The sequence below is a fragment of the Pseudarthrobacter enclensis genome (assembly GCF_001457025.1).
In the GTDB taxonomy this organism is placed as follows: domain Bacteria; phylum Actinomycetota; class Actinomycetes; order Actinomycetales; family Micrococcaceae; genus Arthrobacter; species Arthrobacter enclensis.
Genome location: NZ_KQ758603.1, coordinates 57,672 through 111,818, shown reverse-complemented (window position 1 = coordinate 111,818; position 54,147 = coordinate 57,672). Strand labels below are relative to the sequence as shown.

The window sequence follows — 54,147 nt, the reverse complement described above, 5'->3', positions numbered from 1 at the left end:
GTGGCAAAGCCGGTGGCCGGGCCAATGGAGCGGGCGGCGTAGATGTGGAACGCCCCGGAGACCGGGTAGGCGATGGCCAGTTCCCCCAGGCAGGCCATCACCAGGTACACCACGAAGGCGCCCACGATGTAGGCGATCACCGCGCCGAGCGGGCCGGCCTGGGAGATGGTGTAGCCGGAGCTGAGGAACAGCCCGGAGCCGATGACGCCGCCCATGGCGATCATCACCAGGTGCCGCGGCCCCATGGACCGGCGCAGCCCGGACTCGCTGGACTCTCCGGACAGCGACGGGTCGGGCCGGGCGGCAAGGGCAGGTGTTGTGGGTTCCACAGGCGTCTCCAGGATGGGGTGTTGGGGGCCGCCGTCCGAATCCGGACCGTCCGCAGGCGGGAGCAGGCCGAAGAATCGCAGGGCGGCACAGCCGAAAGTAGCACGCCCACCGAATTTCAGTGCATTAACGGCATGCATCCATGCTTATGTTGCACGCTGTTACCTTCCGGCCGCCAAAATGCCCCCGACGGGAACGGACAACGCCGGCACTCCCCCGGATGCCGGCGTCGGGCGTGTCCCGGGCAGCAGGTAAAATTGCGGGGTCATGCAGTGTTCCTACTTCGATGCCGGCCGTTGCCGCTCCTGCACCCTGATGGGCAGCCCCTACACGGAGCAGCTGGCCGGAAAGCAGTCGCACTGCCAGGCCCTGCTATCAGACCACGCGGCGCTGGAATGGCTGGAACCCATCGCCAGCCAGGAGTCGGCCTTCCGGAACAAGGCCAAGATGGTGGTCAGCGGCACGGCCAGGAATCCCACCATCGGCATCCTGGACGCGGACGGGCACGGCATCGACCTGCGCAAATGCGGTGTCTGCTCCCCCGGCCTGCGCGCAGTCTTCCCTGTGGTGGCCCACTTCATCCGCCTGCACCGGATCACGCCCTACGACGTCCCCCACCGCAGCGGCGAACTGAAGCACATCATCGTCACCGAGTCCCCCGACGGCGACATCATGCTGCGCCTGGTCCTCCGCACCGACCAACTGGTCCCGCGGATCCGCAAACACCTGCCGGACCTGCTGGCCGAGCTGCCGCAGGTAAAGGTGGTGTCCGTCAACCTGCACCCCGAGCACAAGGCCGTCCTGGAGGGCGACCGGGAAATCCTGCTGACGGAGCAGTCCACCCTGAACATGCGGGTCAACGGCATCAACCTGCACCTCCGCCCGCAAAGCTTCTTCCAGACCAACAGCGGGATGGCGGCCGCACTGTACCGGCAAGGCCGCGACTGGGTCAACGAGCTGGCACCGGCCTCCGTCTGGGACCTGTACTGCGGTGTGGGCGGGTTTGCCCTGCATTCGGCCGCGCCCGGACGCACGGTCACCGGCATCGAGTTCAGCAGCGAGGCCATCGCCTCCGCACGGCTCAGCAGCGACGAAGCCGGGCTGCAGGGCATGCAGTTCGAGGCAGGCGACGCCACCGCCTTCGCGCTGGCCGCGGAACAGTCCCCCGATCTGGTCATCGTGAACCCGCCGCGGCGCGGCATCGGCAAGGAACTGTGCGGCTGGCTGGAAGCCTCCGACGTGCGGCACGTGGTCTACTCCAGCTGCAATGCCCAGTCCCTGGCCCGGGACCTGGCGGCGCTGCCGTCCTTCACGGCCCGGCGGGCGCGGGTCCTGGACATGTTCCCGCAGACCACCCACTACGAGGTGATGGTGCTGCTGGAACGCGCCGGATAGGCGGTTCACCCCCGGCGCACACGCTCGACGGTGGCCGCGGCGGCTTCCTGCCCGCCGGCCCGCAGTCCCGCCGCCACCCCGGCGGCGTCCTCGGCGGACCGGTTCTGGCTCTGCTTCTCCTTGGCCTCGATCCGCGTGATGAGCAGTTCGATGCCCATGATGGCCCGCAGCTGCCCGGAAATGAACTTCTCCGGCGCATCGTCCACGCTCCACGGGTGTTCCCGGGATTCCTCATGCCGGTCGGTGAGGCGCCGGACATGCCGTGCCAGCCAGCCGGCGTCGTCATGGACCACCAGCTGCCCGTACACGTGGGCGGTGCTGTAGTTCCAGGTGGGCACCACCCGCCCGTGCTCGGCCTTCGACGCGTACCAGGAGGGCGAGACGTAGGCGTCGGGGCCCTGAATAATGGCCAGCGCCTCGCCCGTGGCCGGCGTCGCTGCCTGCGGATTGTTCCGGGCCATGTGGGCATGAAGGGCGCCGTGTTCCCCGGCGGAGGGCTCGTAGACGAAGGGCAGCAGGGTGGCGAGCAGGCCGCCGTCGGTCATGGTGATGAGGTTGGCGGCGCCGGGGGCGGCAAAAAGCGCCTCGACGGCGTCGGGCTGGGCGGCGAAGTGCGCGGGGATGTACATCGGGTATCCCTTCAGGATGGTCAGGGGGCGGGTTTGAGCCGGACGCGCACGGCGGCACCGGCGCAGAGGACGACCGCAAGGCCGCCGATGATGGTGGTCCAGGTGACGGCTTCGCCCAGCAGGAGGGCCGCCCAGCAGATGCTCATGACGGGCTGGATGAGCTGGATCTGGCTGACGCGCGCGATGGGGCCGATGCCCAGGCCGCGGTACCAGGCGAAGAAGCCGAGGAACATGCTCACCACGGCCAGGTAAGCGAAGGCGGCCCATTGGACCGGAGTGGCCGACGGCGGCTGGCTGGCCACCGAAATCACGGCCAGGACCAGCATGGGCGGCGCAGCAAGGACCAGGGCCCAGGCGATGGTCTGCCAGGAGCCCACTTCCCGCGCGAGGAGGCCGCCCTCGGCATATCCGACGGCGCAGCACAGCACGGCACCGAGCAGCAGGAGATCGGCCCAATGCAGGTGTCCCATGCCGCCGGACTGCAGGAACGCGAAGGCGATGGCGGCCAGCGATCCGGTGCACATCACGGCCCAGAACGCGGCCGGCGGGCGCTCCCGGGTCCGCAGCACGGCGGCCGTGGCAGTGGCCGCCGGCAGCAGGGCGATGACGACGGCGGCGTGTCCGGCGGGGACTGCGGTCAGCGCGTAGGAAGTGAGGAACGGGAAGCCGACGACGACGCCACCGGCCACGACTGCCAGCCTGGCCCAAGTGCGGAGTTGCGGAAGCCGCTGCCGGGTGAGTGCCAGCACCGCGGCGGCGAGGACTGCGGCCACGACGGCCCGGCCGGATCCGATGAACAGCGGGGACAGCCCGGCCACGGCCACGCGGGTGAAGGGGACGGTGAAGGAGAACGCCGTGACGCCCAGCAGGCCCCACCCGGCGCCGACGTGAGGGCCGGACGGGCTGCTGCGCCGGCCAGGGTCTGGCGGTATCACTGCCGACTGATGAAGGATAGCGCTACTATTGTCTTTCATAAACAACGATAGCAGTTCCCGGATTGCTGCGTCACTGAAGCAGTGGATTTCCGCGGCGTCGCCGGGGGCTAAGTTGCCGTCCACCCGCTCCTTGGTCGCCGAGTACCAGGCCAGCCCGGTTACTGTGCAAAAGGCATTGCAGGCACTGACGGCGCAGGGGCTGATCGACAGCCGCCCCGGGGTCGGAACGTTCGTGCGCGCGGTCCGGACTGCGAGGCCCTCGGACTATGGCTGGCAGACGGCAGCGTTGCGGCCGCCGTCGTCTGCCCTTCCCGGGACCTCCAGCACCATGCGGACGGTGCCCAACGATGCCATCTGGTTCCACTCCGGCTACCCGGACCGCGAACTGCTGCCCGAACGCCTGGTCCGCGCGGCGCTGACCCGGGCCGCGCGCGGGGACGCCGCACTGTCCCGGCCGCCGGCCGCCGGGATGCCGGAGCTGCAGCAGTGGTTCGCGCAGGAGCTGGGGTCTGCCACGCCAGCCGGCGTCACTCCCCCGACGCCCAGCGACGTGATCGTGCTCCCGGGGAGCCAAAGCGGACTGAGCTCGATCTTCCGGGCACTGGTGGGGGCCGGGCAGCCGCTCCTGATGGAATCACCCACCTACTGGGGCGCCATCCTGGCCGCCGCACAGACCGGTGTCCGTGTGGTTCCCGTGCCCAGCGGACCGGACGGGCCGGACCCTGTGGAGCTGGCCCGGGCGTTCCGGGAGACCGGCGCCCGGGCGTTCTATGCCCAACCCAACTACGCAAACCCCAGCGGTGCGCAGTGGGCACCCGGCCGGGGCGGCGAGGTGCTGGAGGCGGCACGCGCCCACGGCGCGTTCGTGATCGAGGACGACTGGGCACACGACTTCGGCATCACCTCGACGCCGGTTCCGCTGGCCACGCAGGACGATTCCGGGCACGTCATCTACATCAGGTCCCTGACCAAGAGCGTTTCTACGGCGGTCCGGATCGCCGCGGTGATTGCCCGCGGGCCTGCCCGAGAACGCATCCAGGCGCACCGGGCCGCCGAGTCGATGTACGTGAGCGGGCTGCTGCAGGCCGCGGCGCTGGACGTGGAGACGCAGCCGGGCTGGCAGACCCACCTGCGGAGCCTGCGCCAGCAGCTCCAGTCGCGCCGGGACCTGCTGGTCACCAGCGTCCGGGAGCATGTTCCGGACGCCCATATCGAGCTGCTGCCCAAAGGCGGGCTGAACCTGTGGCTGCGGATGCCGGACGGAACGGACCTGCCCCGGCTCACCCGGGAGTGCGAGGACAACGGCGTGATCATCGCCGCCGGCACCGAGTGGTTTCCCGCCGAACCCGCGGGCCCCTTTGTCCGCCTCAATTACTCCGGACCGAACCCGGGTGCGTACCCCGAGGGGGCCCGGGTTATCGGCGAGGCGCTGGCGCGGCAGGGTTAATAATCCTCATCAGGGTTTCCCAAGGATTTGCCCAAGGTTGGCTCAGCACCAAAATCACGGCTCTCCCCTCTGGTTAGGCTGACCATGCGTTCCGCGTCCAGCACACAAATTGGGGAAATATCGATGATGATGCGCTCTCTTCGGACAGGCAGTGAAAAGGCCGCCTGCCGCTCATTCTGTTTCTATGCCGATGGGCACACGAGCACAAAGAGGATTGCCGGGGCGGCGGCAGCTGCCGCAGTCCTTCTGCTGACCGGTTGCGGAGGATCATCCGCCTCGCTGAGCGCGGTTGGAACCGCGGAGCCCACCGTCACAGCGTCGGCTACGTCCACGGCAATGCCGACCCCCATCTCCAAAACGCCCTGCAGCAGCGTCGACAGCCAGAAGTTTGCTGGCAGCGCTACCTACAACTGCACACGAGACGAGTCGGGAGCGCTTATCTGGCTTGAGGCGTCGGAAGCCCGCGCCCTCAAAGACAAGCTGTCGGCGGAAGCCGCGGCAAAGGCGGCAGCCGAAAAGGCCGCTGCGGACAAGGCGGCGGCGGACAAAGCGGCCGCTGAGAAGGCCGCAGAAGACAGGGCTGCAGCCGATGCGGCCGCTCAGGAGGCGGCACGACAAGCCGCTGATGCCAAAGCTGCACAGGACGCTGCTGCTGCCCAGGCCGCTGCCGAAGCCGCTGCGAAGGCAGCCCCGCCTCCCCCGAAGGCCGTTCCCGTGGCTCCCGCGGCGGGAGCCGGCTGCGACCCCAACTATTCAGGGTGCGTTCCCATAGCCTCCGATGTGGACTGCGCCGGCGGAAGCGGCAATGGCCCCGCCTATGTCCGCGGACCCGTTCAGGTCATCGGCAACGACATATACGGCCTGGACCGGGATGGCGACGGCCTCGGCTGCGAGTAGTCAGGCCGCCACCAGCTCCTCGCTCTTCTCCCACAGGCCGCGGGCCAGCGCGGCGTCGTAGGCCTGGCGGTTGGCCTTGGCCAGGGCACGCTTGGCGTAATAGGCGCCGGAGATCCAGTCGGTCCCCGCCGTGCCGTTGATGAGCCACAGCATGGTGTCGGCGCCCTGGTCGGGCGTCAGCATGAAGCGGTTGAGGATGCTCTTGTACGCGTGCCGCCACGGACTCGCCGACTCCGCCGCGAAATTGGTGCGGACCACGCCGGGGTGGAAGGCCGCCGTCGTAATTCCGCGCTCGTGGAAGCGGCGGTGCAGCTCGGAGGTGAAGAGGATGTTGGCGAGCTTGCCCGTGCCGTAGGCGCGGTTGGTGCTGTACCCGTGCGAGGCGGTCAGGTCTGACAGGTCCAGCTTGCCGAAGTTGTTGGCGGCGCTGGAGGTGTTGATGATCTTGGCGCCGCTGGCCGTCAGGGTGTCCATCAGCAAAGTGGTGAGCAGGAACGGCGCCAGGTGGTTGACCTGGAAGGTGGACTCGTTGCCGTCAGCGGTGAGCGTGCGCTTGCCCATGATGCCGCCGGCGTTGTTGGCGAGGACGTCGATGCGCGGGTAGTCGGACTTCAACTGCTCGGCGAGGGTGCGCACCTGGGCCAGCTCGGAAAAGTCGGCCAGGAAGTAGTCGGCGTCGATGTCCTTGGCCAGCGCGCGGGTCTTCTCAGCGGAACGTCCGACGACGACCACCTGCTCGCCTGCCTTGGCCAGCGTCCTTGCGGCGGCAGCGCCAATGCCGTCACTGGCGCCGGTGATCACGATGGTGCGGGATGCCACGGGAGGTCCTTTCGTCGGAAGCCGCGCCGCCCGGCAAGCCCGGAGAGCGCACAGCGGGAACAACGACGGCGGGGCGGCAGGTGTTCCCACCCGCCGCCCCGCCGCGAAAGCAAGTAGCGCCAACGGCCGTTCTGGGGCTCCAAAACGGCCGTTGGCGCTACTCAGTTGGGAAGCTGGTTGGGGACGCTAGCCCGCCAGGCCAGCCACCAGGAAGATGACCGCGGCGATGGCGAAGCCCATGACGCCTATGAGGGTTTCCATCACGGTCCAGGTCTTCAGCGTGGTCTTGACGTCCATGCCGAAGAAGCGGCCCACCAGCCAGAAGCCGGAGTCGTTCACGTGTGAAACCACCACGGAACCGGCCGCAACGGCGATGACCATGGCGGCCACCTGCATCCCGTTCAGCCCGCCGGCAGCCACGGCCGGGGCAATCAGGCCCGCGGTGGTGGTGAGTGCCACGGTGGCGGAGCCCTGGGCGATGCGCAGGATGGCGGAAATCAGGAAGCCGGCCAGGATCAGCGGGATGCCCAGGCCGCCCAGGACGTCCGCCAGCGCCTTGCCGATGCCGGAGGTGCGCAGGACGCCGCCGAACATGCCGCCGGCGCCGGTGATCAGGATGACCGAGCACACCGGGCCGAGCGAGGACTCCAACAGCTTCTCCAGGGCGCCGGCGTCCTTGCCGCGGCGGGCACCCAGGACAAACATGGCAACGAGCACGGAGATCAGCAGGGCCACGGGCGTTTCGCCGATGGTGCGGAGGATCTGGAACCACTGCTGGTCCTTGGTGCCCTCTGCCAGGACGCCGGACGATGCCAGTGTGTTCAGGCCGGTGTTCATGAAGATCAGGACCAGCGGCAGGAGCAGCAGGCCGATGATGGTGCGGAAGCGGGGCGGGTTGGACTCGGCCTCGGCGGAGGCGTGGCCCAGCAGTTCCGGCACGGGCAGCACGAGCTTCTTGCCGGTGTAGAGGCCATACAGGTAGGTGGTGACGTACCAGGTGGGGATGGCCACCAGGAGGCCGGCGATGGTCACCAGGCCAACGTTGGCGTCAAAGAACGCGGACGCTGACACCGGGCCCGGGTGCGGGGGCAGGAAGATGTGCATCACGGAGAACGCACCCGCGGCGGGAAGGCCGTAGCGCAGCACTCCCCCGCCCAGGCGGTGGGCGACGGCGAAGACCACCGGCAGCATGACCACCAGGCCGGCGTCGAAGAAGATGGGGAAGCCGAAGATCAGGGAGGCCAGGCCCAGCGCGAAGGGGGCGCGCTTCTCGCCGAAGATCCCGATCAGGTAGTCAGCCAGGACTTTCGCGCCGCCGCTGGTTTCCACAATGCGGCCGAGCATCGCGCCCAGGCCCACCAGCAGCGCCACGGTGCCCAAGGTAGTGCCGAACCCGTTAATCAGGACGGGCACCACCTGATTGGCGGGGATGCCGGTGGCGAAGGCGGTGGCCAGGCTGACGACGATCAGGGCGATCAGGGCGTGCACCCGCAGCTTGATGATGAGGAACAGCAGGACGACGATCGCTGCTGCGGCGATGAGCAGCAGGGGGCCTGCTCCCATCGTTTGGGTCCATCCTTCGATGGTCATGGTTCTCCTTTGAAACGGTACTTCTTGTTGGGGAAAGCGAGGCGGTCAGGACGCCAGCGGCGCCTGACCGGACGGAAGGTCCAGGGCGCGCACGACGGCGGCGACCAGTTCCTCCGGTGAGCGTGAGATGTCCAGCCGGATGCTGCCGGCGTCGAGCTCTTCCTGGCTGAGCGGCTCCAGGGTGGCCAGCTGGCTGGGCAGCAGGGTGGGCGGCATGAAGTGGCCTTCGCGGCCCTGCATGCGCTGGCCGATCAGGTCCGCGCCGCCGTCGAGGTGAAGGAACAGCACGCGGCCCTCGGCCTCGGACAGGAGCTGCCGGTAGGTTTTCTTGAGCGCGGAGCAGGTGAGGACGGTGCTCTGGCCTTCGCGGGATTTGCCGGTCATCCAGTCCCGGATCTCGCGCAGCCAGGGCCAGCGGTCCTCATCCTGCAGGGGTATGCCCTGGCTCATTTTGGCGATGTTGGCGGCCGGGTGGAATTCGTCGGCCTCGGCGCAGGACCAGCCAAGCTGTTTGGACAGGGCTGCCGCAAGGGTTGATTTGCCGGACCCGGCAACGCCCATCACCACCAGATGCGTGGGTGGATACTGCATGTCTGTACCTCCGGAGAAGACGTCTTTGGCTTTCGAAGAAGCTCACTGCCAGCCCGACTCAACGTGGGCTGTGTCATAAGGTATCACCTTTTGCTGCGATAAATACTATCTTTTCGTGTCACAAGTCATACCTTTGACCTCTGCGGCGGTATTCTGGGGGTGCGCTCCGGCGCGGAGAGAGGCGGACATAATGTCGACGGCGACAGGTGAAGTAACGGATGACGGGCACGACGGCGGCACGCCCGGTGCGATGCATGAGCGGGTCCTGGAGTCGGTCGGCATAGCCATCGCCTCAGGCCGCCTGGCCCCCGGCAACCGGCTGACCCTTGAGGGGCTGCAGCAGGAACACGGGATTTCGCGGACCGTCGCCAGGGACACCATGAAGGTGCTCGAATCCATGAACCTGGTCTATTCGCGCCGCCGGGTGGGCATCGTGGTGCAGGAGCGCGAGCACTGGAACGTCTTCGACCCCAAGCTGGTGCGGTGGCGCCTGGCCTCTGACCGCCGCGAGATCCAGTACGCCAGCCTGACCGAGCTGCGCATCGCGGTCGAACCCATTGCCGCGGCGGGGGCCGCACGGCGGGCAAGCGCAGCCGAACGCTCCCAGCTGGTGACGCTGGGCGCCGAATTGCGCCGGTTGGGCGAAGCCGGCGACCTGCAGAACTTCCTGGCGGCGGACATCGAGTTCCACCAGCTGCTCCTGCGCAGTTGCGGCAACGAAATGTTCCGCGCGCTTGAGGGCATGGTGGCCGAGGTCCTGACCAGCCGTACCCAGCAGGGGCTCATGCCGTTCAAGCCCCGCAACGAGGCACTGCAGGCGCATGAGGACGTCGCCGCGGCGGTGGCCGGCGGGGACTGCGCCGTCGCCGAACGGGCCATGCACCACATCCTCGACGAAGTCCGCGAGGCCATGGGGCTGGGCGTCTAAAGCCCTGGCTGCCGGGGCCTGAAACGTCCCCGTAGACTGGCGCCATGAAAACGGGTTGGGGGATCCTGGGGACACTCGCTGCGGCCATGGCGGGGCTGCTCTCGCTGACCGGATGCACAACGTACGCGTGCCCGGCCATCGGCTGGACCAATTCGTTGACCGTGACTGTCGAAGGGAACCCGTCCGCGGTCAGCGAGGTGCGGCTGTGCGACGCAAAGGCCCGGTGTTCCCGGCCTGCCCCCACCCCGGCCGATCCCCTCCCCCTGCGGAGCGTGGCGCCCACCTTCGATCCGTCCACTGCAGCACCGCCGCCCGCGCCGGAGTCTGAGCCCTATCCCCTTTTCACGGTCACCAGGGAGGGTGACACCTGGAATTTCATGATGGGGATGAATGCTCCGCCGAGTGCCACCATCAGCGCCCTCGCGGCGGACGGAACTGTTCTGGCAGAGCAGGGGTTCGATCTGGCGTGGACCCGGGTCGGCGGTTCCGAACAGTGCGGCGGGCCCATGAGCACGCCGCCGCTCACACTGCGGGTCCCCTGACCGTTCCCCGTCCGATGCCCCGGCTTCCCGTTCGGTATGGGCGGCCCTGAGGCGCATGACCGTTGCCGGCCGGCAACGGTCATGCGGTCGAGGGCCGGTCATGCGGTCGGGGGCCGGTCATGCAGGGCAGGGCCGGTGATGCGGGCGGCGGGCTGCCCGGCCGGGCGGGCGACCTCAACGGCAGGCGGGGCCCGGCAACCATGCCGGGCCCCGCCGTCGTTCATTCCGGTCAGGTGCTACATGCGCAGGGATGCGTAGGGCTCGCTGGGGAGGTTCCCCGCAGACCACGGTGCGCCCGAGCGGATCTCCGGAGTCCGGCCGCGGCCGTCAGCCAGGATGCTGCAGACGGTTGCGATGAGGACCCAGAGTACGAAGAGAAGGAGGCCGAGCAGTTCCATTTTTGCCTTCTTGTGAGGTGTGCGGTTGGGGCGATTTCAGTGTGTTCCGCGGGCGTGTGAGCAACCGTGTGAAGGCCGCAGACGCCGGCACACCCGCGGCGTACCATGAGGCCTATGGCCGAAAAGTGGATTCGGCTCCTCGGTCCGCCCGCGATCGAGTCCCCCGGCACACCCCTCCCGCAGCCCCGGGGCCGCAAGGCCTGGGCGCTGCTGGCCTACCTCGCGCTGCAGCCGGACGGCACCGGCCGGTCCCGCACCGCCTCCCTGCTGTTTCCGGACGCCGCAGACCCGCTGGGTGCCCTGCGCTGGAACCTGTCCGAACTGCGCCGGGCACTGGACGGCGCGTCGGTGACCGGCGACCCGCTGCGGCTGGACCTGCTTCCACCCTGGCGCTGCGACGTCCTGGAGGCCATGGACCCGGGAGCGAAGGCGGGGAATCCGCGCCGCTTCACCGGACAGCTGCTGGAAGGGCTTTCCTTCGCCGACTCCCCCGTCTTCGACGAGTGGGTGGCGGAGCAGCGCTACCGGCTGGACAACGTGGTCCAGCAGCTGCTGTATGAAGCAGCGCTGGCCGCGCTGGCCTCCGATGCTCCCCGGGAGGCGGCGGAACTCGCGTCGCTGGCCCTGGAGCGTGACCCTTTCCATGCAGACTGCAATGCCGTCCTGGTGAAGGCGCTGGTGGCGGCCGGTGACTACCGCAAGGCCCGGGAGCACGCGGTCCGCTGCGGCAACCTGTACCGGCAGGAACTGGGGCTGCCGCTGCCCCCGGAGGTCCGCCGGGCCCTGTTCGACGCCGCCCCGGAGCCGGACCCCGGCACGCCGGCAACAGCCGCGACGGTCCGCTCCTACCTCGACGCCGGCGGCGCGTCGCTCTGGGCCGGCGCCGTGGACCGGGGGCTGGAACAGCTGCGGCTCGCCGCCGCCCTGGCACAACGCACCGGCAACAGCCACCTGGTGGCTGAGTCGCTGGTGACGCTCTCCGGGGCGCTCATCCACCAGGCGGGCGGCCGCGGCGCCGAGGTGGCGGACCTGCTGCACCGGGCGCTGCAGGCGGAAGGGCACGACGGCGCCTCCCGGACCGCCGCCGCCGCGTACCGGGAACTGGGCTACTTGTCCGTGCAAAGGGGCGTGCCGGACCGTGCCGCCGGGTGGCTGGAGAAAGCGATGGAGGCCGCCGTCGGGTTCCCAGACGAACAGGCGCGCATCCTGGCCATCCAGGGGATGCTGGCCTCGGACACCGCACGGTATGGGGAAGCCGTGGCGGCCCTGACCGAATCCGGGGAGCTGGCCAAGGAACTCGGCAACCGCCGGCAGCAGGCGTTCAGTGCCTCGCTGCTGGGACGCGTCCACCTTCTCCGCGGCGAGCTTGGCCTCGCGGCAATCTGGCTGGACCGGGCCCTGGCGTGGATCGCGGAGGAACACTGGACGGCGTTCGAACCGTTCACGGCGGGGGTCCGGGGCGAGACGTACTTGGCGGCAGGGCAGCTGGAGGAGGCGGCAGCGTTCATCGACCGGTCCTGGGTGATGGCGGAACTGGCCGGGGACCACTGCTACATGGCGCTGGCGGCCGGCGCGGAAGCACGGCTCTTCGCCCGGCACGGCGACCTGGCAGCAGCCGAACACTGGATTGACCGCGGCCTGGAACCCAAGCCCTGGTATCTCTGGTACTCGGCGCGGCTGCTCGATACCGCCGCGGAAGTCACCATCGCCACCCGGTCGCCGCGGGCGGCTGGGTTCGTGGAACGCCTGTCCGAGCTGGCCAGCCGCAGCGGCATGCGCGAGTTCGTGGTGCGCGGCCAGTCCCACCGCGCCCTGCTCGGCGACCGGTCAGCGGCGGAAGCGGTTCCCTGGCTGGCGAAGGACATCGACAACCCGGCGCTGGCGGCCTACCTGGAGCAAAGACACCCGGCATGACCCGTGCCCCACGCTGGGTTCCGGCGCCGGATAACCATTGCCGCACAATCTTCCAGGGGTCTCTTTGCTGCCGGGAACTTTCCGCCCGGCTGCGGACACTAAGAGATATGGAAAAGCTGGGGGAATCAGATGCGGTGCTGTGGAGCAGGTGTGTGGGCGACGATCCTGAAGCACTGGGGCAATTGTTCGACCGATACGCCGACGCCGTCTTTCGCTACTGCCTGAGCCGGACAGCGTCCTGGCAGGACGCGGAGGACCTTGTGTCGGTGACGTTCCTCGAGGCCTGGCGAAAACGCCGGAACCTCGCTTTGGAGCGGGAGTCCCTGTTGCCGTGGCTGCTGGGCGTGGCGACCAACGCGATGCGGAACCGCTCCCGTTCCCGCCGGCGGCACGATCAGTTCCTGGCACGATTGCCGCACTCCCCCGTGGAACCGGACCATGCCACGGCCACGGCAGAACGGATGGACGCCGAACAGCAGGTGCGGGACCTGCTGGCAGCTGCCACCAGCCTGACCGACGGCGAGCGTGACGCCCTGATGCTGTGCGCCGTTCACGGCTACTCGTACCAGGACGCGGCCGAAGCCCTCCAGGTGCGTCTTGGCACCATCCGGTCCCGGGTCAACCGAGCGAAGAAGAAACTTCAGGCCGCCGCTCCCACAGGGCTGGGGCAGGCAGCATTGGAAACCTTTGAAGAGTCGAGGCAGTCATGAATCTTTCCGACATCGAGTACCCCTCGGACACCCGGCACGCCGTCCGCGCTGCGCTGGTCCGAGAAGCCGGAGCCAGCCGCCGTCGCGCGCCCTGGTGGCGCCGCCCCGCCGCCCTGACCTTCGCCGGCATTGCCTTGGCGGGCTCGACGGCGGCCATGGCCTACGTTGCCTTCGCACCGGTGGAGGACAAACGGGACATCCGCTGCTACTACCGGGCGGACCTCACCAGCACCTATCCGGCGGGAAACGGCTTCGGCGGAACCGTGGGACCGTACCTGTCGTCCAGCGTCGCAAAGGACGGGTTCGACATGAGTGACGACAACGGCACAGACCCCTTGGCCGGCAATCAGCAGATCGAGGATCCGGTGGCCCTGTGCGCGTTCAACTGGGACCAGGGACTGATGAACCCCGGCGGCGCCACTGATGACCTGATTCCCCCCGGCTTCCAGGGCCCGGCGCCCCGTCCCTCCCAGGACTACACAGGCAAGGCGACCGATGCCCAGGGCAACCCCGCGCCCGCCATGCCCAACAACTTCGGTCCCGGGCACTACGTGCCGGAACTGACCGCGTGCGTGGTGGATGACGCCGTGGCCGTGATACCCGGGCCACACAGCGTCTGCGCCCAATTGGGCATCCCCACGCTGGATTCGGGCGCCTGAGATGGCACACCCGGGTTAAACGCAAGCAGGGCCTGCCCGGAGGCAAGCCCTGCTTGTCAGAAACCTAACGGTCCCGGAACCCTAAAGGAATTAGAGAGCCGTGATGTTGGTGGCCTGGGGACCCTTGGGGCCCTGCTCGGTGTCGAAGGAAACCTTCTGGTTCTCTTCGAGGGAGCGGAAGCCGTTGGAGTTGATCGCGGAGTAGTGCGCGAAAACGTCCTGCGAGGAGTCGTCCGGGGAGATGAAGCCGAAGCCCTTTTCAGCGTTAAACCATTTGACGGTGCCAGTAGCCATTATTTTTGTCCTTCGTGAAGGTGGAGGAAGTGTCCCGACTTTCGGGCCCTCCGGCGTGGGGTGTTCAAAGAACCGCTACTTCAGAAGAACGCGGACTTTCGACCGCGCGTACTGCCTGAACTACCAACTGCATAAACACAACAACACGCACCACACTACAGGAGATTGCGGCGCCGGCGAGCCAAACGGGTCATTTCCCGTCACCGGCCCGCTGCCGGCCGCCGTCTTCCAGGGAAGCGCTGTACCGGGTGAATCCGGGCCGCAGCCGGACCGCGTCCTTGCCCACCATGGCGATGTCTTCCCAGAGCACCAGGTACGAGCCACGGTGCCGCCACCGCAGCAGGTTCGCCAACGGCCACGGCTGGGCCAGGTTGATCCGCTCGTAGCCCAGGAACGAGGCCGCGCTGTGCGGGCTGACCACCAGCCCCAGCACCCGGGCCTCGGACATGAGCTGCCGCGGGGTCCCGTCCAGCACGAACCGGACGTCCGCCACCCTTCCCAGCCGGCCGCCGTCGGCGTCCCGGACCGGGGTGCCCAGCAGGTCACCGAGGATCATGGCGGCCTCCCGGGATGCGGGCGATGATCTTATCCCGCACCCAGCGCTCCACCCAGCCCGCATCCAACGGCCCACCCCTAACGCCCAGCCGGACCACCACCCCCACGTCCGCCACGTCCTTCCAGGGGATGCGGATCAGCCGGGACGACGGCGGCCTGCCGCCAAAGATGCGCGTCCCCAGCACGGGACCGGTCAGCAGGGCGTCGAGCACCGGCGCCGGTGTCCCCACCGGAATCTCCTCGCCCAGGGCAGGTCCGCTCAGCTCGAGGTCGTCCACCGTGGTGACCGGGACGCCGTCGGTGTCCAGCACCTGCCGGTCCAGCAGGTGCAGCTGCGCGTCCAGGATCCGCCCGGCAACAGGCGGAAGCGGAACCAGGTCCGGGGAGGTCATGAGCCGGCTCCCGTCACGATCATCAGGGGGATGGCCGCCAGGGACGCCACCAGGATAATCACCAGGTAGGCCATGCCCAGCACGTTCACCGCCCGCCCGTTGACGTGCTGTCCCATGTACTGCGGATCGTTGGAAACGATCAGGATGGGCAGGTAGGTCAAGGGCAGGGCAATGGCGGAGAACACCACCGAATACTCCGTCACCAGGACCGGGTCCACGCCGGTGGCCAGCACCGCCAGTCCCACCAGCAGGCAGATGATCATGGCCAGGTGGAACCGGGCAGCCTGGACGGGGCGCCGGAACTTGCCCCAGGACCAGCCAAAGAACTGGGCCAGGGTGTAGCCGCTGGACAGGGTGGTTTCCAGGGCCGCGCCGAACGTTGCCGCCACCACGCCCACCAGCACGAACGCCAGGCCCAGCTTCCCGGCGCCCTCGGCCACCGGCAGGATGACCTGGGACAGCGAGGTCACCGCGATCCCTGCGGGAAGCAGCACCACCGCGGCGCAACCGGCAATGGCCACGGACAGCAGTCCGCCGAGCGGGAATCCCACCAGGACGTTGAGGCGGGACTGGACCAGGTCCTTGACCGTCCAGCCCTCCTCCACGGCGCCGGAGGAAAAGAAGAACACCTCGTACGGGGTCATCGCCGCGCCGAACAGGGCGATGGCGTAGTACCAATAGGTCGGGACCGTCTCCCCGTCCGGCACGGCGGGCGCCAGGGCCTGCCCGGCCAGGACGCCCCAGTCCGGTTTGAGCAGGAACAGCGCCACGGCGAACACAATCAGCGTGAGCCCCAGCAGGCCCGTGACGTTTTCCATGATGGAGAACTTCACCCGCCAGATCACCAGCCACACCGCCACCGCGGCCACCGGGATCCACAGCAGGTAGTGCACGCTGCTGGCCAGCTGCAGGGCCAGGGCCACGCCGCCTATCTCGGCAGTGACGGTCATGAGGTTGATGAGGAAGGACGCCGAGAGGTTGGCCAGCCCGGCCCGCGGGCCCAGGCGTTCACGGATCACCTCGAACGTGGCACGGCCGGACGCTGCCGCCACCCGCCCGGACATGTTGGCGAACAGGCAGATCCCCACCACACCCACCGCCACCACCCACACCAGGGACAGGCCAAAGCGGGACCCGACGACGGCGTTGGTCACCAGGTCCCCGATGTCCACGAAGCCGCCGATGGCGGTCAGTATGCCGAGCGCGACGCCGAGGAGCCGCTTCACGTCCCGCCTGCCTTGTCCCCGAGCTGGTTCAGGGCGTCCTGCGCGGCGGCCAGCGCCCGGTCGCCGTCGGCCGTGGTCGGTGCGCTGCCGACGTCGTCCGCGGAAACGGCGGCGCGGGCCGTGGCGAAGGCGGCGGCGCACGCGTCCAACGCCTCGAGTGCCTGGCGCTGGGTGTCGCGGTCCTCACGGGTGGCGGGCGAGAGTTTCTGTACGGTGCTGCGGCCAGTGTCCACTTCCCGCAGGGCGTCGTCCAGCGTGGTGGCGGTGGCGGCGCGGGTCAGCTTTCCCTCCATGTCCTGGCGGAGCGCCAGCCGGGCGGTGGCAACGGCGGAGGAGCTGTCCTTCACGGCGCTGGCCACGGACCCGCTGACGCCTGAGCACCCGACCACGAGGACCGCAAGGCCGGCGCACAGCACCGTAACGGATAGCCGACGGCGCGGGCGGCTGCCGCGGAGCGGAGGGGAAGCCGGCGTGTTCAGCACCATCGCCTCCAGCCTCCGGAAACTTCCCGGATCCGTCCCCGCGTGCAGGCCACCAAGAATTAGTTGCCTTGAGCTATGTATAGCACTCCGGCGCGGAGTTTCACCTGCTCAGCGGCGGAATATTGTGGGGACCCACCGCACCCTCGACCCCGCCGGAGATTTAGGCATATCCTGCATCCAGATCCTGTCCGCCCACTTCCCGGGAGATGAGACCCATGGAGATGCCCAAAGCCTCGGAGCAGGACAAGGAGCGGTTCCGCCGGGTGGTGCCGGACCATCCGGACGTGGTGGTCAAGCCGATGTTCGGCAACCTGGGCGCGTTCATCAACGGCAACATGTTCGCCGGGCTGTTTGGCTCCACCATCGGCGTGAAGCTGTCCGCCGAGGACAAGGAACTGCTGGAATCCTCCGAGCGGACAGTGCCGTTCGGCCCGGCGGAGCGGCCCATGGGCGGCTACACCGGGCTGCCGGAGGTCTGGAACGAAGAGGGCGACGGCGACGACACCCGCGCCCGCGCCTGGGCGGAGAAGGCGTTGGCGTACATCGCCACCCTGCCGCCGAAGCCTGCCAAGACCTCCAAGTAGCCGCGCCCGTGGCGGCGCCGGCCGCCGCTCAGCCGGGGCCGTGGACCTTGCGGTGCCTGCCGGCCCGGGCCAGGAAGGCGTAGACCACCAGCGCCACCCCGGCCAGGATCATGACGGCCGGGACGGCGAAGTCCATGGAGATCAGCACGGCCGTGGCCTGCAACGCCATGATCACGCCCAGCACCGCCAGCACGGCGGCCGGAATCGGCGGCCACCTGAGGCGCGCTTTGCTTCCGGATACTTCCCCGGTGCGGACCGGCACCACCGACAGCACCCCGAACGTTGCCGCCAGGCCCAGGAACAGGACGGCGGCCGTGGGCGTGCCCTGGAACGACGGCGGCAGGGACACGATGACCGCCAGCGTGGCCATGACCCCGGCCGGGATCAGCGCCCACCAGTTGTCCGGGACGCGCAAATAGACAGCCGCGAAACCGGCCGCCATGAAAAGGAACAGGAACGCGGCCGCGGCGCCGCTGCCCGTCAGCTGGCTCACCGTGACCACCGCGGCCAGGCCCAGGAAGACGGACCCGGGGATTGCCGCCCACCAGTGCTCGCGGCGCCGGACGAACACGGACAGGAACAGGACCCCGGCGGCGGCGAACACCAGCGGCGCAACGATGGCCCCGCTCTCCAGGACGCCCGCCCGGTCAAGCAGCAGCAGCACACCGAGCATCATGAGCACGATGCCCGCGATGATGCTTGCGTTGGCGGATTTCACCGTTTCCCTCCTATCGAAACCGGGACGTCCTACTTCAGGCTGAGGACCTCGTCGATGGGGCGTCCGTTGACGTACACCTGTGCGCTGGTGGCTCCGGACGCGGCCATGGCGGTGTATTCGAGCTGTGCTTTGGCGCGGGGGATGTCGCACACGCCGCCGAGCATGAACTGCCCGGTCAGCCAGATGGTGATGGTGCTTCCCGTCAGTTCACCGGCCACATAGGTCAGGTTCGACTGGTACAGCGCGTTGATGAGGCCGGACAGGCCCACGTCGCGGTTCCTGTTGGCCAGCAGTGCGCCCACGCTGGGCCCCACCTGGTCCCGGTACGTGACGGGGCCAGTGGTGGTGGCCACCAGGCTGTCGCCGCACCCGATCGCGGGCCCGGAGACGCCGTTGTCACCCACCGCCACGTAGTAGACAGTCAGCGGTCCGGTCTGCTCCGGCAGCCCCGTGGGTTGCGGTTCCCCGGTCGCGGGCTGGCCTGCGGGAGCGGACGACGGCGGCACGGCAGCGCTGGTGGTGGGTGCGGCTGAGGTGCCGGCCGGCGCGGTGGGCGTCGGCGCAGTGGTGGGGGTCGCCGTCGTGCCTGGACCCGCGGTGCCGGACGCGCTCGAGGTGGGGGCGGGCGCGGCGGAACTGGTGGTGGGCGTGGGGGCGGGCGGTCCGGAGCAGCCCGTGAGGACCATCAGGCCGCTGAGCCCGAGGACGCCGAGTGCCGTGAGCGCGGGCCTGGCCATGGTTGCCCCCTTGGATGCGGGCCCGCGGTTGCGGGACCCACATCCACGCTACGCCGGAGGTTTGGCGCCGGAACAGGGACCAAGGTCTCGGGTCTACGGATGCACCAGCACCTTCACCGCGGTGTCCTTGTGGTTGATCAGGGTGTCGAAGCCCTGTTCCACCAGGTCCTCCAAGGCGATCCGGCCGGTGATGAAGGGCTTGAGGTCCACCTTGCCCTCCTGCACCATCCTGATGACGGCCGGGTGGTCGCGGACGTAGGCGATGGTGCCGCGCAGGTCGATTTCCTTGAGCACGATCTTCTGCATGTCGATGGTGGCGGGTGCACCCCAGATGGACACGTTGACCACCACGGCGCCGGGCCGGACGGCGTCGAGCATGGTGTCCAGCACGGCATTCACGCCGGCGCATTCGAACGCGACGTCGGCCCCCGCTCCCCCGGTGAGTTCGCGCACCCGTGCGGGGACGTCCTCCTTGCTGGGGTCCAGGACGTGGTCCGCCACGCCGCTGGAGGTGGCTTTCTCCTTGCGGGCCTGGGTGAGCTCACTGATGATCGTGGTCACGCCCATGCCTTTGAGGACGGCCGCGGTGAGCAGGCCGATGGGACCGGACCCGCCCACCAGGGCCACGTCGCCTGCCTTGACGCCGCTGCGTTCCACCGCGTGGTGGGCCACCGAGAGCGGTTCGATCAACGCGGCCTCGTCCAGCGGGATGTTGCCGATGGGGTGCACCCACCGCTGGTCCACCACGATCTTCTCGCTCAGCCCTCCCCCGCCGCCGGACAACCCAATGAACCCCATCTGCCGGCACAGGTGGTAGCTGCCCGCCTGGCACATATCGCAGGTACCGTCCACGAAGTAGGGTTCGACGACGACGTTGTCACCCACTTCCAGCCCCTCCACGCCTTCGCCGACGTCGGACACAGTCCCGGAGAATTCGTGCCCCAGGGTCACCGGCGACTCCTCATGGGAGAGCGGGTGCGGATGCCCCGGCGCGGGGCAAAAGATGGGCCCCTCCAGGTACTCGTGCAGGTCGGTGCCGCAGATGCCGCACCACGCGACGTCAATCTTCACCGCACCGGCCCGCAGTTCCGGCTCGGGGATGTCCTCGATCCGGATGTCCTTGCGGGCGTGGAAACGTGCTGCCTTCATGATGGGTTCTCCTTAGCGGGTGTGGTGGCTGGGCTGCAGTTCGTAGACCGGGGTTTCGAGTCCTTCCATCCTGGCCTTGAGCTGCAGCGCCAGGTAGGCCGAGTAGTGCCGGCTCTGGTGCAGGTTGCCGCCATGGATCCAGAGCTGTGGCACGTTGGTGGGCTTCCACATATTGCGCAGCTCCCCCTCCCAGGGACCAGGGTCTTTTGGCGTGTCAGAGCCGTATCCCCAGCATTTGCCCACGCGGTCGGCGATCTCGGGCGAGACCAGGTCCGCCAGCCACCCGTTCATGGACCCGTAGCCGGTGGCGTAGACAATCAGGTCCGCCTCCAGTTCGGTGCCGTCGTCCATCACCACGGCGTTGCCGGTGATCTTGGTAACCTGCCCGTTTTTCAGCTTCACCCGGCCATCGATGATCAGCTGGGAGGCGCCGACGTCGATGTAGTAGCCGGAACCGCGCCGCAGGTACTTCACGAACAGTCCGGAGCCGTCCACGCCGAAGTCCAGGTCGAACCCGGCGGCCTCCAGCTGGGAGTAGAACTCCGCATCCCGCTTAGCCATCTCCTGGTACACCGGCACCTGGGCCTCCGGCAGTACGCGCATGGGGAGCGAGGCGAACAGCAGGTCCGCCTTTTCCGTAGTCACGCCGGCGGCGAGCGCGCGCTCCGAGTACAGGTCGCCCAGCGCAAGGTCCATCAGGGACTCGCTGCGGGCGATGTGGGTGGAGGACCGCTGGACCATGGTGACGTCGGCGCCGTGCTCCCAGAGGTCGGCGCAGATGTCGTGCGCGGAGTTGTTGGAGCCGATCACCACGGCCTTCTTGCCCGTCCAGTCCCCGCCGCCGGGGTGCTGGGAGGAGTGGCGCTGTTCCCCGAGGAAGGACTCGGCGCCATCAAAGGTGGGGATGTTCGGGTAGCCGGAGACGCCCAGGGCGAAGATGAGCTGCCGGGGCCGGAGCGTCACGGGTTCGCCGTTGCGGAGGACGCTGACCTCCCATTCCTGCGTGCCGTCGTCGTACGCTGCCTTCACGCACTCGGTGCCGGACCAGTAGTTCAGCTCCATGATGCGGGTGTAGTGCTCCAGCCAGTCGCCGATCTTGTCCTTGGCGGCGAAGACCGGCCAGTCGTCCGGGAACTTCAGGTAGGGCAGGTGGTCGTACCAGACGGGGTCGTGCAGGTGCAGGGACTTGTACCGGTTCCGCCAGGAGTCCCCGGGGTTCTGGTTCTTTTCGACGATGATGGTGGGCACGCCTAGCCGCTTCAGCCGGGCAGCCAGGCCAATACCGCCCTGCCCGCCGCCGATGATCACGCAGTACGGCTGTTCCTCATAGCCAAGCCGGGCTTCCTGCTCTTCCTTGAGTTCCTTCCAGGACCGGCGGCCGCGGACAATCTCGTGGGCCACGCCCTGCTCGCGCCGCGGGCCCTTCTTCTCCTCGAAACCCTTGAGTTCCTGCATGGTGGTCAAGAGCGTCCAGCATTTTCCGTTGCGGAGCCGGAGGTGCCCGTACCCGCGGGCCGCTCCAGTCTCGAAGGTGATCCAGGCTTCGGTGTTCTCTGCGTCCCCGGTGGCGTCCTCGGCCAGCGCCCAGTTGGAGGGCTGCACGCGGTCAAGGGTGGCCTCCAGCATGCGGCGGATCTCCGCCTTGCCTTCCAGGGTTTTCAGGTTCCAGGTGAAAGCCACGAAGTCCCGCCAGTAGGCGCCGTCCTCGAAGAGTTCCAGCGCGGCATCCACGTCGCGCCGCTGCAGCGCATCGTCCAGGCCGGAAAGCCACGCTTGGGCGGCAGCGGTGGGTGTTTGGGTCATCTCCACTCCTTTGTGCTGTTCCTTGGGCTCCGCCTGCCCGATATGCTGGGGCGGGCGTGAGCTGCATCACTAGTGGAACCCGGCAGGGGTAACAGCGGCGTTACACGGATCCGGCAAGGGTGCCGGCTGTGAGGAGGAAACGTGGACCACGGCCTGAAATTTTCGGACCCGGCGACGTATGCGCGGACGCTCCGGCGTGCGCATGAGCTGGTGATTGCCGGAGTCCAGCGGCCTGAAATTCCCACACGGCTGGTGGACTCCTGGCACCGGTCCATGGCCTTGGGCATCAGCCCGGACCAGCACAGCCCGCGGCACCTGCACGAGGTCTCCGAGGTACTGAAAATCCGCCGGGAACATCGCCTGCAGCAGGTGATGCCAGCCCTCCAAGACCTCCTGGCCGACGATTCCCGCTCCGGGCGGCACCTGCTGGTACTGACCGACGCCGGCGGCGAGGTCCTGTGGCGGGTAGGCAGCCCCGAGGTCCTCCGCCGGGCAGACCAGCTGGAGTTCCTGGAAGGTGCCGACTGGTCCGAGGCCGGTATCGGGACCAACGCCATCAGCGAGGCCCTGGTCACCGGCGGCCCTGTCCAGCTGTTTTCCGCGGAACACTTGGTGCGCACGCACCACGAGTGGGCCTGCACGGCGGCGCCCATCACGGACCCGGCCACGGGACGGGTGCTGGGCGTGCTGGATGTTTCGGGACCGCTGGATACCATCAGCGCGGACACGCTGCGGATGGTGCGGTGTGCCGTGCGCGTGGCGGAGGCCTTGCTGGGAACGTCCGACGGCGGCACTCACCCGGGTGCCTTCTCTTCGGTGGCTGCCACGTCCGTGGGCGCGCCGCTGCGGCCCACGCCCGCTTCGGCACGATCCGTGGCGGTAAAGTCCCTGGAACTGCTCGGCGACAAGCCCGCGGCGGTGTTCGCTGACGGGAGCCGCGCACCGCTGACCCTGCGGCGGGCGGAAATCCTGGCGCTGCTGGATTCCCGGTCGCAGGGCTGGTCCGCGGAGGAACTGGCCTGCGAGCTCCATGGAGATGCCGGAACCCCGCAGGCCATCCGGACCGAGATGTTCCGCGTGCGGTCCATGCTGGGCGGCGCCGTGGAGTCCACCCCGTACCGGCTGGCCCCGGGATTGGCCGGGCATACCGACTCAGGGCGGGTATTAAGGCTGCTGCGGGCCGGCATGGTTGGCGAGGCGGTGGAGGCCTACCGCGCTCCCCTGCTCAGCCGGTCCGGCACGCTGGCCGTCCAACTGCTGCGTGACCAGCTGGACCTCGCCGTGGCATCCGCCGTGCGGGCCAGCGGGGATGCCGACCTGCTGGTGCGTTGGCTTTCAACGGATATGGGGGCTGCTGATTCCCTTGCCGTGGATGCCCTGGGCGGGCTGGTGGGGCTCAACGATGCCCGGTACCTGGCTTTCCGGGCGAGCGCCGGCGTGTGAACCCCGCCCTCACCACACTGAATCGCCGCGCAGGACCACGTCGCTGCCGCCGTCCACGTAGATGACCTGCCCGCACAAGTGCGTGTTGTCGGGGCTGTTCAGCCACGCCAGCAAGCGGGCCACCACGATGGGCTCGGCGATGCCGTTCAGCGGCATCGGCACGATCCCCAGCAGTGCTTCGCGGCCCTCGGGGGTGGCGATCAGGTCAGCGGTCATGGGCGTGGCGATGATGCCGGGCGAGACGGCGTTCAGCGGGATGCCGGCGCCGGCCCACTCCCCGGCGGCTGCCCGGCGGCGGACCCAACGGGAAAGCCCCAGCTTGGTGGACGAGTAGATCAGCTGGCCGGTGGCGGCGGGTTCCTTGGCCAGGACCTCCGCACGGGCCAAGGCTGCCGGTTCGTCCCCGGCGGCCAGCAGGGCCACGAGCTCATCGTCGGTGGCCATGAGGGCCGCCATGGAGGAGACCAGCAGGGCGCGCGGCGCGTCCGAGCCGGCCAGCAGCGGCCGCAGGCCTTCCAGCGTGGCCACGGTGCCGAAGTAGTTCACGGCCACGGTGGCAGGGGCGGGCAGGGCGAGTCCGGCCACGGCGTACACGGCGTCGATGCTGCCGCCGGCAGCGGTCCGCACCGCGTCCACCATCGCGGTCCGGCCGTCTGTGGTGGCGAGGTCCGCCACCACGTCGGCGTCATGGATGTCCACCCCAATGACGCGTTCACCGCGGCCCTCCAGCAGTTCCCTGGTGGCCTTGCCGATTCCGGAGGCGGAGCCGGTGATGACGGAGGTGCGGGGCATGGTGGTTCCTTCGTTTGGCAGTGCAGGGTCCGGCTACCACTGTCCCGTCAGTCCTCACCCGGGGCCAGAGTCCAACGGCCCACGGGGGTTACGCTTGGGATCGACTGTTCTTGTCACGCAGTTAACCGTCCATTCATATCCCCCTCAGAGATTGTCCAGCTGGCCTTCCTAGGTTCGGAGCATGGACAACATTTCCCGCAGAACCCTCATCTCCGCCGGCCTGGGCGCAGGCATCGTCGCCGCCCTGCCAAGTGCCGCCGTCGCGGTTTCCACCGCAGACGACGCCGGCCTCCGCACCGACCCCTTCCTGCTCGGCATCGCGTCCGGCGAGCCGTGGCCGGACGGCTTCGTGCTGTGGACGCGCCTGGCGCTGAACCCGGTGGCGGAGGACGGCCTGGGCGGCATGCCCTCCCGCCCCGTGGCCGTGCAGTGGGAAGTGGCCGAAGACCAGGGCATGCGCAAGGTGGTGGCCAGCGGCGTGGAGCAGGCCCGTCCCGAGTCCGCGCACTCGGTGCACGTTGAGCTGCGGGGATTGAAGGCGGGACGCGAGTACTTCTACCGGTTCCGCGCCGGCCGCCATGTCAGCCCTGTGGGCCGCACCCTCACCACCCCTGCCCTGCACGAGACGCCCGCCGCGCTGGCCATGGCGTTCGCCAGCTGCGCCCAGTACGAGCACGGCTACTTCACCGCCTACAAGCGCCTGGCCGAGGATCACCCGGACCTGGTGCTGCACCTGGGCGACTACCTCTACGAGTACAAGAAGGGCAGCTACGTGCTCGGCGGCGGCAACCCGCGCGACCATGAGGGCCCGGAGACCGTCACACTGGAGACCTACCGGCAGCGCCACGCACAGTACAAGGCCGACGCCGACCTGCAGGCCTCGCACGCCATCGCGCCCTGGGCGGTGGTCTGGGATGACCACGAGGTGGACAACAACTGGGCGGACGACGTCCCGGAGAACAGCGACGCCGGCCAGCTCAATGACACCACCGCGAACTTCCGCCGACGCCGGGCGGCAGCGTTCCAGGCGTACTACGAGAACATGCCGCTGCGCCCGTCGTCCCTGCCGGCCGGGCCGGACATGAAGATCTACCGCAGGATCCAGTGGGGCCAGCTGGCCAACTTCCACATGATGGACACCCGGCAGTACCGCGACGACCAGCTCGCCGGCGACGGCTGGAAGAAGAACGTGGCGGAGCGCCTGGCCGAGGACCGGACCATCACCGGCGCCGAGCAGGAAAAGTGGCTGCTGGAGGGTTTCAAAAACTCCACCCAGCGGTGGGACATCCTGGGCCAGCAGGTCTTCTTCGCCGAACGGGACCGCGCCCAGGCCCTGGACGTGGACGACGTGTCGATGGACGGCTGGGACGGGTACGTATCCTCCCGCCGGCGCATCACCCGGGGCTGGGTGGACGCCAACGTCCGCAACGCCGTCGTCCTCACCGGCGACGTGCACCGCAACTGGGCCAACGACGTCAAGGTGGACTACAAGGACCCGGCCTCCCCCGTGGTGGGCTCGGAGCTGGTGTGCACGTCCATCACTTCCACAGGCAACGGCACCGGCTCCACCACGGACCCGGTCATGGCGTGGAATCCGCACCTGAAGTTCTACAACGACAACCGCGGCTACGTGAACACCCGCATCACCAGGGACGCCATGACCGCCGATTTCCGGGTCCTGGACCATGTCACGACGCCGGGCGCACCGGTGTCCACGAAGGCCTCCTTCGAGATCCGTGACGGAGTCCCGGGCCTCCAGGCGCGCGCCTGACCCTTCGCGTGATCCGGTTCCAGCCATAAGTGACGCAAACGCGCTGGCGGGGCTCCCGGAGGCTAGGTGGCTGCCTATTTAGCTGCCGGCTTACAGGCGTTGTCGTAGTCCAGTCCGGCCGAGACGTACTGGGTCACCGTGACCGGGCTGCCGGGGGTCAGGCCAGGCAGGGAGCAGTTCGATTGCGCTCCCCGCAGGGTTTTGGCCCCCGCCAGCCAGCTGGGCAGGCCGGCCAGGGGGCTGCCCGCCGGCACCGTCCCCGCGATGGTTCCCCACTGGCTGCCGGTGGAGTAGATGCCCACCCCGGCCGGCTTCCCGTTCGGGTCCGTCCGGCCAGCGGTGATGCCCTTGAAGTAGCCGGCCATCCCTTCGAGCGTGGCGCGGTTCAGGGCCGTGGCGTTCGAGGTGCCTGTCTGCCAGCTGTTGCCGGTCTCCACATCCAGCCACCAGACGTAGTTGCCGGGGTTCGTGATGCCCCGGATGGTGGCGTCGTCGTAGGCCTTGGCGTAGCCGTACATGTAGGAGCACGGCAGGTCTACTGGCCCCTCAGCTGCACCCTTGGCGTCACATGTCCCGTAGGGATTGGGAACGCTGGCGTTCCCGTAGGTGTTGGATGATGGCCACCAGGAGCCCTCGTGCCCCGGGTTGGCGGTGTTCACGTACAAGGCGACCTTCGGTTGGGTGGTTCCGCCGGTTGCCTTGCCCGCCGCCCAGTCGAGCTGGTCACGGAGGCAGGGATTCGTGTTGTTAGCCAGCCCTCCGGTCACGCCCACGATCGCGAAAGCCGGGGATGCGGGCAGCGTCTTGCCGCACTGGGGCCAGGACACATCGTTGCCCACCGGGTCCGTGCCGCCGGCGGGCGGTGCTGCCGCAGCCGGAGCCATTCCTGCGGCCAGCAGACCCAGGAGGGCCAGGAACACACCTGTCAGCTTCTTCGTCATAGGGGCTATCTTGCGCCCGCGCCGGCGGGCTGGGTAGGGGAAGCAGCCCCTCACTTTGGCGAGGGGACGACGGCGGTGCGTCCCGCCGTCGTCCATCACACCGCGGGCCCGCGGCCGACGGTCCCGCCTCCGGGTGCCGCCCTGCCCGGCCTGACGCCTTGAGCTTTTCCGGCATTGTTTGCCGTGGGGCCCGGGGTTACGATGCTCGCGGGGAGAGGGCCTGGTCTCGCACGACGAACAGGGGCCCTCCCATGACCGACTTCTTCACCATGCAGCCCGGCGAAACCGCCGCTCCCCTCCCGCCGGGGCCCGTCCTGTGCACCGGGACCGCCGCCATGCGCAGGATCCACCGCTTCTTCCTTTGGGCCTACGGCGAGGCGCCCGGGCTGGTGCGGTCGGTGGCCGGCGACACGTCGCGCGCGGCCTACGTCGGGGAGGTGCTGGGCAACTTCGACATGGTGCTGCACGTCCACCACGAGGGCGAGGACCTGCTGATGTACCCGCCCCTGGAACAGCGCGCCCCCGGCTGCGTCCTGCACATCGCCCAGATGCTGGAGCACCACCGCCAGGTCACGCAGCGGCTGGAGCGGATCGAACCGGTGCGGCTGCGGTGGATGCGGACAGCGGACCCCTCCGACGCGTCCGAACTCGCTGCGCTGTACGAGGACCTGAAGGCCGTCCTGGACGTGCACCTGCGCCGCGAGGTCACGGAGGTCATGCCGGTGGTGGACCGGGTGATGACCGAGAAGGAGGCCGCGGCGGTGGGCCAGCACGGCATCGACAAGTTCGACAAGAAATTCATGGTGGCCTACCTCGGCATGGTGCTGGCCACCAACCCGCCCGCGGACCGCGCCGAGCTGTTCAAGGAGATCCCGGCGCCGGTCCGGTTGGCCTACAAGCTGGTGGGCCGCCGGATGTACCGGAAGCAGTACGCTACGCTCTTCCCGGGCCGGCCCATCCCCGAGACCCTGTAGCCGATGGTCCAGCGACCGGCCGCGGTGGTGGCGGTCAAAGCGGTGCACACGCTGGCGTGGTTCTCCATTGAGGCGTGCGTGGTCTACGTGCTGGCGGCGGGGCTGGCCGGGCGCACTGACAAGCGCGTGGGGGTTGCGGCCGCCGTAGTGGCCGGCGAATCCCTGGTGTTCGCCGGCAACGGCTTCCGGTGCCCGCTCACCGGCCTGGCCGAACGCTACGGCGCTGAGAGCGGGTCCGTCACGGACATCTACCTGCCCCGGTGGTTCGCGCAGAACCTCCCCGCCATCCACGTCCCGCTCCTGGTCCTGATGGCCTACCTCCACGCCCGGAACCTCCGCCGCCGGCGTCCCATTGCGCTGGCCGGGCGCGGGCGTATGGTTCTTCCATGGAACCGATTCCGGTCATTTTGCTTCCCGGCGCAGTCCTTCCTGCGGAGCTGGCCTACGGCGCTCTGATCAACGCTTTGGGGCCGGGCGTGCAGGCGGTTGCGAAGGAACTGGAGCTCTACCGGGGCAGTGCGCCGCCGCCCGGCTGGAGCCTGGACACCGAGGTTGACGGTGTCCTCCGGGAAGCCGACTCGCGGGGCTGGCAGACGTTCCACCTGCTGGGCTATTCGGGCGGCGGTTCGGTGGCGCTGGCGTTCGCCGCGAAGCATCCGGAGCGGCTGCAGAGCCTTGCCGTGCTGGAACCGGCGTGGGCGGGGAACTGGGACTGGAGCCGCTCCTACGCCGAACACCGCCGGTTATTCGACGAATTGGAGGGCCTGCCGCCGGAGGAGTTCATGGCCGGCTTCATGCGGCTGCAGGTAAGGCCCGACGTCGTCCTGCCGCCTGCAGAGCCTGGTCCCCCGCCGCCGTGGATGGCCAAGCGGCCCGCCGGGATCCTGGCTTTCCTGCGCACGTTCAAGGAATACGACCTTGACCGGTCACGGCTCGCCGCGTTCAGCCGGCCCGTGTACTACGCCGTGGGCGGGCTGAGCCATCCGGACGACCAGGGCGACGTCGCCGCCCGGCTGGCCCGGGTGTTCTTCCCCGACTTCCACCTCGAGGTGTTTCCGCGGCGCCACCACTTCGATCCGCCGCACCGGGTTGAGCCCGAACGGCTGGCGGAGTCGCTGCACCGGCACTGAGACCTTGCCGAGGGGCGTCCCGCTGGGCATCCCGAGGTGCTTCCTTCGGCGGCTTGTTGACCGGGGCGCGCCCAGCCCGGATTGGCGGGGCATGGACGCCGTGGACGCTGGAACGGGGCGGGGACGCTGAACCGGTCCAGCGTCCCCGCACCGTTCCAGCGATTTGGGCGGGTGGCGGGCACAAAGCCAGCCACCCGCCGTCGTACGTTCTCATTGGCTGAGGCGTCCGCGCTAGAGGCAGACCGGCTGGAACGCGGGGTCTGCCGGCCCGGACGCGCGGCCCAGGGCGTTGCCCACCCTCTGGTGCACCACGGGGGGCGTTGGGAGTCTGATCGTGCTCGAAGACGTCGGCCGGGCACTTGTCCTGGAGGGTGAGGTTGGAACCTGACGCGCCCAGCCCGGGTTGCGTGCGCCTCTCGAGCGCCGAGGACGCTGGAACGGTGCGGGGACGCTGAACCGGTCCAGCGTCCCCGCACCGTTCCAGCGATTTGGGCGGAGCAGCCGGGAGAACCCGGGGCTGGCCACCACCAGGGAGCGGGGTCAGAGGGAGGCGCCGCCGCAGATCACGTAGTTCTGGCCTGTGATCGACTTGCCGTGCGGGCCCAGCAGGAAGGCGGCCAGGGCGGCCACGTCTTCCGGGTCCACCAGCGCGCCGAGGGCCGGCAGCTTCACCGGGGTGGCGGCGCGGCCGGGGTCGTTCAGCATCGGAGTGTCGGTCGGGCCCGGGGACAGCACGTTGACCGTGATCCCGCGCGGCGCCAGCTCCTGGGCCCATGTCCGGCCCAGCCCCATCAGCGCAGCCTTCGTTGCTGCATAGTGGCTCTTGCCCGGCATCCCCGTGGAGGTGCGGCTGCCGAGCAGGACGATCCGGCCGCCGTCGGGCATAGTGGGCACCAGCGCGTTGGCCAGCACCGACGCGGCCGCCACGTGGACGGTGAACATGCCCGCGAGCGCGGACGGATCAAGGGAACCCATATGCGCGGTCCGCTGGAACCCGGCGGCATGCACCAGGGCATCCGCCGGCTCGAGCGAAGAGACCACAGAAGCCAGCGAATCAGGCTCGGAAAGATCTGCCTGCAGCCACTCGAACTTCCCGTCCAGGGCGGACTCGGTACGGCTCAGCCCCGTGACCTTCCAGCCGTCGGCCAGCAGCCGCTCAGCGATCGCCTTGCCGATGCCCGAGCTGGTGCCAGTGACCACCGCGTGCTTGGTCATGCGTCCCCGCCCGGAGTGGTGCTGCCCTCGTACGCCCACTGCGGATCAACCCGGACGAACTTGATGGCCTGCCGGAAATACGTGTACGCAATGTTCAGCGCACCGTCCGGGCCCTGGTGGATGGACGGGTAGGAGTATTCGCGGTTGAGCCCGTCGCGGGAGTTGTTGGACAGGCAGTACCCGTCCCCCACGTCCAGGTTCCGGCGGATCGGCCAGGTCCGGCCGGAGTCCTCGGAGATGGCCAGGGTCATCGGCGAGCGCGGCGTGCCCCAGAAGGCGCGCTTCACGCCGTCGTCCTCGGAGAAAGCCGAGGCATCCGGCTCGGCAACGCCCTGCTCGTCAGCCAGGCCGTCGTCGTCGATCTCGTCATAGAGCGAGAGGCGCCGCTCGGTGCCCTCCCCCGCCCGGCTGTGGTTGTACACCAGGGCCAGGCGGCCGTCGGCCAAGGCCACAAACTGGATGGACGAGTTGTTGTTGGGCAGCTCGGTGGGGACCGGCTCGCTCCAGGTGGAGCCGTCGTCCGTGGAGCGGGATTCGTAGATGGAGTCGGCCCAGCGGCTGCGGAACAGGGCCAGCAGCGAGCCGTCGGCCACGGGCTGGATGTTCATGTGGACGCAGCCCAGGCTGCCGGGCAGAACGGTTTCGGTCCAGGTGGCGCCGGCGTCGTCGGAGATCATCACGGCGCTGTCGTCGCTGTTGCCCACCCACTTCTCCCCCGGCGTGGTGATGCAGCGGAAGATCGGGATGATCATCCGGCCGGACGGGAGCACCACTGGCAACTGGCGGACGAACACGCCGCCGGTCTCGTTGGCCGGGAAGAGGATTTCCACGTCGCCCCAGGTGCGGCCGCTGTCCAGGGAAATACGACGGCGGACCTCGGCCGTGTCCTGGTTGCCCGCCTTCTGCGCGGTGTACAGCAGCCAGAGGGCGCCGTCAGTGTTGGTGAACAGGATGGGGTTCTGCTCCGAGCGGGTGGAGTCGTCCGAGAGCTGCTCGGGTGCGGACCACTGCTTGCTGCCCGGTTCCAGGGTAGAGAACCAGATGGAGATGTCCGGGACGCCTTCCTGGGTGCCGCCGAACCAGACGCAGCCCAGCCGGCCGTCCGGGAGGGTGAGCAGGTTGGCCGCGTGGCTCTGCACGGTGGGCGCGGGCAGGTAGGCGAAGTCGGCGCCATCGGCCGTCTTGACCGTCCCGTCCGGGGTGATGGTGCTGTAGCTGTCCGTGGTGGTGGTCATGATGATTAGTCCTTGGAAGTAGCGGCGTCGAGGTGGGACTTGGCGATCTGTTCCAGGTGCGTCAGGTCCGAGGCGATGGTGGTGAAGGTGTAGCCCTGCTTCAGGCGCTGGTTGGCCACCGTCCCGGCAGGCGTGTGGATGCCGGCGGCGATCCCCGCAGACGCGGCGGCCTCGGCGATGGTCTCCAGGGCGGCATTGAATTCGGTCTCGACGGCGGGATCCCCGGGGAACGCCCCGCCCACCGCGATGGCGAGGTCGGACGGGCCTACGTAGATGCCGTCCAGGCCGGGGGTGGCGCAGATTTCCTTGACGTTGGCCAGGCCCTCGGGGGTCTCGATCATGGCGAACACCATGGTGGTGGCGTTGGCCTCGGCAGGCACGGGGCCCACGCGCAGCGCCGAGCGCATGGGGCCGTAGGAGCGGCCACCCAGCGGCGGGTACTTCGCTGCCGCCACGGCTGCGGCGGCGTCCCCGGCGTTGTTGATGAGCGGAACGATGACGCCCACGGCCCCGGCGTCCAATGCCTTGCCGATCGCGGTGAAGTCGTTGGCCTCCACCCGGACCATGCCGACGGCGGTGTGCCCGGCGTCGACGGCCATCAGCCCGTTGAGCACGCCCGAGTAGCCGAGCAGTCCGTGCTGCGCGTCCAGGGCCACGTAATCGTAGCCGAGCCGGCCGATGCGTTCGGTGGCCACGGGCGCGTCCAGCACCGCCCAATAGCCCACCGCCTGCTCACGGGCGCGGATCTTGCGGGCGAATTCGAGGGCCAGTTGGGAGGTCATCAGAGTCCTTCAGTCAGTTCGGTTCAGGTTCAGGCGGCGGGCAAGTAGAGAAGATCAGCGGTTGTAGGCGGGCATCGGGCCGCGGAGCGAGGTGCCCACGGCATCGCAGGCTTCCACGACGTCGGCCGGCAGCGGTCCGTTGGCCACGGCGGCGATGTTGGCGCGCAGCTGCTCCACCTTGGACCCGCCGAGCAGCATGGACCCAACCCCGTCCCGGTAGGCGAGCCAGCGCAGCGACAGCTCGGCCAGCGGGATGCCGGCGTCGGAGGCGATCCGGGACAGTTCACCGATCGCATCGAACAGCTGCTTGTCCCAGTACCGCTGCGTGTACATGGCGGCGAGCTTGGAGTCGCCGTAGCGGCCCTCGGTGGGCTTGGCGTCAAAGCTGTGCTTGCCGGTGAGCAGGCCGCCGCCCAGCGGGTTGTAGACCATGGTGTACACGTCATGGGTGGCGGCGAACTCGAGGTATTCCTCCTCCAGCCGGCGGGCCACCAGGTTGTAGAGCTGCTGCGCGACGACGGGACGCGGCGCCCCGACTTCACGCGCCGTATGCACCACGTCGGCGATCTGCCAGGCGGCGAAGTTGGAGACGCCCAGCGCACCGATCTTCCCCTCGGCAACCAGCTCGGCCACAGTGGACAGGGTCGAGGCCAGCGGCGTGGCCCGGTCCGGCTGGTGCAGGTAGAACAGGTCGATGCTGTCCACGTTCAGGCGGCGGAGGCTGCCCTCGACGCTGGCGCGCAGCCCGGCAGGAGACAAAGGCGAATTGGAGCCGTGGTCCGCATGAGGCATGCCTGCCTTGGAAGCCAGGATGACGCCGTCGCGCTTTCCCTTCAGGAGCCGGGCCAGCATCTCCTCGGTGATCCCGCCCACGTAGGCGTTGGCGGTGTCGATGGTGGTGATGCCGGCGGCGAGCGCCTCCTCCACCATCCGGCCGGCGGTGGCTTCATCGGCGGTGTCACCGAAGGTCATGGTTCCAAGGACCAGCCGGGAGATGGGGAGTTTCAGGCCGTCCACCGGGGTGCCGTCGGGCTGCGTGCTCATGCGTTAATTCCTCGTGGTTGCGTTCGTCAGTGGGTTGCGTTCAGTTACTGGTTGGCCAGGGCCAGGGAGCGGACCACGTGCCGGGGCTTGAGCCCGGTCATGGTGGAGGGGTCCAGGGCCGCGCGGCGGAGCTTGCGGGTGTAGTCCTCCTTGGGCGTGGTCAGGACGGATTCCGTGGTGCCAAGTTCCACCAGCTTGCCCTTCTGCATCACCATGACGGTATCGCTGATCTCCTGCACCACGCCCAGGTTGTGCGAGATGAACACGTAGGTGATGCCGGTTTCGTCCTGGATGGACTTCAGCAGCCGCAGCACCTGGGCCTGCACGGAGACGTCCAGCGCGCTGGTGGCCTCGTCGCAGACCAGCAGCTCGGGCTTGGAGGCGAGCGCCCGGGCGATGCCGATGCGCTGGCGCTGTCCGCCGGAGAACTCGGAGGGCCGTTTCTCCAGGGACCGGACGGGCAGGCCCACCTGGTCGATCAGCTTGGCCGCCGCCGCGTGCCGCTCAGCCTTGGAGCGGATGCCCTGCAGCTTCAGCGGCTCGGCCACGATTTCCTGCGCGGTCATGTGCGGGTCCAGCGAGCCGTACGGGTCTTGGAACACCATCTGGAACTTGGAGCGCAGCGGCCGGAGCTTGGCCTCGCTCATGGACGCGATGTCGGTGCCGTCCAGGGTGATGCTCCCGCTGGTGGGGGTGACAAGGCGCATGAGGGCCTTGGCTACGGTGGACTTGCCGCAGCCGGATTCGCCCACCACGGCGATGGTCTTGCCTTTGTCCACGGAGAAGGAGACGTCGTCCACGGCCCGGAAGGTGCCGCCGGGGACGTGGTAGTCCACCACCAGGTTGTCGACGGCGAGGAACGGCTTGGTCATGGCTTGGCTCCGGTCTGGGTGAGGGCGGGGTCGGTGGTGGCGGCGCGGCGGCCGGTGGCGGCGGGGGTTTCGTCCCACTCCCCCAGGACGGGCACGGCGGCCAGCAGGGACTGCGTGTATTCGGTGGCGGGGTGGTCCACGATCTGCTGGACCTCGCCGGACTCCACGAACGCGCCGTCCTTCATCACGTGGATGCGGTCCGAGATGAGCCGGGCGACGCCGAGGTCGTGCGTGATCATCAGGATGCCGATGCCGCGCTGTTCCTGCAGTTCCAGCAGCAGGTCCAGGATGCCGGCCTGCACGGTGACGTCCAGGGCGGAGGTGGGCTCGTCCGCCACCAGCAGCTGTGGCTCTGAGGCCAGCGCGATGGCGATCAGCACGCGCTGCAGCATGCCGCCGGAGAGCTGGTGCGGGTACTTCTTCAGCTGCTTCTCCGGCGTGGGGATGTGCACCTGCTCCAGCAGCCGCACGGCCCGGGCCTGCAGGGCGGCCTTGTCCTTGGCGGACGCGGCGCCGGCGATGCTGATGGCTTCGAACAGCTGGCTGCCGATCGAGTGGACCGGGCTGAGCGCCGTCATGGGGTCCTGCGGGATGAGCGCCAGGGTCCTGCCGCGCACCTTGTCGATGGCCTTGGGGTCAGCGGAGATGTCGACGCCGTCAATCACCACGGTGCCGGACAGTACCGCGAGGTCTTCGGGCAGCAGGCGGAGGATGCCCATCGCCGTCGTCGACTTTCCGGAACCGGACTCGCCGATGATGGTGACCGTCTCGCCGCGGTGGATGCTGAAGCTGACGGCGTCCACGGCGCGGATGATGGCGGTGTCCGTGATGAGCTCCACCTGGAAGTCGCGGACCTCCAGCAGCGGCTGCTCGGTGAACTTCTGGGTTTCAGATGCGGAGGTCATGTCAGGCACCCTTCTTCTTGCGGCGGGGACGGTCGCGGAGGCCGTCGCCCAGCAGGTTGACGCCCACCACCATGAGCACGATCACCAGGCCGGGCAGGGTGACCATCCACCAGGAGGTGGTGATGTAGTCCTGGCCGTCGGAGATGATGCGGCCCCAGGTGGCGAAGGGCCGCTGCGGGCCGGCGCCCAGGAAGGACAGCGCGGATTCGAGCAGCACGGCCTGGGCCAGCAGGAGGAGCACCACCAGGGTTGCCTGCTTGATGACGTTGGGGATGATGTGCTGGATCAGGATCTGGATGCGGTGCAGGCCCAGGATCCGGGCAGCGGAGACGTAGGGCTTTTCGCGTTCCACCAGCACCATGGAGCGGGTGAGGCGGGCAACCTCGGGCCATTGGGCGATGGCGATCACGAACGTGATGACGGGGATGGACGGGCCGAACAGGGCCACCACCAGCAGCAGCATCATCAGCAGCGGCAGGGACATCTGGGCTTCGAGGAGGCGGGAGACGATGGTGTCCACCCAGCCGCCGAAGTAGCCGGCGGCCGCGCCGAGGATCACGCCGATGGCGCCGGAGACCAGGACGGCCAGCAGGCCGATGGTCAGCGACACCTGGCCGCCGTGCAGGACGCGGGAGAGCAGGTCGCGGCCCAGCTGGTCGGTGCCGAACAGGTGCCCGTCGGTCAGCGGGGGCAGCCGGCGGGCGGCGAGGTCCTGGAAGTTGGCGTCCGGCAGCGGGAGCACGTTGGCCAGGATGATCGGGATGATCACCAGCAGGGTGCAGATGGTGCCGACAATCAGCTTCCACTGCGCGGAGCGGCGGCGGCGGGTGGCGCCGGCCTTGGCGATGTCCGCCTTGGTGACGGCGGAGGGGCTGGGCTGCTTCGCCGGTGCGCCGGGCGTACCCGGGGCGGGGGTTGCGGTGTCGAGGCTCATGCTGTGGCCGCCTTTCCAAGACGAACGCGGGGATCAAGGAGCGGGTAGGCGAGGTCGATGAGCAGCTGGACGCCCACCGCCAGGAGCGCGGTAATGAGGACCGTGGCCTGGATGAGGGGGTAGTCGCGGGTTTCGAGGGCCCGGACAATCAGGGAGCCGACGCCGGGCCAGGCGAACACCACTTCGACGACCACCACGCCGTTGAGCATCGCGGCGAACCGGGTGCCCAGGGCGGTGAAGACGGGGATGGCGGAGTTGCCCATGGCGTAGCGCCAAGTGAGGACGGAGTTCTTCACGCCGCGGGAACGGGCCACCGTGAGGTACGGGGCGGCCAGGTTGTTGGTCATTTCGCGGCGGACCATGCGGGAGATCAGGGCGATCTGCAGGATGGCGATGGTGACCGTGGGGAGCACCAGCCCGCCCCAGGTGGCGAAGCCGGAGGCTGGGAACAGCGGGATCAGCACGGCGAAGCCGGTGAGCAGCATGATGCCGGTCCAGAAGTCGGGCATGGACTGCCCGGCGATGGTGAGCACGTTGACGCCAAATTCGCGGCCGGTGTCCGGGCGGCGGGACATCCATACGCCCAGGGGGATGGCGACGGCGGCGGTCAGCAGGATTGCCGACGTCGCCAGGGTCAGGGTGTAGGGCATCCGTTCGAAGACCACCTGCATGGCGGGGGCCTGGAAGGAGTAGGACTGGCCCAGGTTGCCGGTGAACAGCTGCTGGATGAAGATCCAGTACTGCTCCAGGACGGGCTTGTCCAGGCCGAACTGCTGGCGGACGGCTTCGAGCTGTTCGTTGGTGGCCAGCGGGCCGGCGTAGGACACGGCGGGATCGCCGGGGGCCATGCGGATCAGGATGAACACGGTGGACACCGTGAGGAACACGGTGAGCAGGCCCTGTCCCAGGCGCTTGAGGATGTAGTTGGTCATGGCTCAGGCCTCCAGCCGGACGTCAACCAGCGGGTAGGAGTTGGTGGGTGCCAGGTTGATGTTGGACACCCGCTCCCGGTGGGCGAGGACGGACTTGGGCACGAACGCCCAGGCGCAGGGCCAGGTGTCCCAGACTGCCTGCTGTGCTTCGTTGAGCAGTTCCGTCCTGCGGGCCGGGTCCGCCTCGGAGGAGGCGGCCTGGATCTTGGCGGTGACCTCGGGGATCACGTAGCCCTGGTAGGTATCGCGGGTGGCTTCCTTCTCCGGGGTGCCGGAGTACATGCCCTGCAGCATGGTGATGGCCAGGCCGGTGGGGCTGGGGTAGCCGTTGCCCAGGAGGTCCCAGTCGCCCTGCTTGCCCTGGCGCCACGCCAGGATGTTGCCGCCGGGTTCGAACTGCTGCAGCTCGGCCTTGACGCCGATCTTGCCGAACATTTCCACCAGGGCTTCCATCACGGAGGTGTCGGAGGCGAATTCGCCGGTTTCCCAGATGATCTTCAGGGTGAGGTCCTTGACGCCGAGCTCGGCCAGGGTGGCCTTGGCCTTCTCGGGGTCGTAGACGTATTCGCCGGTCTTGTAGTAGCCGGTGAGGCTGGACGGGGTGACGCCCTCGGCCTGGGTGACGGAGTCCACCAGCACGTCCTTGACCAGGGACTGGCCGTCGATGGCCATGCTGAGGGCCTGCCGGACACGCGGATCGGCCAACGGGTGGCCGGCGGGCTTGCGGAAGTTGAAGAAGATCTGGTTCAGGCGCAGGCTGGACGCTTCCTGAAGCTCGACGCCGGGCAGGCCGGCGAGCTGTTCGCGGGAGTCCGGGGTGATGGAGTCGATGACGTCCACCTCGCCGCTGCGCAGCGCGATGACGCGGCTGGATTCCTCGGGCAGGAACCGGACTTCCACGTTTTCGATGGCGGGGGCCGGTCCCCAATAGTTCTTGTTGCGTTCCAGGCTGTAGGTGCCGGCGCCGCGGTTGAACTTGGTGACCACGTAGGGGCCGGTGCCCAGGCCTTCCTGCAGTTCCTCCGGCTTGTTCTGCGCGGCCGGGGTAATCAGGATCATGCTCATGAGGCTGTCCAGGATGGGGATGGACTTCTTGGACACCATCTTGAACGTGCGGTCGTCCACCGGGACCACCTGGGGGAATTCGGGGAAGAAGCCGGCCACGAAGGAGCCCTGGACCTGCTGGTACATCTTCAGGGCGGTGGAGACGTCCTCCACGGTGACGGGGCTGTTGTCCGAGTAGCGGATGTCGTCGCGGAGCTTGACGGTCCATTCGGTGGGGCCGGTCATCTCGAAGCGTTCGGCCAGGACCAGGACGGGCTTGGTTTCGGGACCGATGGCGGTGAGGCCCTGGCGGACGGAGCGCTGCACGGTGACGGCGGCGTCGAACTGGTTGAGCTTGTTGTCCAGGCTGACCAGGGAACGGTTGAGGGCCAGGGTCAGGGTGCTGGGGCCCGGGAGGCCGGTGGGGCCTGCGCAGCCGGCCAGGCTGCCGGTGCCCAGCAAGAACCCGGCGGCCGCGCCGAACTGCAGCAGGCGGCGGCGGGAAATCTCACTTCCTTGAGGAAGAACGGTCATCGTTGACCTCTCGGTAGGTTGGGGACGGCGGGCGGAGTGGCGGCGCCGGATGTTGTGTCCATCACTTTGCCACCTTTGCGCAAAGTGCGCAACCCCTCTAGCGTGATTCGCGCAACCGTGTCATGATGATGAAAGCTTCCCGCTCCATATGGGCCGGGATGACCCGTATGGCACACCAGCCGACTATCGAACCGAGAGGAGCAACGTGGCTTCCGTATTTGTGCAGGCCGACGATTTCTCCGGGGCCGCCGAGGTCGGCTACTGCTTTGTAGGGCACGGCCTCACCGCGCAGGTCCTGCTCACCCCGGGTCCTGCACACACCGGGCAAACGCACGACGGCGGCACCTCCTTTGCGGGGACCGTCGCCGGCACCACCGCCGCCGATGCGGTGGTGGCTGACACCCACTCCCGCGGGCTGTCACCTGCGGATGCCGAGGCACGGGTCAAGGACGCCTTCTCCGGCCCCGAAGCCTCTGCCGCGCAGGTGCTGTTCAAGAAGATGGACTCCCTGTGGCGCGGCAACATCAGCGCCGAGACCGCCGCGCTGGCGGCCCTCGGCTACCACGTTGTGGTTGCGGGGGCACTCCCCCAGCTGCAGCGCACAGTGCGCGCCGGCCGTCCCTTTGTTGCCGGCTCTCCCCTGGCGGAGGCGGATTTGTGGCAGGCGGAGGCTTCGGCCCCGCCGGCCGATATTCCGTCGCTGCTCCGCCCGGAAGAACCGGAGTCGGTGCACTCCCTGGGCCTGGACGCGGTGCGGTCAAGCAGAGTGCCGTCCCTCCTGGACCAGATGCTGGACGGCCGGCCCGCGCTGGTGGTGGCTGATGGTGAAACCACGGCGGACCTGGAGCAGGTGGTGGATGCCCTGCTGGAGCTCGGCTTCACCGCTGGCGGCCGCCGCATCGTGCTGGTGGGAACCGGCGGAGCGGCTGATGTGCTGGCGGAACGGCTGGGTGCGCATTCTGCGCGGAATGCGCAGAGTGTGGCAGCGGCGGACGCAACCACCGCCGAACCGCAGGAAGCCGAACGGCCGGTGCTCGCCGTCGTCGGCTCCGCATCCGGAACGGCGCAAAAGCAGCTGGCCCGCCTCGAAGCCGAAGGCTTCCGGGTGGTCCGGCTGCACCCGCTGTATGCCGGCGCCAAGGACGCCTACGCTCCCCAACTGGCCCAGGTTTCAGCAGATTTGAGGGCAGGGCACCGCGTAGCCATCACACTGGCCGCCGCAAAAGTGGACCCGTCTGGCTCTGCACGCATCGTGCAGGCCCTGTCCGCGTTCGCGGCCCAGGCTGCAAAGGTGACCCCCACTGACCTGATCCTTACCGGCGGTGAGACGGCCCGGGAAGTCCTGGACGCCGTCGGCCGCTCCAGCCTGGTGCCGCTCGCGGCGGTGCAGCACGGGGCCGTGCTGAGCCGCGCCGACGACGGGACGCTGGTGGGCACCAAGCCCGGCAGCTTCGGCGACGACCTGGCCCTCCTGCAGCTGTATGACGAAATCCGGGAGCGCCGGTCCGCGCCGGCTCCCGCCAACACCCTTCCCCGCAAGACTTCCGAAGAATTTGGAGCAACAATGACTGACTCAGCAACCAAGAACCAGCCACTCCCCTACGTGGCCGTGACCATGGGCGACGGCGCCGGCATCGGCCCGGAGGTGATCGTCCCGGCGGTGCTGGATGCGGGCATCCTGGCCGAGTGCCGTCCCGTGGTGGTGGGCGATGCGCTGCGCCTGCGGCAGGCGGCGGAGACCCTGGGCGTCGAGGTGGACATCCAGGCCGTCCAGGACGTGGAGGACGCCGTGTTCACGCCGGGCCGGGTGAACGTGATTGACCTGGCGCTGCTGCCGGAGGACTTGGCCTGGGGCCAGCTCTCCCCTGTGGCCGGGCACGCCGCGTACGAGTACATCCGGGTGGCCAGCGAGCTGGCGATGGCCGGGAAGGTGCAGGCCATCTGCACCGCGCCGCTGAACAAGGAGGCGCTGCACGCCGCCGGGCACATCTACCCCGGGCACACCGAGCTGCTGGCGCACCTGACGGGCACGGAGGAGGTGTCCATGATGCTGTCCACGCCGAAGATCCGGGTGATCCACGTGACCACGCACATCGGGCTGATGGACGCGATCCGGAAGATCAACCCGGACCTGGTGGAGCGCACCATCCGCCGCGGCCATGAGGCGCTGGTCCGGGCGGGCATCCCCAACCCGAAGATCGGCGTGTGCGCCATCAACCCGCACGCGGGCGAGAACGGCCTGTTCGGCCAGGGTGAGGAAGCGGAGAAGATCGAGCCCGGCGTGAAGGCTGCGCAGGCGGACGGGATCAACGCGGTGGGGCCGCTGCCGGCGGACACGCTGTTCTTCCTGGCCGGCCGCGGCGATTACGACCTGGTGGTGGCCATGTACCACGACCAGGGGCACGGGCCGGTGAAGGTGCTGGGCATCGAGGCCGGCGTGAACATCACCGTGGGCCTGCCGGTCATCCGCACGTCCGTGGACCACGGCACCGCGTTCGACATCGCCGGCAAGAACATCGCCGATTCCCGGTCCATGGTGGAGGCACTGCACCAGGCTGCGGAGATGGCCACCCGTCCGGCCGTGGCCGTGTAGGTCACCGGTTTGCTTGGGGGCCGGAACTAGCATGGGTAGCACTGCCACCGCCATGCCCACGGGAAGGAGACCGGGAATGCTCAGCGCAAACGCGCGGCGCGAGGAGATCTACCACCTTGCCGTGACCACCGGCCTGGCCTCCGTGGAGGAGCTCTCCGCCAAGTTCGAGGTGACGGCGTCCACCATCCGCCGTGACCTTGCGTTGCTGAATTCGCAGGGCCGGCTGGCCCGGACGTATGGCGGGGCGATGGCCATGGGCGCGCACCCGGAGGCGTCGCTGCGGCAGCGCACGGGCGAGGCGTTCGAGCAAAAGCATGCGATCGCCCGGTGGGCGGCGTCCGTGATCCAGCCCGGGGAGAACATCCTGCTCGACGCCGGCTCCACAGCGGGTGCACTGGCGCACGAGCTGCGCGGGTTCGGCCCGTTGTCCGTGACCACGCCCGGCATCAACACGCTGCAGGAGCTGGCCGACTCCGAGGGTATCGAGGTGGACTGCCTGGGCGGCCGGCTCCGGGGTGTTTCGCAGAGTTTCGTGGGGCCGCTGGCCGAGGCGGCGCTGGAGCGGATGAGCTTCGACCGGGTGTTCCTGGGCGCCGACGCCGTCACCGCCGAGGACGGCATCTGCGAGGCCGACCACGCCCAGACCCGGCTCAAGGAACTCATGGCCCGGCGGGGCCGGTCAGTTTACGTGTTGGCGGATTCCTCCAAGTTGGGGCTGCGGCCTTTCCACGCGTGGGCGCGGCTGGCGTTGCCGTGGACCCTAGTGACGGACGACGGCGCCGACCCGGCCCAGGTGCAGAAGTTCCGGGACGCGGGGGTTGCCGTTGAGGTGGCGGCGGTAACTCCGTAGCTTTTGGGAGTGCGGGCTACCACTTTAGGATTGCTACGCGCGTAACCCCCAATTCCTCAATGTGAGTAACGATTACTCGTGATAGCGGGTAGAAGCCGTACATAAACTCCAAGTCCTTGCAGTCAGGGACTTGTCCCGTTTTCCTGGGGGAATTTACACCGAAGCTACGACGGAGTACTTCAATGAAAAGCTGGCTCACTCGCATCGTCATGCCCATTTCCCTCGCGGCATCCGCCGCGCTCACCGCAACAGCAGTTCCGGCTGTCGCCGCACCGCCCGTTCCCAATCCAACGCAATCCTTCGTCCTTGAGGACATATTTGGAAACGACTGCCCGGGCTTTAATGTCACGGCCTCGCTGACCGGCAAATTCAAAGAGATCGTTCTTAAGGACGGCCGGAAAATCCAGATAGCTCCCGCAACTACCATCACTCTGTCAGCCAATGGCAAGACTCTAAGCTATGTGATTACCGGGGCTACCCACATACAGGCCCCGCAAAACGGGGTTGAAGAAGTCGTGTCCAGGGGACGGAACTTGCTGATTGTTCCGAATGTTCCAGGCCTGCATGCTGAGGGTCTTTACCTCACTATCGGCAACGTCAATTACGCCCGGACCGTTAGCGGAGGGGAAGTCAGATTCTTCTCCGGACCGGGCAAAGCCACCAACGTCTGCGACCTGCTCAAATAGGTTTCCAGCAAAGAACCGCGGGGCCGCTTTCGGGTATCCGTATGCGGCCCCGCGGTTCTTTGCTGCGGTTCGGGACGGGTGCCCCGTTGCCAGTGTTTGGGGCGGTGACTGAAAAGTACATATCAGTGGGTACCCTGCTTCTATCGACCGAAACGAATGCCCTGAACGATTTGGAGACGCCCATGCACGCCGTACTCGAATACACCTATGCGGATGACTACCTGGAGAGCCGTGAAAAGTATCGGGCTATCCATCTCAAGGCTGCGTGGGAGGCAGTCGAGCGCGGTGAGCTTCTACTGGGTGGGGCCGTTGGTGAAGGCCCCTTTAGCGGACTGCTGGTTTTCACAGGAGAGAACCCGGTGGAGGCGGCAAAAGCCTTTGCAGCCGCAGACCCTTATGTCAACGGCGGCGTCGTGACGTCGTGGACAGTCCGCCCGTGGACGACAGTGGTGGGAAACGAGGCCGCTACGCCTGTCCGGCCGTAGGGCGAGTCTCCTCATGCTGACAGGCCTATGCCGAGAATGATGATGGAGCCTACGTGAAGCCGCACCTCCGACGATGACGGCCTCACCGGAGTCACGGACGCCTACTGAAGACGTTCTTGCCAGGGCGGTTGAAGACTGGGTCTCACCGTCCGACGTAGTCAACGTCTGTCTTTTGCGCTCGCACTGCAGAAGTCCCGAAGACGCTCGGGACTTGGCCCTTGGGCTGCTGACGCGCATGATCGCAACAGGCCTCCTGGTGCCAGGAGACATCGACGGTACGGTTCACCGGCCATGGGATCTTCCACCCGGGAGCGCAATCGTGCGCATCGCCATGGAATGGAGCTCGATGAAAGACCCCATCATGGTCTTGCCTGGTGACATCGTTTGGCTGGACGCATCGCGAGAAGGACAACTCATAGGGGAAGCGGTGCTGCGCCGGGAATCCGGGTAGGCCAGCAGGACCTGACTGCCGCCCAGCACAAAGTGAGCAGCTACTCGGCGATGTCCTCCGCCCACAGCTCCGGGTGCTTGTCCTGGAACGCGGCCATCATGTCCACGCAGCGCTGGTCATCCACGACCACCACCTCAACGCCGCGTGACCGGAGAAGGTCCAGCTCGCCGTCGAACGTGCGGGCCTCCCCCACCACCACGCGGGGGATCTTGAACTGGATGATGGTCCCCGTGCACATCGCACACGGGGCGAGGGTGGTGTAGAGCGTGGTGTCCCGGTAGGTCTTCTGCCGGCCCGCGGCACGGAGCGCGGACATTTCCCCGTGCGCGATCGGGTCGGCGTTCTGGACCCGTTCGTTATGGCCGCTGGCAAACACCTCGCCGCCCCTGGCAATGGCAGCGCCGATCGGGATGCCACCTTCGGCCAGGCTCTTCTGCGCGGCCTGGTAGGCGGCCTCGAACGCGGCGACGTCTGCGCCGTCCAGTCCCGACACGGCGGAGTCAATCTGCTCGTGGGTCATGGCGCCATTGTTGCACGCCGCCGCGCCAGGCTTCGGCATCACGGGCGCACTGCCTGGCAATACATTCACACGCGGATACTCGGTAAAAACTGAGCTAAACCTGGGACAGTTGCCACCCGAGGCCCCCTACGATTCCCTGGACACCACAAGGGCGCAGATCCTTGGATCAACTGAAAATTGGGGGGATCGATGCCGGAACTCGGCCGTATCTACTGGACCCGGCAAGGCCTTCGCGTGGCCTACGTGGCGGTGCTGCTGTGGCTCGCCTTTTCCGTGTTGGCGGCGTTGATGGCAAAAGGCGCGCCGGTTGGCGGGGCGGGGATAGCCGTCGTCGCTGACGTGTTTCAGGGCATTCTCGGCAGGGTCGGCCCCGCAGCAGCACTTCCGGGCGCAGCTGCAGTGGTCCTGGCAGTCACCGCAGCGATCGTCACCGCCCGGGATGTCCGCCGCCGCGACCCGGTCCGCCGCTTCACCCGCCAGCAGCGCCGCGACGGGATGGCCCGCGCCGGCGGCCGCTGCGAACTGGAAGCCGGTTTCGGGCGCCGCTGCGGCCGCCCCGCCGAGCATGGCGACCACTTCTACCCGTGGTCCAAGGGCGGTTCCACCAGTCTGCAGAACTTTGTCGCCGCCTGCGCCAGGTGCAACCGCGCCAAGCGTGCCCGGGTCCCGTCCCCTGGCCAGCAGCGCCGGATGGAACGACGACGGCGGGAGTACCTGCCGCCGTCGTCCTCCGTCCGCGTGGGCGAACGGCAGCCGCTGCCCTAAGCGGGGCGTCCGGCGCCTTGGCCGTTCAGCAGAGCCTGGTCAACCCGGCGATTGCAGCTTGTCCAACAAACACATCAGACGCTGAAGTAGGCTGGAATCCCCGGACCAACCACAAAAGCGAGGCATAACGTGCACCAGGACGCCGCCCGGTTCCTGTCCCAGCCGGTGGCCGCCCAGCCGGGCTCGCCGCTGCGCGTGGCGGTGTACTCGCGCATCGCCGAGGCCATCCGCAACGGCCTGCTCACCCCCGGCTCCATGATCCCCACCGAAACCGAGCTGGGCGCGGACATGAAGGTCAGCCGCACCGTGGTCCGCGAAGCGCTGATGCTCCTCGAGGAGGACGGCCTGATCCGGGCCCGCCGCGGCGTGGGCCGGTTCGTCTCTGACACCCTCCCCCGCATCGGCATCGAGCGCATCCGGCCCTTCGAGGAAGTCCTCGCCGGGCCCAGGCAGACCCTCGAGGTCAAACGCACCCAGGCCATCCGCCAGGCCGCGTCCGAATTCGTCGCCCCGGGTATCGGCGTCGAGCCCGGTGCCGAATGCTGGCTGTGGGAGTCCGTCCTCATCCGCGACGGCGAGGCCATCGCCCACCTGCAGGAAAACGTGACCGCCGGGCCGGTCAGCTTCGGCAAGGGCCCGGCGTCGGACGTTGAAGTCAAGGACGACGGCGGCGCCACCCTGCTTGCCGCGCTCAACACCCAGCTGGGCCGGCTGGCGGGACCGGGCGAATGCCAGATCAGCCTCAGCCAGGTGGGACCCAGCCGCGCCAAGGTGCTGGACCTCCGGCCATCGGACCCGGTCCTGGTGCTGACGCAGTATGTCCGGCACGGCAACCGGCCCTTCTACCTGGCCAAATGCCTGGTGTCCGCCCGTGCCGGGCACCTCTCGGTGATGCAGCAGTTCCAGTCCTGATCGGGCCCCAACCCCATTAGTGCCCGCCCCCTGAATCCTGGGCGTGAGCGGCCACCCCGGTACCCGCCAACCGCGCTCGTTCGTATAGCGAACCGAAGTGCGTTAAGTGAACTATCGGAGTATCCTCTTCACCGGAACAAATGTCGTGCATCACTTCCCCACGTGATGCAGCTCTCGGTCGGCAGCGTTCCCGGTTCTTTTCTGATCAATGAGGATTACATGACAACTTCCCCCTCCTCCCGCGTATCGCGTTGGCCCGTCTGGCTCTGCTGGCTGGCCATGGTCCTGGACGGCTTCGACCTGGTGGTGCTCGGCACCGTCATCCCCACACTCATCAAAACCGGCGAGCTCGGCTTCGACGCCGTCGGCGCCACCCTGGTGGCCACCATCTCCCTCGTCGGCGTCGGCGCGGGGGCGCTGTTCATCGCCCCGCTCTCGGACCGCTTTGGGCGCCGCAAACTGATGGTTGCCTGCGTGCTCTGGTTCTCCGTCTTCACCCTCGCGGTGGCGTGGGCACCCAACGTGGCCGTGTTCGGCGTCTTCCGCTTCCTGGCCGGAGTCGGCTTGGGCGCCTGCCTTCCGGTGGCCCTGGCCTACATGAACGACTACGCCAAGGCAGGATCCGCCGGCAAGTCCACCACACGCACCATGACCGGCTACCACGTCGGCGCGGTGGCAACAGCCTTCCTGGCCCTGCTGGTTATCCCGGACTGGCGCATCATGTTCGTGGTCGGCGGCATCGCGGGCCTCGTCCTGGCGCCGTTCCTGTGGTTCAAGCTGCCGGAAACCCTGCCGGCTGCGGAGACTGCCCGGACGCAGGAGCAGACCGGATTCCGGGACCTGGCCAGGAAGCCGTACCCGCTGGTGGCCGTGGCGATCGCCGCCGCGTCCTTCATGGGGCTGCTGCTGGTCTACGGCCTGAACACCTGGCTCCCCCAGCTCATGGCCTCCGCCGGCTACCCCGTCAGCGCGGGCCTCTCGCTGCTTTTGGTGCTGAACCTCGGCGCCGTCGCCGGCCTCATCATCGCCGGAATCCTGGCCGACAAGCACGGCACCAAACCCATCGTGCTGCTCTGGTTCGGCCTTTCCGCGGCGTGCCTTGCCCTGCTGAGCATCAAGGTTGACAACGCGTTCCTGCTCAACGCCCTGGTCTTCGTCACCGGCGTCTTCGTGTTCAGCGCCCAGGTGCTGGTCTACGCCTGGGTCAGCCAGCTCTTCCCGGCCCGGCTGCGCGCAACCGCCCTCGGCTTCGCCGCCGGCGTGGGCCGCGTCGGTGCCATCGCCGGACCCGCGGTGACCGGCGGTCTCGTGGCGGCCGGCATCGCCTACCCGTGGGGCTTCTACGCCTTCGCGGCAGCAGGCGCCCTCGCGGTGCTCGCCCTCGTGGCGGTCCCGCATGCCATTGCCGCCGCGCGGACGGCCGAGGAACAGGTCAGCTGAACCTGCGCTGCTAAAGCGAGTGCCGGCGTCGTGCTTTGAAAGAAAAGCACGACGCCGGCACTCGGCTTTTTAAGCCTCGGCGGACATTCGTCCCGCAGCCCCGGGAGGCCTTCCGCAGACCACTCCGCCCGCGGCCACTCCTACCCTGCCGCGTCCACTCCGGCGGCCTGGCTGCTGTCATATCCCAAGGCACGGCTGGCTTCCAGCCCCGCACGGGCAACCACCGGCCCCAGCCGTCTAACGTCGGCGGGCCCGATCCGCTGGGTGGGGAAACCGAGCCCCACGGCGCAGGCAAGCCGCCCCGCGTGGTCGAACACCGGCGCGCTGATGGAACCCACATCCTGGTTGCGTTCCCCGAAAGCTGCGAAATACCCCTGCTCGCGGGCAACAGCCGCCTGCTCCCGGAGGGTCTCAACGGATACCGGTGTATCCGGCGTAAAACCTACAAGCCCATGCTCGTCCAAGGCATCCCAGGCGCCGGGGTCAAAGGCCAGGAAGATCTTGCCGGGAGCGCCTGCGTGGAGCGGCATGACCATGCCCACCATAAACGGCCGCATCACCACATGCCGCGTCTCGGCCACCGCAACGATCGTGCGGAAGGCCCCGTCCCGGACGTACAGGCAGGCTGTTTCGCCGGTCTCGTCCCGCAGCTGCTGCAGGACCGGCTTGACCAGCCGCACCACGTCCAGTCCGAACGTTCCCGGGGTAGCCCAGCGGACCAGCCCGATGCCGATCCGGTACCGGTCGCCGTCGCGGTCAAGGAACCCCTCACGGAGCATGTTCTGGACCAGGCGCTGGCACGTGCTGGACGGCAGGCCGGTCTTGCGGATGATCTGCTGCAGCGTCGGCTCGGGCTCCGCCACCGAGAAACAGTCCAGGATCTCCGCCACCTTGTGCAGGACCAACAGGGGCGAAGCCCCGGCCCCGGCTTCCTTAACCACCGCTCAAAACCTTTCCATCATTTCCGCAAGCAGCCTCCAGCATAATGAGCCGGACACCGGGTCAGCGTGTGATCCATTTGACATCCCGCAGCAGTGACCCACATCATGGGATCAGAACCCACTCTACGGGTTTACCCCCAATGTATCCCCATCACAACGACGTGGAGAATCCATGAGCACCCCCGCCATCACCTGTGAAACCACCCCCGAACCCAAGCGCCCCGGGGCGAGCCGCGTGGGACTGATCGTCCCCAGCTCCAACACCACCATGGAGACCGAACTGCCGGAGCTCTTCCGGCGCCAGGCCGAGGCAACCGGCCACAAGTACACCTTCCACTCCGCCCGCGCCGGCATGAAGAAGGTCACCAAGGAAGAACTCCTGGCCATGGTGGGCAAGGCAGCCCAGTGCGCCGAAGCAGTCTCCGACGCCGACGTGGACGTCATCGCCTACGCCTGCCTGGTGGCCGTCATGGCCCAGGGCCCCGAAGCCCACGAAGGCTCCGAGCAGGTCATCGCGGACGCCGCCGCCGGCAACGGGCACCCCGCCCCGGTCACCAGCAGCGCCGGAGCCCTGGTCCGCACCCTGCAGGAGATCGGCGCCCAGAAGGTCGCCATGATCACCCCCTACATGAAGCCGCTGACCCAGATGGTGGTGGACTACATCGAGGGTTCGGGCATCACGGTGCTGGACGCCATCAGCCTCGAAGTTGCGGACAACCTCGAGGTCGGCTGCCTTGACCCGCAGAACCTGCCCGCACTGGCCCGCAGCCTCAAGCGCGAAGGCGCAGACGCCGTCGTCCTGTCCGCCTGCGTCCAGATGCCGTCACTCGCCGCCGTCCAGGCCGTGGAAGACGAGCTCGGACTCCCGGTCATCACGGCGGCGACGGCCACCACCTACGAGATCCTCAAAGCCCTCGGCCACACCCCCGCCATCACCGGCGCGGGCAGCCTGCTGTCCGGCGCCGGTATCCTCACCCCGGCGAACGCGTAGGCGGTTGGCACCATGTCGCTCTCACTCATCGCGTTCCTGGTGCTGGTGGCCGCCTTCGCGGTCGGTTCCTTCACCAAGATCAACGCCGGACTGCTGGCCACCGTCGCCGCGTTCGGCGTGGGCACCCTCCTGGCCGGCATGTCCGTCAAGGACGTCATCGGACAGTTCCCCGCCGGGCTTTTCTTCATCCTGGTGGGCGCTACCCTGCTGTTCGCGATCGTCCGGATCAACGGCACCATAGACCTGCTGGCCTATTGGGCTGAACGGCTTGCCGGCGACCGGAAGATCCTGGTCCCCATCCTGATGTTCCTGCTGACCGCGGCCCTGGCTTCCGCCGGCGCGTTCACGCCCGCCGCCATCGCCATCGTCGCCCCGGTGGGCCTGGCGCTGGGCATGCGGTTCGGCATCAGCACCCTGGCCATGGGCCTGGTCATCGTCCAGGGCGCCAACGCCGGCGCCTTCTCCCCCGTCAACCCCTTCGGCGTCCTGGGCAACAAGATGCTGGACGGCGCGGGTGCCTCGGACGGCTCCTTCAGGCTCTATGCGTACTGCTTTATCTTCAACGCCATCCTGGCCGTGATCGCCTACGTCCTGGTGCAGGCCATCATGAAGCGCCGCGCAGCCAAGGCAGGCGTGGACACCGACATTAAGAACGACGGCGGCGCTGACGCTCCCGAAGCGGGCGGCGTTTCAGGTTCCGGCGGCGCCGGCACGGCCGTACTCACCGCACCGGCCTCGGTGGCTACCGGAACCCGGACGCGTCCGGAGAAGGTGGCCGCCACCCCGATGCGGATTCTTACTCTGGTGGGCATCGCCTCGCTGCTGGTGCTCACCACCGTCCTGGGACTGGACGTGGGGGTTGCCTCGCTGGTCATCGCCGCGGTGCTGATCGTACTGGACTCCAGCGTGCAGAAGCCGGCGGTGGAAAGCATGCCGTGGTCGGCCATCATCCTGGTCACCGGCATCGTCACCTACGTGGGGATGCTGGAGAAGATGGGTGCCCTGAAGGAGCTCCAGGAAGGCATCGCGGGCCTGGGCAACAGTTCCCTCGCGGCGCTGATTGCCAGCTACGTGGTGGCCATCGTTTCGGCGTTCGCCTCCACCACCGGAACCCTGGGCGTGATCAGCCCGGTGATTGAGCCCATCGCCATGGACCCGCTGCTCACCCCCGTTGGTGTGGTGACGGCCATCGCCATCAGCTCCTCCGTGGTGGACGTCAGCCCCATGTCCACCAGCGGGGCCCTGCTGATGGCGAGCGCCCAACCCAAGGACGAGCGGATGTTCTTCCGCGCCCTGCTGCTGTGGGCCATCGCGATGATCGGTGTGGTGCCGCTCCTGGTCTGGTTCCTGTTCGTCCAGCTGGGGATCGGCTAAGAGTTTTGGCCTGAAAGGGAAAGGGACGTCCTCGCCGGACGTCCCTTTTCCCTTTCCCCGGCAGCGTGGGCAACCGGCAACGCTGGCCGGCTGGCCCTAGGCCTTGGGACGGAAGTGCCCCGGCCAGTCCTTCAGCCGGATCCGCGTCAGGTCCTGGACGTCGCCGAGCGTGCCCCACTCGTCGAGCCCCAGCCGGGCGAGCGGTTCCAGCAGGTCGATCCGGGGATGACTGCCGTCAAGCACGGCATCGCTCACGGCGGCGTGGGTCACTTCGCCGAAGACCAGGGTGGAGTCCCCTATCGGCAGCACTGAATGGAGGCGGCATTCCAGCGCCACCGGTGATTCCTTGACGCGCGGCACGGCCACGGTGAGGCTCGGCTCCCGGGTGAGGCCGGCGGCGTCGAACTCGCTGGTGTCCGGCGGGAAGTTGGTGCCGGTGGCGTTGACCTCTTCCAAAAGTGCGGCCGGGGCCAGGTTGACCACGAACTCCCCGGACGCGGTGATGTTGCGGAGCGAATCCTTCTCGCCCACCGACGTGAACTGCACAATGGGCGGGTTGGTGGAGGCTACCGTGAAGAAGGAGTGCGGGGCCACGTTGTCAACACCGTCCGGAGACACGCTTGAAACCCACGCGATGGGCCGGGGGACCACCACTGCGGTGAGCAGCCGGTAGAAATCGCGGGCGGACGTCGCCGTGGGACTGAAATCAGTTCGCATGCTGCCAGACTAACCGTCGCGGCAGCCAGGAAAGGACACAGCATGAGTTTCCAGCCGTACCGTTCACCCTCCACCGGGCGCCCGGTGCGCGCCGTCCTCTTCGACACCTTCGGCACCGTGGTGGACTGGCGCACCGGCGTCGCCCAGGAGGTGGCAGCCTTTGCCGCGGCGCACGGGCACACGCTCGACGCCGGGGCCTTCGCCGACCGCTGGCGGGCCCTCTACCAGCCGGCCATGGAAGCCATCCGCACCGGAGAGCGCGGCTTCACGAAGCTAGACACGCTCCACCGCGAAAACCTGGACGAAGCGCTGCGCCATTTCGGTATCGACCCGGACCAGGTGTCCAGCGGGATCCTGGCGGAACTCAACAAGTCCTGGCACCGGCTGCCGGCCTGGCCGGACAGCGTGGAGGGCCTGGCGAGCATCCGCCGCCACTACATCGTGGGGCCGCTCTCCAACGGCAACACCTCACTGCTGCTGGACATGGCCAGGAACGCCGGCCTGCCGTGGGATGTGATCATCGGGTCGGACATGACGCGCACCTACAAGCCGTTGCCCGAGGCCTACCTCCGGACAGCGGAGTTCCTGGACCTGGAGCCCGGTGAGGTGATGCTCGCGGCTGCCCACAACAGCGACCTGCACGCTGCCCGGGAAACCGGGCTTGCCACGGCGTTCATCGCACGCCCCACCGAGCACGGCCCCGGCCAGACGGCGGACCTTGCTCCGGAAGGCGACTGGGACCTGGCGGCGTCAAGCATCACGGAGCTGGCGCGAGGGCTCGTGCAGCAGCTCCAGTCCTAGGACCGGACTTGCTGATGTGAGGCGATGGACTCGGCGATCTGCTTGATCGCCGCGAGCGTCACCGGGATTCCGTCCAGCGCCTGCTGGGTGCGATCGGTGATCTGCTCGGGGGCCTTGTCACCAAACTTCTCCTGGAACATGGCTATGCCTCCCGGAAGGAATTCCCACGACTCGGTCAGCGTGGTCCCGGCATCAGCCGGAGCCATGGTGAAGCCCCAGCGGACGAACTTGCCGCCCACCACCCAGGCGAACTCGCGGCCGCGCTCGGCGGCCACCACCTGCGACCGCGTCTCCCAGGTCCGGTGCGGGAGCTCATTACGCCCGGTAAACCAGGCGCCGACTTGGCCGGCGGTGTCCTCGTCGTCCCACCAGCATGCTTTACAGATGGGGCTCCACTCGCCGGTCCGGGTGATGTCGGAGACCAGGCCGTAGACCGTCTCGGCCGATGCCTGGACCGTCACGGACTCCTGGTACTGGCGGGGGCTGCTCTGGTTCATGGGTCCATCCTTGGTGGGGTTCACTTCTTGCTGGGGGGTCACTTCTTCTGCCGCCGACTGCCGCCGTGCCAGTCCTCCTGCCGGCCGGCCGTACCGGCGGCGACTCCAAAGGCGGGCAGCTGCGGCTGCTCTCGCAGGCTCCGCTTCAGCTCGGCGAAACCAGGGAAGCGGGACAGGCCCACCACGTGGTCCCACAGCTCGGCGGCCGACTCTTCGTCCGGCAGTCGGCTGATCACGGGCCCGAAGAAGGCCACGCCGGCGGGCGGCTCGAAGTGGATGATCGGCGTGCCCACGTCCTTGCCCGTCAGGCCCAGCGCTTCGTCAGTCTCCTGCCGGATTTCCCGGTCCCATGACTCGTCGTCGAGGGCTTCCGCCAATGACCGTGGCAGGCCAGCCTCGGCGAGGATCGGCTCCACGAACCCGCGCGTCCCCCGCTGCTCACGCACCTCGTGTTCCGGGCGCAGGTTGGCTGAGTCCGGGGCGGCTTCGAAGATGTGGGTCCCGAATGCCTCATACAGCTCCGCAATCGACTCGCGGCCATGCTCTGCTCGTGCCTTGGCCGCCACGCGCAGAAGACGGAGCCCTGCCGTGTGTCCGGCCTCGTACTCAGGCGGAAAGTGGGCGTCATAGTCAACATTGGCATTGATCTGCCGCAGCGAGATGAACCGCCAGTCCACGCTGTATCCGCTCTGCGCCTGCACCATGCGCACCCATTTGCTGGTCATCCAGGCGAAAGGGCAGACCGGGTCGAAATAGAAGTTGATGTCGGCATCCACCCGCCCAGCCTTGCACCGGTTACGGATGCACGCCCAATCCATTCCGACCCGCGGCCTAAATGGCAGCTGCCCCGGCGAGCTCCGCCGTCGTGCCTTCAAAGTGGCTTAGCAGCGCCTCCACCAGGTGCGGGGCGAATTCCTCCTCCAGCGAGAGCACCACGCGGCACCGCGCGCCGGACACCGGAGGGTACCCCGCGTACAGCCCGCGCATGTCGCATACGGTCTGCCCGCGGCCGGGTCCCTCAGAGGTGTCGACGGCGGCACGCACCACGGGTGCCAGCGCCGGCTTCACGGCACCAACGGCGAGCGCGGCGGCCAGGGGATCGTGCATCGCGGAGCAGGGCCGGCCGTAAATGCCCTCGTAGAACCGGAAGTAGTAGCCCAGCATCTCCCCCAGCGCCCGCGGCACCGGCGCGGACGAGGCCAGCAGCACCTGCCGGTGCGCTTCCTCCAGCACCGACGCCATGGTCACGTCCAGCGGCACCAGGGTCACGTCCCAGTCCGCTGCCAGCACCAGGGCAGCTGCCTCGGGATCGTGCCAGATGTTCGCCTCGGCCACGGGCGTGATGTTCCCGGGCGCCAGCGCGGCCCCGCCCATCACGGTCACCGACTCCACCAATGACGGCAGCGCAGGCTCCAGCCGCAACGCCTCGGCAATGTTGGTCAGCGGCCCGATCGCCACCGCCCGCAACGTACCGGGATACGTACGGGCGAGCCGCACCAGCATCTCCGCCGCGGACTCGGCAGCAACAGAAGCAGCAGAGGGGGCCAGCATAACCTCCCCCACACCGTTCTCCCCGTGCACCCACGGCGACCCGCCGCCAAACGAACCAACCAAAGGATCGTGTGCGCCAACAGCCACCGGCACAGAAGCTGCCCCGGCCAATGAAAGCAGGTCAAGGGTATTCCGGGCGCCAACCGCGGCACTCACGTTCCCGCTGACCGTCCCGATGCCCACCACGGAAGCAAGTGGAGAGGCGAGCAGGTAGGCCAGGGCGAGGGCGTCGTCGATGCCGGTGTCGCAGTCCAGGTAAACGGGGGCAGTCACAATAGGTTCCTTCGCAACAGATAGAGGGGTT

General features: G+C 68.3%; 58 protein-coding genes (2 of these 58 running past the window's edge). 24 read left to right on the top strand and 34 right to left on the bottom strand.

All coding sequences use genetic code 11. From position 1 onward, the window contains the following. On the bottom strand, positions 1-329 hold the 5' end (the start) of the coding sequence (locus AS031_RS12975) for an amino acid permease (RefSeq protein ID WP_058268583.1). 1,111 nt of this gene lie to the left of the window's left edge; the window shows 329 of its 1,440 coding nt (coding positions 1-329); the start codon lies at positions 327-329; its stop codon lies off the left edge, out of view. 265 nt (positions 330-594) lie between these two features. Here AS031_RS12975 and rlmC point away from each other — a divergent pair, with 265 nt between their 5' ends. Further along, positions 595-1,722, top strand: coding sequence for a 23S rRNA (uracil(747)-C(5))-methyltransferase RlmC (rlmC, locus tag AS031_RS12970; RefSeq protein WP_058268582.1), 1,128 nt, complete (start codon positions 595-597; stop codon positions 1,720-1,722). 5 nt (positions 1,723-1,727) lie between these two features. On the opposite strand, the gene AS031_RS12965 is transcribed toward rlmC, so the two are convergent. Continuing rightward, positions 1,728-2,351, bottom strand: coding sequence for an FMN-binding negative transcriptional regulator (locus AS031_RS12965; RefSeq protein WP_058268581.1), 624 nt, complete (start codon positions 2,349-2,351; stop codon positions 1,728-1,730). Positions 2,352-2,371: 20 nt separating this feature from the next. Further along, a complete protein-coding gene (locus AS031_RS12960) occupies positions 2,372-3,286 on the bottom strand; it encodes a DMT family transporter (RefSeq protein ID WP_371325989.1) in 915 nt (304 codons plus the stop codon). Positions 3,287-3,323: 37 nt separating this feature from the next. Here AS031_RS12960 and AS031_RS12955 point away from each other — a divergent pair, with 37 nt between their 5' ends. Further along, positions 3,324-4,733, top strand: coding sequence for an aminotransferase-like domain-containing protein (locus AS031_RS12955; RefSeq protein ID WP_058268756.1), 1,410 nt, complete (start codon positions 3,324-3,326; stop codon positions 4,731-4,733). A gap of 336 nt (positions 4,734-5,069) precedes the next feature. Continuing rightward, positions 5,070-5,630, top strand: coding sequence for a hypothetical protein (locus tag AS031_RS20045; RefSeq protein WP_306589887.1), 561 nt, complete (start codon positions 5,070-5,072; stop codon positions 5,628-5,630). Here the strand turns inward: AS031_RS20045 and AS031_RS12945 are convergent, their stop codons facing one another. The 3 genes from AS031_RS12945 to AS031_RS12935 all read right to left on the bottom strand — a co-directional run bounded on the left by AS031_RS12945 (position 5,631) and on the right by AS031_RS12935 (position 8,630). Then, complete coding sequence (locus AS031_RS12945) at positions 5,631-6,449, bottom strand: SDR family NAD(P)-dependent oxidoreductase (RefSeq protein WP_058268579.1); 819 nt, start codon at positions 6,447-6,449, stop codon at positions 5,631-5,633. A gap of 186 nt (positions 6,450-6,635) precedes the next feature. Further along, positions 6,636-8,039, bottom strand: coding sequence for a GntP family permease (locus AS031_RS12940; RefSeq protein ID WP_058268578.1), 1,404 nt, complete (start codon positions 8,037-8,039; stop codon positions 6,636-6,638). 45 nt (positions 8,040-8,084) lie between these two features. Further along, complete coding sequence (locus AS031_RS12935) at positions 8,085-8,630, bottom strand: gluconokinase (RefSeq protein ID WP_058268577.1); 546 nt, start codon at positions 8,628-8,630, stop codon at positions 8,085-8,087. A 190-nt stretch (positions 8,631-8,820) separates the two neighbouring features. On the opposite strand from AS031_RS12935, the gene AS031_RS12930 reads away from it, so the two are divergent. Continuing rightward, positions 8,821-9,558 carry a FadR/GntR family transcriptional regulator gene (locus tag AS031_RS12930; RefSeq protein WP_082642010.1) on the top strand — a complete coding sequence of 246 codons (738 nt, stop codon included), beginning with the start codon at positions 8,821-8,823 and terminating at the stop codon, positions 9,556-9,558. A gap of 44 nt (positions 9,559-9,602) precedes the next feature. Beyond that, the gene (locus AS031_RS12925) at positions 9,603-10,100 is read left to right on the top strand and encodes a hypothetical protein (protein ID WP_058268575.1); all 498 of its coding nucleotides are present in this window, start codon (positions 9,603-9,605) and stop codon (positions 10,098-10,100) included. Between the two features lie 236 nt (positions 10,101-10,336). Here AS031_RS12925 and AS031_RS20040 read toward each other — a convergent pair whose 3' ends face one another. Then, positions 10,337-10,498: a hypothetical protein gene (locus tag AS031_RS20040; RefSeq protein ID WP_169793880.1), complete on the bottom strand. Its 162-nt coding sequence runs from the start codon at positions 10,496-10,498 to the stop codon at positions 10,337-10,339. Between the two features lie 114 nt (positions 10,499-10,612). Between AS031_RS20040 and AS031_RS12920 the strand changes: the two genes are divergently transcribed. The 3 genes from AS031_RS12920 to AS031_RS12910 all read left to right on the top strand — a co-directional run bounded on the left by AS031_RS12920 (position 10,613) and on the right by AS031_RS12910 (position 13,781). Continuing rightward, positions 10,613-12,412 (top strand): AfsR/SARP family transcriptional regulator, encoded by a 1,800-nt coding sequence (locus AS031_RS12920; protein WP_228379630.1) that lies wholly within the window; start codon positions 10,613-10,615, stop codon positions 12,410-12,412. A gap of 107 nt (positions 12,413-12,519) precedes the next feature. Then, the gene (locus AS031_RS12915; protein WP_074446980.1) at positions 12,520-13,122 is read left to right on the top strand and encodes an RNA polymerase sigma factor; all 603 of its coding nucleotides are present in this window, start codon (positions 12,520-12,522) and stop codon (positions 13,120-13,122) included. Then, positions 13,119-13,781: a hypothetical protein gene (locus AS031_RS12910; RefSeq protein WP_058268573.1), complete on the top strand. Its 663-nt coding sequence runs from the start codon at positions 13,119-13,121 to the stop codon at positions 13,779-13,781. Before AS031_RS12915 ends, AS031_RS12910 begins: the two co-directional genes overlap by 4 nt. A 90-nt stretch (positions 13,782-13,871) precedes the next feature. Here the strand turns inward: AS031_RS12910 and AS031_RS12905 are convergent, their stop codons facing one another. From AS031_RS12905 to AS031_RS19845, 5 genes are all read right to left on the bottom strand, one after another. After that, positions 13,872-14,075, bottom strand: coding sequence for a cold-shock protein (locus AS031_RS12905; protein ID WP_058268572.1), 204 nt, complete (start codon positions 14,073-14,075; stop codon positions 13,872-13,874). A gap of 190 nt (positions 14,076-14,265) precedes the next feature. After that, positions 14,266-14,631, bottom strand: coding sequence for a PRC-barrel domain-containing protein (locus AS031_RS12900; protein ID WP_058268571.1), 366 nt, complete (start codon positions 14,629-14,631; stop codon positions 14,266-14,268). Continuing rightward, positions 14,618-15,022, bottom strand: coding sequence for a hypothetical protein (locus tag AS031_RS12895; RefSeq protein ID WP_058268570.1), 405 nt, complete (start codon positions 15,020-15,022; stop codon positions 14,618-14,620). Before AS031_RS12895 ends, AS031_RS12900 begins: the two co-directional genes overlap by 14 nt. Next, the gene (locus AS031_RS12890; protein ID WP_058268569.1) at positions 15,019-16,248 is read right to left on the bottom strand and encodes an Nramp family divalent metal transporter; all 1,230 of its coding nucleotides are present in this window, start codon (positions 16,246-16,248) and stop codon (positions 15,019-15,021) included. Before AS031_RS12890 ends, AS031_RS12895 begins: the two co-directional genes overlap by 4 nt. Next, positions 16,245-16,733: a hypothetical protein gene (locus AS031_RS19845; RefSeq protein WP_058268568.1), complete on the bottom strand. Its 489-nt coding sequence runs from the start codon at positions 16,731-16,733 to the stop codon at positions 16,245-16,247. The genes AS031_RS12890 and AS031_RS19845 overlap by 4 nt, the downstream gene beginning before the upstream one ends. Before the next feature lie 212 nt (positions 16,734-16,945). Here AS031_RS19845 and AS031_RS12880 point away from each other — a divergent pair, with 212 nt between their 5' ends. After that, complete coding sequence (locus AS031_RS12880) at positions 16,946-17,314, top strand: TfoX/Sxy family protein (protein ID WP_058268567.1); 369 nt, start codon at positions 16,946-16,948, stop codon at positions 17,312-17,314. A gap of 28 nt (positions 17,315-17,342) precedes the next feature. On the opposite strand, the gene AS031_RS12875 is transcribed toward AS031_RS12880, so the two are convergent. The 4 genes from AS031_RS12875 to AS031_RS12860 form a co-directional block, all read right to left on the bottom strand. Beyond that, positions 17,343-18,032, bottom strand: a complete 690-nt coding sequence (locus tag AS031_RS12875; protein WP_058268566.1) for a hypothetical protein — start codon at positions 18,030-18,032, stop codon at positions 17,343-17,345. A gap of 29 nt (positions 18,033-18,061) precedes the next feature. Continuing rightward, positions 18,062-18,769, bottom strand: a complete 708-nt coding sequence (locus AS031_RS20180) for a RodZ family helix-turn-helix domain-containing protein (protein WP_058268565.1) — start codon at positions 18,767-18,769, stop codon at positions 18,062-18,064. Positions 18,770-18,862: 93 nt separating this feature from the next. Continuing rightward, the gene (locus AS031_RS12865) at positions 18,863-19,918 is read right to left on the bottom strand and encodes a 2,3-butanediol dehydrogenase (RefSeq protein ID WP_058268564.1); all 1,056 of its coding nucleotides are present in this window, start codon (positions 19,916-19,918) and stop codon (positions 18,863-18,865) included. Positions 19,919-19,930: 12 nt separating this feature from the next. Further along, a complete protein-coding gene (locus tag AS031_RS12860; RefSeq protein ID WP_058268563.1) occupies positions 19,931-21,721 on the bottom strand; it encodes an NAD(P)/FAD-dependent oxidoreductase in 1,791 nt (596 codons plus the stop codon). Positions 21,722-21,862: 141 nt separating this feature from the next. On the opposite strand from AS031_RS12860, the gene AS031_RS12855 reads away from it, so the two are divergent. Beyond that, positions 21,863-23,164 (top strand): GAF domain-containing protein, encoded by a 1,302-nt coding sequence (locus AS031_RS12855; protein WP_058268562.1) that lies wholly within the window; start codon positions 21,863-21,865, stop codon positions 23,162-23,164. A 9-nt stretch (positions 23,165-23,173) separates the two neighbouring features. On the opposite strand, the gene AS031_RS12850 is transcribed toward AS031_RS12855, so the two are convergent. Then, a complete protein-coding gene (locus tag AS031_RS12850) occupies positions 23,174-23,956 on the bottom strand; it encodes an SDR family oxidoreductase (protein WP_058268561.1) in 783 nt (260 codons plus the stop codon). Between the two features lie 181 nt (positions 23,957-24,137). Here AS031_RS12850 and AS031_RS12845 point away from each other — a divergent pair, with 181 nt between their 5' ends. Continuing rightward, the gene (locus AS031_RS12845; RefSeq protein WP_058268560.1) at positions 24,138-25,727 is read left to right on the top strand and encodes an alkaline phosphatase D family protein; all 1,590 of its coding nucleotides are present in this window, start codon (positions 24,138-24,140) and stop codon (positions 25,725-25,727) included. Positions 25,728-25,801: 74 nt separating this feature from the next. On the opposite strand, the gene AS031_RS12840 is transcribed toward AS031_RS12845, so the two are convergent. Beyond that, a complete protein-coding gene (locus AS031_RS12840) occupies positions 25,802-26,668 on the bottom strand; it encodes a glycoside hydrolase family 25 domain-containing protein (RefSeq protein ID WP_058268559.1) in 867 nt (288 codons plus the stop codon). 251 nt (positions 26,669-26,919) lie between these two features. Between AS031_RS12840 and AS031_RS12835 the strand changes: the two genes are divergently transcribed. The 3 genes from AS031_RS12835 to AS031_RS12825 are packed head-to-tail and all read left to right on the top strand — an operon-like array spanning position 26,920 to position 28,772. Continuing rightward, complete coding sequence (locus tag AS031_RS12835; RefSeq protein WP_058268558.1) at positions 26,920-27,642, top strand: hemerythrin domain-containing protein; 723 nt, start codon at positions 26,920-26,922, stop codon at positions 27,640-27,642. 3 nt (positions 27,643-27,645) lie between these two features. Beyond that, positions 27,646-28,098 (top strand): hypothetical protein, encoded by a 453-nt coding sequence (locus AS031_RS12830; protein WP_058268557.1) that lies wholly within the window; start codon positions 27,646-27,648, stop codon positions 28,096-28,098. Then, positions 28,029-28,772 carry an alpha/beta fold hydrolase gene (locus AS031_RS12825; protein WP_058268556.1) on the top strand — a complete coding sequence of 248 codons (744 nt, stop codon included), beginning with the start codon at positions 28,029-28,031 and terminating at the stop codon, positions 28,770-28,772. The genes AS031_RS12830 and AS031_RS12825 overlap by 70 nt, the downstream gene beginning before the upstream one ends. 540 nt (positions 28,773-29,312) lie before the next feature. Here the strand turns inward: AS031_RS12825 and AS031_RS12820 are convergent. From AS031_RS12820 to AS031_RS12780, 9 genes are read right to left on the bottom strand one after another with little or no spacing between them, the layout of a single operon-like run. Next, positions 29,313-29,987 carry an SDR family NAD(P)-dependent oxidoreductase gene (locus AS031_RS12820; protein ID WP_058268555.1) on the bottom strand — a complete coding sequence of 225 codons (675 nt, stop codon included), beginning with the start codon at positions 29,985-29,987 and terminating at the stop codon, positions 29,313-29,315. Then, positions 29,984-31,222: a sialidase family protein gene (locus AS031_RS12815; RefSeq protein ID WP_058268554.1), complete on the bottom strand. Its 1,239-nt coding sequence runs from the start codon at positions 31,220-31,222 to the stop codon at positions 29,984-29,986. Before AS031_RS12815 ends, AS031_RS12820 begins: the two co-directional genes overlap by 4 nt. 5 nt (positions 31,223-31,227) lie before the next feature. Then, on the bottom strand, positions 31,228-32,004 hold the full coding sequence (locus AS031_RS12810) for an HpcH/HpaI aldolase family protein (protein WP_058268553.1): 777 nt from the start codon (positions 32,002-32,004) through the stop codon (positions 31,228-31,230). 54 nt (positions 32,005-32,058) lie between these two features. Further along, positions 32,059-33,048, bottom strand: a complete 990-nt coding sequence (locus tag AS031_RS12805; protein ID WP_058268552.1) for an aldo/keto reductase — start codon at positions 33,046-33,048, stop codon at positions 32,059-32,061. 44 nt (positions 33,049-33,092) lie between these two features. Next, a complete protein-coding gene (locus AS031_RS12800) occupies positions 33,093-33,920 on the bottom strand; it encodes an ATP-binding cassette domain-containing protein (protein WP_058268551.1) in 828 nt (275 codons plus the stop codon). Further along, positions 33,917-34,825, bottom strand: a complete 909-nt coding sequence (locus tag AS031_RS12795) for an ABC transporter ATP-binding protein (protein ID WP_058268550.1) — start codon at positions 34,823-34,825, stop codon at positions 33,917-33,919. The genes AS031_RS12800 and AS031_RS12795 overlap by 4 nt, the downstream gene beginning before the upstream one ends. Before the next feature lies 1 nt (position 34,826). Then, positions 34,827-35,759: an ABC transporter permease gene (locus tag AS031_RS12790; protein ID WP_058268549.1), complete on the bottom strand. Its 933-nt coding sequence runs from the start codon at positions 35,757-35,759 to the stop codon at positions 34,827-34,829. Beyond that, the gene (locus AS031_RS12785; protein ID WP_058268548.1) at positions 35,756-36,691 is read right to left on the bottom strand and encodes an ABC transporter permease; all 936 of its coding nucleotides are present in this window, start codon (positions 36,689-36,691) and stop codon (positions 35,756-35,758) included. Before AS031_RS12785 ends, AS031_RS12790 begins: the two co-directional genes overlap by 4 nt. Positions 36,692-36,694: 3 nt before the next feature. After that, positions 36,695-38,269, bottom strand: a complete 1,575-nt coding sequence (locus AS031_RS12780; RefSeq protein WP_058268547.1) for an ABC transporter substrate-binding protein — start codon at positions 38,267-38,269, stop codon at positions 36,695-36,697. A gap of 205 nt (positions 38,270-38,474) precedes the next feature. Here AS031_RS12780 and pdxA point away from each other — a divergent pair, with 205 nt between their 5' ends. The 4 genes from pdxA to AS031_RS12765 all read left to right on the top strand — a co-directional run bounded on the left by pdxA (position 38,475) and on the right by AS031_RS12765 (position 42,883). After that, the gene (gene pdxA / locus AS031_RS12775) at positions 38,475-40,862 is read left to right on the top strand and encodes a 4-hydroxythreonine-4-phosphate dehydrogenase PdxA (protein WP_058268546.1); all 2,388 of its coding nucleotides are present in this window, start codon (positions 38,475-38,477) and stop codon (positions 40,860-40,862) included. Between the two features lie 76 nt (positions 40,863-40,938). Then, positions 40,939-41,712, top strand: coding sequence for a DeoR/GlpR family DNA-binding transcription regulator (locus AS031_RS12770; RefSeq protein ID WP_058268545.1), 774 nt, complete (start codon positions 40,939-40,941; stop codon positions 41,710-41,712). Positions 41,713-41,894: 182 nt separating this feature from the next. After that, the gene (locus AS031_RS19835; RefSeq protein ID WP_141688836.1) at positions 41,895-42,398 is read left to right on the top strand and encodes a hypothetical protein; all 504 of its coding nucleotides are present in this window, start codon (positions 41,895-41,897) and stop codon (positions 42,396-42,398) included. Between the two features lie 182 nt (positions 42,399-42,580). Then, positions 42,581-42,883, top strand: coding sequence for a YciI-like protein (locus tag AS031_RS12765; RefSeq protein WP_045730291.1), 303 nt, complete (start codon positions 42,581-42,583; stop codon positions 42,881-42,883). A 491-nt stretch (positions 42,884-43,374) separates the two neighbouring features. Here the strand turns inward: AS031_RS12765 and AS031_RS12760 are convergent, their stop codons facing one another. Beyond that, positions 43,375-43,854, bottom strand: a complete 480-nt coding sequence (locus AS031_RS12760) for a nucleoside deaminase (RefSeq protein ID WP_058268544.1) — start codon at positions 43,852-43,854, stop codon at positions 43,375-43,377. A gap of 189 nt (positions 43,855-44,043) precedes the next feature. Between AS031_RS12760 and AS031_RS12755 the strand changes: the two genes are divergently transcribed. The 3 genes from AS031_RS12755 (at position 44,044) to AS031_RS12745 (ending at position 46,971) form a co-directional block, all read left to right on the top strand. Next, positions 44,044-44,619 carry an HNH endonuclease gene (locus AS031_RS12755; protein ID WP_058268543.1) on the top strand — a complete coding sequence of 192 codons (576 nt, stop codon included), beginning with the start codon at positions 44,044-44,046 and terminating at the stop codon, positions 44,617-44,619. A gap of 129 nt (positions 44,620-44,748) precedes the next feature. Then, positions 44,749-45,531, top strand: a complete 783-nt coding sequence (locus AS031_RS12750; RefSeq protein WP_058268542.1) for a GntR family transcriptional regulator — start codon at positions 44,749-44,751, stop codon at positions 45,529-45,531. Positions 45,532-45,750: 219 nt separating this feature from the next. Next, positions 45,751-46,971, top strand: a complete 1,221-nt coding sequence (locus AS031_RS12745; RefSeq protein ID WP_058268754.1) for an MFS transporter — start codon at positions 45,751-45,753, stop codon at positions 46,969-46,971. A 140-nt stretch (positions 46,972-47,111) separates the two neighbouring features. Here AS031_RS12745 and AS031_RS12740 read toward each other — a convergent pair whose 3' ends face one another. Next, entirely contained in the window at positions 47,112-47,912 is an 801-nt protein-coding gene (locus tag AS031_RS12740; RefSeq protein WP_058268541.1) for an IclR family transcriptional regulator, read from the bottom strand. 172 nt (positions 47,913-48,084) lie between these two features. Between AS031_RS12740 and AS031_RS12735 the strand changes: the two genes are divergently transcribed. Further along, positions 48,085-48,903: a maleate cis-trans isomerase family protein gene (locus AS031_RS12735; protein WP_058268540.1), complete on the top strand. Its 819-nt coding sequence runs from the start codon at positions 48,085-48,087 to the stop codon at positions 48,901-48,903. Positions 48,904-48,915: 12 nt separating this feature from the next. Beyond that, positions 48,916-50,277, top strand: coding sequence for an SLC13 family permease (locus AS031_RS12730; RefSeq protein WP_058268539.1), 1,362 nt, complete (start codon positions 48,916-48,918; stop codon positions 50,275-50,277). 96 nt (positions 50,278-50,373) lie between these two features. On the opposite strand, the gene AS031_RS12725 is transcribed toward AS031_RS12730, so the two are convergent. Further along, positions 50,374-50,994, bottom strand: a complete 621-nt coding sequence (locus AS031_RS12725) for a flavin reductase family protein (RefSeq protein ID WP_058268538.1) — start codon at positions 50,992-50,994, stop codon at positions 50,374-50,376. Positions 50,995-51,036: 42 nt separating this feature from the next. On the opposite strand from AS031_RS12725, the gene AS031_RS12720 reads away from it, so the two are divergent. Then, positions 51,037-51,795: a haloacid dehalogenase type II gene (locus AS031_RS12720; RefSeq protein ID WP_058268537.1), complete on the top strand. Its 759-nt coding sequence runs from the start codon at positions 51,037-51,039 to the stop codon at positions 51,793-51,795. On the opposite strand, the gene AS031_RS12715 is transcribed toward AS031_RS12720, so the two are convergent. The 4 genes in view from AS031_RS12715 to AS031_RS12700 are tightly spaced (at most 55 nt apart) and all read right to left on the bottom strand, a layout consistent with a single transcriptional unit that may run on beyond the window. Beyond that, positions 51,792-52,292: an SRPBCC family protein gene (locus AS031_RS12715; protein WP_058268536.1), complete on the bottom strand. Its 501-nt coding sequence runs from the start codon at positions 52,290-52,292 to the stop codon at positions 51,792-51,794. The genes AS031_RS12720 and AS031_RS12715 overlap by 4 nt on opposite strands. 38 nt (positions 52,293-52,330) lie before the next feature. Further along, the gene (locus AS031_RS12710) at positions 52,331-53,068 is read right to left on the bottom strand and encodes a mycothiol-dependent nitroreductase Rv2466c family protein (RefSeq protein ID WP_218918361.1); all 738 of its coding nucleotides are present in this window, start codon (positions 53,066-53,068) and stop codon (positions 52,331-52,333) included. Positions 53,069-53,123: 55 nt separating this feature from the next. Next, a complete protein-coding gene (locus AS031_RS12705) occupies positions 53,124-54,116 on the bottom strand; it encodes a nucleoside hydrolase (protein ID WP_058268534.1) in 993 nt (330 codons plus the stop codon). A gap of 29 nt (positions 54,117-54,145) precedes the next feature. Further along, positions 54,146-54,147 carry a 2-nt sliver of an MFS transporter gene (locus AS031_RS12700; RefSeq protein ID WP_058268533.1) on the bottom strand. It continues 1,444 nt past the right edge of the window, so a 2-nt sliver of its 1,446-nt coding sequence is all that appears in the window; its start codon lies off the right edge, out of view — the gene reads right to left on this strand; the stop codon is cut by the window's right edge — 2 of its three bases fall inside, at positions 54,146-54,147.

What these genes read in the sequence shown, in the direction of transcription:
- AS031_RS12755 (WP_058268543.1), top strand. Translation starts at nt 44,044, where the DNA reads ATGCCGGAACTCGGCCGTATCTACTGGACCCGGCAAGGCCTTCGCGTG.
- AS031_RS12825 (WP_058268556.1), top strand. Translation starts at nt 28,029, where the DNA reads ATGGAACCGATTCCGGTCATTTTGCTTCCCGGCGCAGTCCTTCCTGCG.
- AS031_RS12715 (WP_058268536.1), bottom strand. Translation starts at nt 52,292, where the DNA reads ATGAACCAGAGCAGCCCCCGCCAGTACCAGGAGTCCGTGACGGTCCAG.
- AS031_RS12805 (WP_058268552.1), bottom strand. Translation starts at nt 33,048, where the DNA reads ATGAGCACGCAGCCCGACGGCACCCCGGTGGACGGCCTGAAACTCCCC.
- AS031_RS12930 (WP_082642010.1), top strand. Translation starts at nt 8,821, where the DNA reads ATGTCGACGGCGACAGGTGAAGTAACGGATGACGGGCACGACGGCGGC.
- AS031_RS12790 (WP_058268549.1), bottom strand. Translation starts at nt 35,759, where the DNA reads ATGAGCCTCGACACCGCAACCCCCGCCCCGGGTACGCCCGGCGCACCG.
- AS031_RS20045 (WP_306589887.1), top strand. Translation starts at nt 5,070, where the DNA reads ATGCCGACCCCCATCTCCAAAACGCCCTGCAGCAGCGTCGACAGCCAG.
- AS031_RS12830 (WP_058268557.1), top strand. Translation starts at nt 27,646, where the DNA reads ATGGTCCAGCGACCGGCCGCGGTGGTGGCGGTCAAAGCGGTGCACACG.
- AS031_RS12795 (WP_058268550.1), bottom strand. Translation starts at nt 34,825, where the DNA reads ATGACCTCCGCATCTGAAACCCAGAAGTTCACCGAGCAGCCGCTGCTG.
- AS031_RS12895 (WP_058268570.1), bottom strand. Translation starts at nt 15,022, where the DNA reads ATGACCTCCCCGGACCTGGTTCCGCTTCCGCCTGTTGCCGGGCGGATC.
- AS031_RS12915 (WP_074446980.1), top strand. Translation starts at nt 12,520, where the DNA reads ATGGAAAAGCTGGGGGAATCAGATGCGGTGCTGTGGAGCAGGTGTGTG.
- AS031_RS12865 (WP_058268564.1), bottom strand. Translation starts at nt 19,918, where the DNA reads ATGAAGGCAGCACGTTTCCACGCCCGCAAGGACATCCGGATCGAGGAC.
- AS031_RS12880 (WP_058268567.1), top strand. Translation starts at nt 16,946, where the DNA reads ATGGAGATGCCCAAAGCCTCGGAGCAGGACAAGGAGCGGTTCCGCCGG.
- AS031_RS12820 (WP_058268555.1), bottom strand. Translation starts at nt 29,987, where the DNA reads ATGACCAAGCACGCGGTGGTCACTGGCACCAGCTCGGGCATCGGCAAG.
- rlmC (WP_058268582.1), top strand. Translation starts at nt 595, where the DNA reads ATGCAGTGTTCCTACTTCGATGCCGGCCGTTGCCGCTCCTGCACCCTG.
- AS031_RS12925 (WP_058268575.1), top strand. Translation starts at nt 9,603, where the DNA reads ATGAAAACGGGTTGGGGGATCCTGGGGACACTCGCTGCGGCCATGGCG.
- AS031_RS12765 (WP_045730291.1), top strand. Translation starts at nt 42,581, where the DNA reads ATGCACGCCGTACTCGAATACACCTATGCGGATGACTACCTGGAGAGC.
- AS031_RS12840 (WP_058268559.1), bottom strand. Translation starts at nt 26,668, where the DNA reads ATGACGAAGAAGCTGACAGGTGTGTTCCTGGCCCTCCTGGGTCTGCTG.
- AS031_RS12815 (WP_058268554.1), bottom strand. Translation starts at nt 31,222, where the DNA reads ATGACCACCACCACGGACAGCTACAGCACCATCACCCCGGACGGGACG.
- AS031_RS12745 (WP_058268754.1), top strand. Translation starts at nt 45,751, where the DNA reads ATGACAACTTCCCCCTCCTCCCGCGTATCGCGTTGGCCCGTCTGGCTC.
- AS031_RS12935 (WP_058268577.1), bottom strand. Translation starts at nt 8,630, where the DNA reads ATGCAGTATCCACCCACGCATCTGGTGGTGATGGGCGTTGCCGGGTCC.
- AS031_RS12850 (WP_058268561.1), bottom strand. Translation starts at nt 23,956, where the DNA reads ATGCCCCGCACCTCCGTCATCACCGGCTCCGCCTCCGGAATCGGCAAG.
- AS031_RS12920 (WP_228379630.1), top strand. Translation starts at nt 10,613, where the DNA reads ATGGCCGAAAAGTGGATTCGGCTCCTCGGTCCGCCCGCGATCGAGTCC.
- AS031_RS12860 (WP_058268563.1), bottom strand. Translation starts at nt 21,721, where the DNA reads ATGACCCAAACACCCACCGCTGCCGCCCAAGCGTGGCTTTCCGGCCTG.
- AS031_RS12760 (WP_058268544.1), bottom strand. Translation starts at nt 43,854, where the DNA reads ATGACCCACGAGCAGATTGACTCCGCCGTGTCGGGACTGGACGGCGCA.
- AS031_RS12730 (WP_058268539.1), top strand. Translation starts at nt 48,916, where the DNA reads ATGTCGCTCTCACTCATCGCGTTCCTGGTGCTGGTGGCCGCCTTCGCG.
- AS031_RS12900 (WP_058268571.1), bottom strand. Translation starts at nt 14,631, where the DNA reads ATGATCCTCGGTGACCTGCTGGGCACCCCGGTCCGGGACGCCGACGGC.
- AS031_RS12905 (WP_058268572.1), bottom strand. Translation starts at nt 14,075, where the DNA reads ATGGCTACTGGCACCGTCAAATGGTTTAACGCTGAAAAGGGCTTCGGC.
- AS031_RS12940 (WP_058268578.1), bottom strand. Translation starts at nt 8,039, where the DNA reads ATGACCATCGAAGGATGGACCCAAACGATGGGAGCAGGCCCCCTGCTG.
- AS031_RS12720 (WP_058268537.1), top strand. Translation starts at nt 51,037, where the DNA reads ATGAGTTTCCAGCCGTACCGTTCACCCTCCACCGGGCGCCCGGTGCGC.
- AS031_RS19835 (WP_141688836.1), top strand. Translation starts at nt 41,895, where the DNA reads ATGAAAAGCTGGCTCACTCGCATCGTCATGCCCATTTCCCTCGCGGCA.
- AS031_RS12785 (WP_058268548.1), bottom strand. Translation starts at nt 36,691, where the DNA reads ATGACCAACTACATCCTCAAGCGCCTGGGACAGGGCCTGCTCACCGTG.
- AS031_RS12810 (WP_058268553.1), bottom strand. Translation starts at nt 32,004, where the DNA reads ATGACCTCCCAACTGGCCCTCGAATTCGCCCGCAAGATCCGCGCCCGT.
- AS031_RS12835 (WP_058268558.1), top strand. Translation starts at nt 26,920, where the DNA reads ATGACCGACTTCTTCACCATGCAGCCCGGCGAAACCGCCGCTCCCCTC.
- AS031_RS12780 (WP_058268547.1), bottom strand. Translation starts at nt 38,269, where the DNA reads ATGACCGTTCTTCCTCAAGGAAGTGAGATTTCCCGCCGCCGCCTGCTG.
- AS031_RS12965 (WP_058268581.1), bottom strand. Translation starts at nt 2,351, where the DNA reads ATGTACATCCCCGCGCACTTCGCCGCCCAGCCCGACGCCGTCGAGGCG.
- AS031_RS20180 (WP_058268565.1), bottom strand. Translation starts at nt 18,769, where the DNA reads ATGGCCAGGCCCGCGCTCACGGCACTCGGCGTCCTCGGGCTCAGCGGC.
- AS031_RS12725 (WP_058268538.1), bottom strand. Translation starts at nt 50,994, where the DNA reads ATGCGAACTGATTTCAGTCCCACGGCGACGTCCGCCCGCGATTTCTAC.
- AS031_RS12845 (WP_058268560.1), top strand. Translation starts at nt 24,138, where the DNA reads ATGGACAACATTTCCCGCAGAACCCTCATCTCCGCCGGCCTGGGCGCA.
- AS031_RS12800 (WP_058268551.1), bottom strand. Translation starts at nt 33,920, where the DNA reads ATGACCAAGCCGTTCCTCGCCGTCGACAACCTGGTGGTGGACTACCAC.
- AS031_RS12910 (WP_058268573.1), top strand. Translation starts at nt 13,119, where the DNA reads ATGAATCTTTCCGACATCGAGTACCCCTCGGACACCCGGCACGCCGTC.
- AS031_RS12735 (WP_058268540.1), top strand. Translation starts at nt 48,085, where the DNA reads ATGAGCACCCCCGCCATCACCTGTGAAACCACCCCCGAACCCAAGCGC.
- AS031_RS19845 (WP_058268568.1), bottom strand. Translation starts at nt 16,733, where the DNA reads ATGGTGCTGAACACGCCGGCTTCCCCTCCGCTCCGCGGCAGCCGCCCG.
- AS031_RS20040 (WP_169793880.1), bottom strand. Translation starts at nt 10,498, where the DNA reads ATGGAACTGCTCGGCCTCCTTCTCTTCGTACTCTGGGTCCTCATCGCA.
- AS031_RS12770 (WP_058268545.1), top strand. Translation starts at nt 40,939, where the DNA reads ATGCTCAGCGCAAACGCGCGGCGCGAGGAGATCTACCACCTTGCCGTG.